The organism is Mycoplasmopsis agalactiae 14628, assembly GCF_000266865.1.
Lineage (GTDB): Bacteria > Bacillota_I > Bacilli_A > Mycoplasmatales > Metamycoplasmataceae > Mycoplasmopsis > Mycoplasmopsis agalactiae_A.
Genome location: NZ_AJPR01000006.1, coordinates 115,343 through 162,307, shown reverse-complemented (window position 1 = coordinate 162,307; position 46,965 = coordinate 115,343). Strand labels below are relative to the sequence as shown.

Sequence of the window (46,965 nt, the reverse complement as noted above, 5' to 3'; positions counted from 1 at the left end):
AATTAATTTATTATCTATTTCTGTATAGATTTAATCTATACAAAACATTCACTTCATTTCTGTTTCATCAATTTATGCAGGAGAAAATATTTTTCTATATCTATTTACTTAGATAAAATATTTATATGAAAAAGAAAGATTATGATGTATTGATAACTGTTGGCGCTATTTTTGGAATTATTGGAGGAGTATTTTTATCATTTATATTAGTTGGGATTGTTAGTATTGTTTTGTCAGCTATGTGCTTAGGAAGTAAAAGAAATGATAAAACTTTTATCCTGATCACAGCAATTATCAATTTCTTTTTTGCAGGATTAATAAGCGGTATCTTTCTTATAATTGCATATAGTTTTATGCCGGAACCAGAAGATAATAATCAAATGCAGCAATAAATTATTAAGAATTAGCCTTGTCGAACCCTTATTTTGTCCAAAAGATCTATAAAACAGGGATAAAAAAACAGCCTACTATTCGTACATAATAGCGCTGTTTTTGTTTACTAGTGGGTTAATTACATTGTATGTAAAGAAAATAACGAACATATTAAATCATATTTTGATTGGGCTAAAGACAATGTGTTGGAACATATAAGTTATTATTGAACCTGCTTGGCTTGATGCTCCTGTTGTTGAATAGTCAGCCAATGAAAGAAGAGGCACATTAATTAATTCAATGATTGCTGAGAAAATAACAATTGGTATAATTACTAAAAATCTTTTAGGATGCATTTTAAATCTAGCAACTATTAAGAAGATAAACATAGCTATATAACCAGAAGTCATTAAGGCATATAATCCTATTTTATTAGGAATTACGCTAAATTGTTTAATTGTAGAATCATCAATAACACGGAATACTACAAAGTAGATAAATAGCATTGCTAACACAATTAATAATAATGCAGCGAGCAAATTAATGTTAAGGAGTTTTTTCTCTTGATTAGTAACATTTGCACTTTTACGTTGCTCACCAAGCATAATAATTTTTGTCTTAATTTTAGAAATCTTTGGGCTTTGGGGGTCTTCTAATACTAGTTTATACAAACGCTCTTTTTGTTTAAAGATTGCATTGTCAAAACTAGCATCTCTAAATTGACCACCAAAGGCATAATTAAGGATTTTAAGGAAAATTATTCCTACTAATCCAGCAATTACACCATCAACAATGGCAGCCAAGGTGTAATAAAAATTATAGAAAGTTGGGAACATTGAAAAGGAAATTATGTCGCTTATTAGTCCAACTGTTCCACCAACTAAAGGCCCGAAAATTAGTCCGCTAATTTTAATAGGTAAACCTATAAAACTAATTTTATAAGTTGGAATAGAAATAAGAGGAACAAAAGAAGCAAAGACAACAAAAATAACAACAGAGATTGCTATAAGTATTCCGACAAAAGAAATTTTTCTTATTGTTAATTTAGGAAAAAATGAAAAATCATGTCATTTTTTCTTAATGGTGTTTAGTATCTTGTTCATATTTATCCCTTTGTTTTAAATAATATATTATTATCATAAAAATGCCGAAAATAATAAATTTTTTAGATGTAATTATATGAAAATTAAAATGATAAAATAAGAAAATAAGCAGAAGTTAGTGAAAGGATGCTTTATGAAATTATTTGAAACATTAACATCAAAAAGAGATAACAATATGTTGCTAAAAGCAACATTTGACGAAGAAACAAGCTGCAACTTTTTAATTAAAAAAGACAATAGCATTACTGAATATCATGAAAAAAATGAAGCTTTAGCGTACTTTAGTAAAAGAGATTCTTTATCATTTTCTGACCTAGAAGGCTTTTTTAAAGGCTTAGCGGTAAATGCTAATAGAAATTATCAAGTTGATTTAGCTTCATTTGCAACTGAAAAACTTCCTTTAGCTAAAGTTACTGATGCTTTTGTTAGAGCAGTATACTTTGCCAAAGGTGAAATATATTCAGCTAGAAAAAAAGATGAAAAAGAAGAAGTTGAATTAATTCCTTTTATTGAAAATATAACTAGTGAAGTTAGCGAGCAATTTGATAAGTCACTTGTTTTGGCTAAAGCTACAAATTTTGCACGTGATTTGCAAATTATGCCGCCTAACATTTGTAATTCTGAATTTTTAGCTGAAAAAGTTGCTAAAGATTTAGAACAATATGAAAACTTAAAAGTTACTGTTTTAAAGAAAAAAGAAATTGAAGAGCTTAAAATGGGACTTTTACTTTCTGTAAATAAAGGAAGTGTTTATGAGCCTAGAGTTGTTGTTATTGAATACAATGGCGACAAAGATTCAAAAGAAAAAACTGTAATGATTGGCAAAGGTATAACTTTTGATTCAGGAGGTTACTCACTAAAGCCTTCTAGATCAATGGTATCAATGAAATTTGACATGTCAGGTTCAGCGATTGTTGCTGCTACAATGAAAGCGATTGCACAATTAAAACCTAAGAAAAATGTGGCTGCAATTATGTGTATTACTGATAACAGAGTTAATGGTGATGCTTCACTTCCTGATTCAGTATGAGTTGCTATGAATGGCAAGAGTGTTGAAATTAACAACACTGACGCCGAAGGAAGATTGGTAATGGCTGATGGACTTGTTTATGGTGCAAAAGTTCTTAATGCAACTAGATTAATTGATGTAGCAACATTAACTGGAGCTATGGTTGTTGCTTTAGGTCAAACATATACAGGTACATGAGCAACAAGTGACAAAGCTTGAGAAGATATTAAAAAAGCTGCTGATAATGCTAATGAATTAATTTGAAGAATGCCACTTGATAAAGCATTTGCAAAAAACATTAAGCAATCAAAAGTTGCTGACTTAAAAAACACAGACTTTTCGGGAAATGCCGGTTCATGTTCTGCAGCAATGTTTTTAGCTGAATTTACTGAAGGTGTGGAACATATTCACCTTGATGTAGCTGGCACAGCTGAAATTAATGAAGTGCCTCAAGGCATTATGGTTAAAACATTAACTGAACTAAGCTTACTTTAGAATAATTAAAAAAGAATCATTGTTTTAAGGCCAAGATTCTTTTTTAATTTCATCATTTTTACAAAGAGGATTTAGCAATGTATTTAAAAAATGGGTTAGGTCAATTAGAAGTAATAACAGGTCCTATGTTTTCTGGCAAAACAGAAGAGCTTTTAAAAAGAATTAATATTCTTAAAATTGCAGGAATAAATTCATTAGTAATTAAACCTAAGTTTGACACAAGGTTTTCAGAAAATGAGATAGTTAGCCGAACAGGGGCAAAGCATAAAGCAATTAATGTAAGCAGTTCTAAAGAAATTTTAGATCACTGAAGTCCTAAATATATGTGTGTAGCTATTGATGAAGTTAATTTTATGGATGAAGATATTTTATCTGTAATTGAAGAGCTAATTTATAAAGGTGTAAGAGTAATATGTTCAGGGCTTGATATGGATTTTAAAAGAAGACCATTTGATGTCATGGCCAAAGTTTTAGCTTCGGCTGATAGTATTTTAAAACTAAAAGCAGTTTGTTTAGAGTGCAAATCTGATGCTGGATTTTCATTTAGAAAAGTTAAGAGTGATGAGCTTAATTTATTGGGAGATTCTGAATATGAAGCTAGATGCAGAATCTGCCACATAAAGGGCGAAAAAGAAAAGGCTAAAATGTAGTTTTAGATATTTATAATTTCAATTTATCAATCAACTAACTTCTTAGCTTGTTTTGTATTAAAAACATTAAAGTTTGCTATAATAAATGCATTCGTAATTAATATACGAGTTGGAGTAATCCAACTCTTTATTATTTTAGTATGGAGAAATATGAACTGAAAAAGCTTGCTAGTAGAAAAGTTTGGCAACAAAATTAATAATGTGAAAATAGTCAAAGAAGATGGGCTATTAATTTTAGAAGTTATAGCATCAAGCAGAGATCTTAAAGATATTGAAGAGCTGACAAAACTAGTTAATGATTATATAGATTCACTAAATGTAGAATTTGATTTTGATTCATTGTCTTTAAGCTCACCAGGTTTCAAAATGGACTATGAAACAGATGAATTGGGAAATCATATTGGCGAAATAGTTGATGTAAAACTAAATAAAAATGTCAATAAATTAGACTTTTACACTGGCGAAATATTAGAAGATAATCCTGAAACAATATTATTAAAATGAAATTGTAAGGGGCAGTTTAGAAAAGTTGAAATTGAAAAAGCAAATATAAAAAAAATAAGTATGAATATAGAATATGCAAGCAGGAGTAAATAAAAGAAGTATGTCTGTTAAGAAAAATAGTGAATTAATGAATGCACCTAAAATTTGATATGAAATTATTAAAGGTTACAATGAAAAAGAAAAACTAGAATTGTCAGTTTTAGCTGATATTTTTTCTGAAGAAGTAACTAGAATTGTGCAAAAAAATATCGACCCAGAAGCTAATATTGTTTTTGAAATTGATGAAGAAAACAAAGAAGTGCATGTTTATAATACCGAAGCAATAGTTGTTGATGATAGTGAATTTGCCAACTTAAGTGAGGCTGATAAAGTTTCACTGATGCTATATAATGTGCCTTTGTCAGCAGCTAAAAAGATAAAAAATGATGCAAGTGTTGATGATATTATCAAAATTGAAATAGATTTATTAGCCTTAAGTAAGTCAACAAATCCAGTAGTGCAAAAGACACCTAAAATTATCGAATCATCGATTTTACAGGCTATAAAAAAGCTTCAAAAGTCAATTGTATACACAAAGTATTTAGAAAAAATTGGCGAAACTGTCAAAGTTACTTTTATTTCTAAGAACTCAAAAGGGTCTTGAAATGTGCAAATTGTCGATGATGGAGTTATAGCTCACTTACCTGCTAATTATGTAAGTGCTAAAAGAGTTATTAACCCTGGATCATATGGCGATGTTGTAATTGAAAGAGTTGAAAAAGATACAAAGCTAAGCCAAATTACTGTTTCATTAGATTCACCAAAGCTTATTGAAAAAATTTTGTACAACAATATTCCTGAAATTAGCAGTGGATTAATTGAAATAGTCAATGTTCAAAGAATACCTGGCGAGAGAACTAAGGTAGTGTTTAAAGCTTCTGCAGGAAATGAACATTTAGATGTTTACGGAGCCATTATTGGACAAGATTCATCAAGAATTAATTTAATTATTAGTGAGATGAATCAAGGTGTAAATCAGGCAGATATGGAAAAATTTGATGTCATAGTTTATACAAATGATAAAAAAGAATTTATTCGCAGATGCATGCTTCCTGGCCAAGTAGTTGACATTGTACCTAAAAACGAAAGTCAAAATTCATTTTACGTTATTACCATAAAAGCAGGATTATCTGCTGCTATTGGTAAAAAAGGCGCTAACACAATGTTAGCTTCTAAGGTATCTCATTCTAATTTAGACATTATTACTGTTGAAGAAGCTAAGCAAAAAAACATTCCTTTTGATGAATCTAAAATTGCTGAAGTTGAAGAATCGCTTAACTCATTTAGAAGATATGGAGCAGTTAAAAAGGCACCAACAAAAGTATTTAACAACAACAGAAGAAAAGCTAACTCATACTTTGAAAATCTTGATTTAAGTCTTGAGGGATTTGATAAAGACATTTTGGCCTTCAGAGAACAAGAGCAAGCATTTTTTGATGAAAGCAATAGTCAAAACATGGAGTTTGATGAATTGATTCAACAATACAACAGTGAATCAGCTAAAGAAAATGTTGAGAGTGATGAGCGCTCAATTGATGAGAAATTAAATGAGATTCAAAAAGAAGAAAAATTGACCGCTAATGACTATAAAAAAGCCAAAGAAGTCGCAAAGAACTTTAAAGTTGACAAAGATTTAAGTAGTTTTGGTTTAGATAGTGGAATTGATTTAAGTGACATTGAAAATGAAGAGTGATAAGAAAAATGAAGGCTTTAGTCGTAAATGCATAGCAACAGGACTTATAGTACCTGAGAACCAAATGCTCAGATTTGATTATAATAAGAATGAAAATATAATTAAACTAGATGTCAACAGAGAGCTAAAAGGCAGAGGAGCCTATTTTATAGCGACAGAAGAAAATTGAAATACTGTTGTTAGGAAAAAATGTTTGAACAAAACATTTAGGACTGCTGTTTCAAAAGAAATATATGAAAGAATAGAAGCTGAATTAAAGGAGGGAAAATGGCTAAAAAGAATAGATTAAGTAACACAAGTGTGGTTAAAGAACAACTTTCAGACATTAAAACTGAAATTGTTGATGGAACATTTATTTTTACAAATAGAATGCCTTTAGGAGAGTTTGCTGAAAAAATTAAAATGAATGCAAACGACCTAATTAAAAGATTTTTACTTAGAGGTAAGTTCTATCAAATTAACCACATTTTGGAAGAAGAAGAAATTGCTGAAATATGCATGGAAAAAGGACTTGATTTTAAAAAGGAAGAAAACATTGATGCTGGGAACTTTTTAAATGAAGTCAAATTTAATGATGATAAAAGCTTATTAGTTAAGCGCCCTCCAATTATTACTGTTATGGGCCATGTTGACCACGGAAAAACTTCATTAATTGACTATATTAGAAAAACTAATGTAGTAAGCACTGAAAGTTCAGGGATAACCCAACACACTGGTGCTTATCAAATATCTCATAAAGGTGAAAAAATAACCTTTATTGACACTCCTGGCCATGAAGCATTTAGTAAAATGCGTTCTCGCGGTGCTAAAGTTACTGACATTATTATTTTAGTTGTAGCTGCTGATGATGGAGTTATGCCTCAAACCAAAGAAGCTATAATGCACGCTAAATCGGCAAATGTGCCTTTAATTGTTTTTGTAAACAAGATGGATAAGCCACAAAAGAATTTAGAGAAAATCAAAAGAGAACTTATGGAAAATGATGTTCTTATCGAAGAATTTGGTGGCGATACTCAAATTGTTTATGGTTCAGCACTTAAAGGGCAAGGAATTGAAGAATTATTTTCAGCAATTATTTTACTTGCAGACTTATTGGATTTAAAAGCTAACCCTTCTCGCTACCCTGTTGGAACTGTCATTGAAAGTAAAGTTGACAAAGGTGTTGGTGTTGTAACAACAATTATTGTTGAAAATGGAACCTTATACAAAGGTGATTTCATTGTTGCTGGATCATGTTATGGAAAAGTAAGAAGTATGAAGAGTCCTGGTGGGGCATTTATTGATGAAGTGCTTCCTGGAACGCCTGTTAAGATTGCTGGATTAAATAATTCACCATTAGCTGGCGACAGATTTATCGGTTTTGAAGATGAAAAGTATGCTAAAAAATTAGCTTTGGACAAAGCTCAAATTGACAAGAGTCAGAATTTATATGAAAAAACTCAGCTAAATAATGTTGAATTAGGTAAAAAAGTGTTCAATGTTATTATCCGTTCGGATGTACAAGGAACTGCTGAAGCTATTAAAAACAAGTTGTCTGTAATGGAAAATGAAGAAGCAACCATTAGGGTTATTGGAGCTCAAGTTGGTCAAGTTTCTAGCAGCGACTTATTATTAGCTCAGGCTTCAAATGCAATTATTATTGCTTTTAATGTGAAAGTATCGCCAAATATTAAGCAAACTGCTAAACAAAGCAATATAAAAATTATGTCTTACGATGTAATTTATAAAATAATTGAAGATATGCAAAACATTCTTGATGGCGAAAAGCCAATTGTTTATGAAGAAAGAAAAATTGGCTCTGCACACTGCATAAAGCTATTTTATTATTCTAAAGTTGGGACAATTGCTGGCTGTATGCAGGATGAAGGTGTTGTAAAAGTAGGATGCAAGGTTCAAATATTTAGAAATAAAAAAATGATTCATGAAGGCATTGTTGAATCTTTAAGACGTGAAGCAAATGACTTAAAAGTAGTTGAAAAAGGCAAAGATTTTGGTACACACATTAAGAAATTTAATGACATTAAAGAAGATGACGTTTTAGTGTTTTTTGAAGAGGTGCCAGTTACTGTTTAGGCCTATAAAACAACTTTAAAGGGAAAATATGGATTTAAAAAAATATATTAGAGACGTAAAAAACTTTCCAAAACCAGGAATTTTATTCAAAGATATTTCACCACTTTTAGCTGATGGTGAAGCGCTTAATTATACAATCACTAGCATGGCTGAAGTTGCCAAAGATGTTGATGTAATAGTTGGGCCAGATGCCAGAGGCTTTTTATTTGGAACCCCTACAGCAGCTGTACTTAAAAAACCTTTTATTATGGTTAGAAAGCCAGGAAAATTACCAGGTAAGGTAATTTCTAGGGAATATGACTTAGAGTATGGCAATAATATTTTGCAAATTCAAGATGGCTTTATTAAAAAAGGTCAAACAGTGGCAATTGTTGATGATGTTTTAGCTACTGGGGGCACAATTAAGGCCATAATTAAGCTTCTTAAAGAACAAGGGGCTATTATAAAAAAAGTTATCATTCTTTTAGAGTTAACTGATTTAAATGGCAGAGAAAGCATTAATGAAGAGGGAATTGAAATAGTTTCCCTAGTTAAATTTTAGTAATAATAAAAATAAAAGCCAGAGGGCTTTTTTATTTTGCAAATTATTAATATGCCTATAAAATAGCCATATTTTTCATTTAAAAATAAATTTAACAGCACAAAAAAATAAAAAAGTATTATCATTATTGCATGATTACAAAAGTGAATAATAATAGCTCTAGTGCTGTTAAAAATAGATGAAAATTTAGATATTCTAGCAGCAACACAACATATTTAATGGCTAATTTAAGTATTTATTTAGCTTGGTTTATTTTAAGCGCAACAGTGCCAAATATTGGGTATTTAAACTTAGGATATACACAAATTACTTACCTTGCGGCACTAACAGTTATTGCCACATTCCACTTAGGCTTTGTGGGCAATATATCTGTTGGATTATTTTTTGGTTTATCTTCTTGATTTGCAGCTTATATTTATGGAATTCCAAAATATCAATATTTTGATCTTTCAGTTATACCAAGAGTTGAGGTTGCTCTTGGAGTTTATGTTTTATTTTGGGTGTTTAATGTTTTTAAAAAGCCAGCTGTTTGAAAATTAGCACTTTTAGGTGTGCTTTCAACTATGCTAAATCATTACTTTGTGTTTTTTGCACAATACTTACATGAATTAATTAGACCTGGTGATCTTGGCAAAAATGGTGTGCCACCAATTGCTGTTTGATTATTTGTAAGGCTATTTAATATTATTTCTGAGCCAATTCTAGGTGGAATGTTATTATTTGCAATGTATCCAGCTTTAATTGCTCTAAGAGAACAATTTAAATCTGTAAAAAAACTATATTACTAATTTATTAATATTTAAATATACAAATATAATATTAAGATATGAAAATATTAAAAGAAAGAGTTTTGCCAGCTGTTGTTGGAGTTTTAATACTTGCAAGCACCATAATCCCATTTGCGATTTTTGGTGCAAAGCACTATGAAGCCAGGATTGCTGCTTATATAATGGCAACTGTAGCCGTCTTTATATTGTCATATGAAATTTTGAATGCTTTTGGAGTTAAATTAGTTTTTAGAATTTTTGTGTCAATGCTTGCTGCTTTAATGACTTATATGCCTATAGACACAGCAGAGATTTTATTAAAGCCTGGCTCACTTACTAGTACTCAATTGCTTATACTTATTAAAAATTCTGTTTTTAATTGACAAGCTTTATTGATTATTTCGGTTATTGCTTTAATATTTGTTTTGATTGAGTTGCAAAGCAGAACTAATATGACAGCCGGAGATAGATTCTTGCGCCTTGTGCATATCTGGTTTTCATTCTTTTATGTTATAAATTCAATTTTATTTTTACTTATTGCAACATTTAGAGACTGAAAGATTGTGCTATTTATCTTGCTAGCTCCTTCGCTAGCTGACATTGGTGGATTTTTTGGCGGTAGGTTTTTTGGTAAAAAATGAATTAAAGCTAGTTTTGCTCCAAATATTTCACCAAAGAAAACATGAGAAGGGTTTATAGTTGGGGTTATAGCTTGTTGAATTTTTGCAGCAGGAATGATATTTGGTTTAGGTTTAATGGAAAATAAAGTTATTCCGCAAACATTTGTATTTTCAATTACTCCATTTGCTTCGGTAGCAGGTGACTTATACTTTTCATATTTAAAGAGACTAAATGCCACAAAGGATTATTCAAAAATACTTTTAGGGCATGGTGGGCTTATGGACAGGCATGATAGTATTTCGTTTGTGGGTACACTTGTGGCAATGGTATACTTCTTTATTTCGGTAAATGAAAAATCAGCAGTCTAGCTGATTTTTATTACTATAAAACAGGCAAATTAGCTATTTTGTTTTTATATATGAACGGATAGATTGAAAGTATTTATAGCCTGAGAAGATGCTAAAGAATAGAGCAACTAACATCGGAATATTGATTGCATATAAAATTAATCAACTTTTCCAGCCTAAAATAAGTGAGAAATTAAAGGCAACTGCTACAACAAGCACAATTATAATAGCAATTGTTTGAGTTAAGGTTTTTAGTTTGCCTCATATTGATGCTTTGACATCAATATTATTTTGAGCCATAAGAACTCTTATAGCATCAACAATTAAGTCTCTAGCAACAAATAAAATTGTTATTCATAAAGGAATAAAGCCAAAAATTGAAAGTGAAATTAAGGTAGTTGTGACAATTAATTTATCAGCAATAGGATCAAATAGTTTCCCAAATGATGTTACTTGTTTGTTTTTTCTAGCTAATCAGCCATCAAGATAGTCAGTGATCATTGCAGCTAAGAATATAGCTAAAATTAAGCTTAATAATATTCTGCCAGCTATTTCATAATCAGCTATTCCACGTTGTATTAAAACACCATATAAGATAACCAGCACCAAAAGCGGAATAAATAAAATCATTCTTAAAAGAGTAAGTTTATTCGGCAAGTTCATTTGCAATTAACCCCTTTTCATAAAATTCACGAATCTTAAGGGTTTCTTGGGCAACTCTTTCTGAGACATATTCAGAATCTATTTCTGCAATTGTTCTTTCTAATTTGAACTTAATAAAGTCACATTGACTAGATCAGTTGTTGCATCTAGTATGAGTTAAAGTAATAAAGTCTTTCAAAAATTCAGAATTACTATCAGAAGAGATAATATATTCTTTGAACTCTAGATCATCTTCAATAGTTTTTAAGTATTTGTTGGCAACAGAAACAATGTCACGCATTTTGAATGCTCCAATTGAAGGCTCAAATTTTTGCAAGTATTCTTCGTTAATATCCATTAAGCACTTTAATCTGATTGCTATAAGATTGGCATACTCAGCAGATTTTTTTCTAAATTCTGCATCCTGTCTTTCTTTTCTTTTCTTGTTTACTTTGTTCTTTGCAGAACTAATAATAAACATAGCTAAAATTATTCCCACAAGAACACCTAAAATTATTCACATTGTTAATGATCCATCCATAAGAACTCCTTAAGTTTGTATATTATTAATATTTTAAATTATAATTTAAAAGATTTATGAAAAACGATGGTTGCTCGAGTGGCTGAAGAGGTCTGTCTCGAAAACAGATAATGATGCAAATCATTCAAGGGTTCAAATCCCTTACCATCGGCCATATAAATAGTTACCAAAAAACTGACTATGCTGTCAGTTTTTTTAGTTATGCTTTTGACAATTGTCATTACCTTTCTGGTGCTGATTAAAATGTTTATTAGATGGACTTAATTACTGTTTATCCTATCTTGTTTAGGCTTTTTCTTATGGGTTGTTTCATTGTTGCCTGTTTCATAGTAGTTTTGGTCATATGAATCATCATAGTTATTCTCTGTATATTTCCGAGATCTTAATTTACTACTGTTAGAAAAATTGCTTACTTGTGCTTCATAGGTGTTTGTATAGCCATATTCTTCATCATATTTAGTTGAGATTGTTTGTGTTTGGTCATTTACTGATGATAATTTGTGTTCTTTTGTTCAGCTAATATTAAAACTACTTGTGTGTTTGAGATTATTTTGACGCTTGTTGATTATGTTTAGATAAATTAAAAAAAATGGATTTAAAATAATGGCTGTCATTAATAAATGTTTAGCAATCTTTAAATCAGTATATTTTTTTGCATTTCAAATAGTCTGCTTCATTTGAGCTCAAAGTCCAAAGCTAAGTGCTAAAAATAAAAGAATTATGCTAGTTAGTGTAATAGCAAAAATAATTCCAGGCTTTTTGGTTGCCTCACTTGAAAATACTGTAATTAACGTAATAAATGTAATAAACAAAACAAAGCACCAAGCTGAAAGAAAAACCCAAAGAAGAATGTTTCACACAGATTTTTTAAGACTCATGTAGTGGAACCACTCTTCTCATCTAAAAAACTTGTCTTTTTGATTTGTAAATTTAGGAACATTTTTATTATTATCTAGATTCATAATCACCAAGCCCTGAAAATTTAATAAGTAATTATATAAATTATACTAATGATGCAGAGCCAAAAGATAAAATACTGATAATGCAATCATTAAAATACTTAAATTTAATATGGTTTATTTTTCCCATTCTATTAAAAAATCGACCATTTAGTACTATAAAACAGCCTAAATAGTCGATTATAAGATTCTATAATTCTTTTTCTTGTGCTTTAGCACGGTAAAAAGAGTTTTTAGCTTCCTTAATTTTTTGCTTTTCTAACTTGTCTTCATTTGCTTGACGAAGAATATCAAATTTAGTTCTAAATATGTAGTCTTGGATAGCTTCTCCTAAGCCATTTTGCATAACGTCGCTAGTGTAGTATTTGGCAACTTCCTTAACACTCTTAGGTGAGTTATCCATAGCATATGAAAAACCAATTGCCTTAAGCATTGTTAGGTCATTGTTACTATCACCAATGCTCATGCAGTAATTAGGATCAGCATCTAAATGATTACATAATCATAGTGCTCCAGTTCCTTTGTTAATGCCTGGCGCTGTTAGCTCCATATGCATTCCCATGACAGCAAGGTCGGCTTTGATGTTTAAATTATGTATATCTGTTACAATTTTGTCCTTGTTTTCTAGCTTAGGATAAATTTCGATTTTGAATATGTCATTAACGATTTTTTTATCCTCATTTAGCCAATCTGGGAATTCAAAAAAATCAGTTAAAAAATCCTTTACTTTTTGGTTGCTAGTCACCATATAGTAGCCATTTTTTCCAAAGAAACAGGCCGATTCGTCATATTTTTTAATTATGTTTAAAACAGCAGAAACAATATCAGAACTAAGTTCTGATTCATATAAGTATTCTTTGTTTTCAACATCAAGAATAGCTGAACCATTAGCAGCAATAATATATTTTGCCTTTAATTCATGTGCCATTTTAAGCATTTTTGGCAGTGGTGGATTTCCAGTATTTAGCACCAGAGTTATATTATCATTTTCAATTGCTTCTAAAATACTTTTTCTAGTTTCTGGATTCTCTTTTTTATCCGGGAAAGAGCAAATTGTTCCATCTACATCACTAAATATAATTCTTTTAATCTTCATAGTTATCTTTCAATTAATGACTCTTCGTCCATTTCAATCGGTTTAGCAACATTGATATAATCCAAAATAGTTGGGGCAATGTTAGCTAGTTTTCCGTCTTTCAATTTTATACTTTTATCGCTGCAAATAAGCATTACAGGGCTTTTTGTATGCTTTGTAGCAGGGTTACCCTTTTCATCTTCAGTTATTTCAGCATTACCATGGTCAGCAGTTATAAAAACAGTTATATTATTTTCATTTGCAAAGTCAATAACTCTTTTTATTTGCGAATCTAGAAAGGAAACTGCTTTGATAGTTGATTCTAAATTGCCGGTATGACCAACCATGTCAGGGTTTGCATAGTTCATAATTGTTACATCATAATTTAAGCAGTTCGCTAATAACTCATCTGTGATTTCCTTAGCAGACATTTGAGGAGCATCAGCATAGCTCTCAACTTTTAATGATGGCACCATTATACGTTTTGAATTTTTAAACACAACATCGACGCCACCGTCCATAAAATAGGTTACATGGGCATATTTTTGTGTTTCTGCGACTCTAAGTTGTGACAAGTTTGCTAATTCTAAAACTTTGCCAATTGGCATTTTAACTTCCATTTCATGAATTGCAACTAATGTGTTAATGCCTTCGTATTTCATTAATGAAGCGAACTTTGATACATGAACAGGGTGCTTAGGTTTTGCATCATATAAATCTGAGCCAATAAATAAGTGAGTAAGCTGTCTGGCTCTATCAGGTCTGAAGTTAAAAAATATTATTGAGTCATTATCTTTGACAAATTCAGCATCACTTTTACATGCTGGAATGAAAAATTCATCACTTATTCCTTCATCGTATTGTTTTTTAACATAATCAATTGCATTAGTGAATTCATTTTCTGATTGACCAATCATAGCGTCATAGTGAATTTCCACTCTGTTAAACATTTTATCACGATCCATGCCGTAAAATCTGCCGCCGATTGTGGCTATTTTATAGCCATATTTGTCACATAAAGCTTGCAATTTTTCCAATGATGGAATTATTGATTTAGGAGCGACGTCTCTTCCATCTCCAATAGGATGGACTGAAACTCTTTTAAGCCCATAATTATGTGCCATATCAAGTAATTTAAACAAATGATCTTCTAGTGAATGCACTCCACCAGGACTAAGTAAACCCATTAAGTGTAATGTAGTGTTTTTATCCTTAACATCTTTAAACACTTCATTAAAAACAGGATTTTTCTCAAATTCACCATCTTTAATTGCTTTGTTAATTAAGCTTAGGCCAGTGTAAACAACTGTGCCCGCTCCAATGTTAAGATGCCCTACTTCAGAATTGCCCATTTGGCCTGCTGGCAAGCCTACAAATTCGCCACTAGCTTGTATTGTGCTATTAGGATATTGGCTAAAAAGCATGTCAAATGTAGGTGTGTTTGCTAATTTAAATCCATTACCTTGCTTTTGTTCTCTAAGCCCTAGCCCATCAATAACTATTAAAATAGTTTTTTTCATATTTTGATCTCCATGCAAAGTCATATTTAATATGACAGCTAATTAAATTTTATTATAAATAAGGCAATAAAAAAGGGCTTAAAGCCCAGTAAAATTATATTTATGAGTATATTTGCACATGATTTACTCGTGCTCTATATACCTATGATATAAGTCATAAAACATATTTATGTTAGCAATTTTGTTATTTACTCTTAGCGTATCATAGTCTTGTACTAGTCAGTAGTAAATGTATTTTTCTATATTTTTGTCTTTAATTGAATCTACAGTATTGCTAAATGATAATTTTGAATATTGGAAAGTATATTTTGAATGAACTACATCAACTTGCTTGCAAATAACTTCTTTGTCAAAAAGCTGTGTTAGTTCAGTTCAATTTGAACTTAAGGAATTTAGTTTTTTTCACTTTAAAAATTTTACAAGCAACACTATAACATAGGCAAAAAAGGCAAGATCAATAACGCCAAAGAGCACAATGAATAAAATAGCAACTTTAAAAAGACCATCTGCATTATCATGAGTGTTTTTAGCCAAAAACACTGAAACAATAATCAATAGGAAGTTCACTATTAGTGGCACAATGCTAATAATAAGCGCTGTTCATAGTACAGAATTAGCCTCTTCAAAAAACATATTATTAACCCTAATTTTATGTTTTATTAGGTATTTTTTTGCGTGGGTAATTTTTGCATGAAAATGCTTTGCTTTTGATGAAAGCAATAAAATCAAAATCGTTGCATGCAAGGAAAAAAGAATAGCAAGGATAATAAATAATTCTTTGAACTCCATTATTGAGCCTTTCTTGTGGTGACAATCTGCTTATTTGACTTTTTTATAGCACTTTTAGTAAATTACAGTCATAAAATTTGCGCTAATTTATGTACAAAAAATAATTTTTAAAATTCTTATTGAATTATACTTATTTATTACTTACATGATAGCTATATGAAAATGATATTAAAAGGTGAATTCAATATACAAATCAATACAATTTAATATATTATAATATTTAAAATAAAGCATCTTTTCGGGGTAATGTATGTCTTATAAAGCATTGTATAGAAAATATAGACCTAAGTGTTTTGATGATGTAAAAGGGCAAGATTACATTATTCAAACACTAAAAAACATTATAAGAAACAGAAAAATAAGCCATGCATATTTATTTTGTGGTCCAAGAGGTGTTGGAAAAACCTCAGTTGCTAGAATTTTTGCAAATTTAATCAACTGTTACCATAATAATGATGACTATAGCAAGCTTTGCCAAATATGTGAAGAAAATGGCAGTAATACAATTGATATTATTGAAATGGATGCTGCATCAAATAATGGTGTAGATTCGATCAGAGAACTTAGAGATAAAATTCAACACTTGCCTTCTGCGGGTAACTATAAGATTTACATAATTGATGAAGTTCATATGCTTTCTAAAGGAGCTTTTAATGCATTGTTAAAAACATTGGAAGAGCCCCCTGCACATGTTATTTTCATTTTTGCAACAACTGATCCACAAAAAATCCCTTTAACAATTTTGTCCAGGGTGCAAAGATTCAATTTTAGAAGAATAAGCAATGACACGCTTGTTAAGCAAATTAAGAACATATTAGAGCAAGAAGGCATAAAGTATGACGCAGAAGCATTACCATATATTGCTAGATTAGCAGTTGGAAGTATGAGAGATGCCTTGTCAATTATTGACCAAGCTAATGCATATGGCAATGGTTATATAAAGTTCTCTGACGTTATGTATTCATTTGGCATAACTAGCAATGACAATTTAATAAAAATCATTAACAGTTTATACAATGGCAAGCCTGAAGAAGCACTTATGCTACTACAGGATTTAAAAAATGGCGGTATTGATCCTAAACAATTTGTTGAAAGCTTATTATCTATTTTCAAGGACTTTATAATCTATGAAAAAACTTATAAAGATTCGCTGTTTGAAATCTTGACAATAGATCAGTTTAATACACTGGAATTTGATTTACATTATGCAGTGAATTCTTCCGAATTACTCTATAAATTAGCCAAGGAAATGTATTATGCTAGTGGCAATTTATTTCAATTAATTGAATTGTATTTAGTCAAAATGGCTAGAGAGATAGAGCATAAGGAAGAAAAAAAGGAACAGGTAATAATGCAAGTTGAGAAACAAGTTGATAAAGAAGATAAAAAAGCTAGAATTGAAAGCATAAATGAAATATTAAGTCAGACACAAGAAATTGTGCTTGAATCTAATAATGATTCATCTATAAATGATATTCTTTCTAGTGACATACTAACAAATGAGCAAGGTGACTTGGAAAGTGATTTTTCGGAAGAAAGCCCTTTGATTAATACAAGCGAAATTGACCTTACTCAGTTTGATGATAAGGATGATGAACCAAAAATTAAGTTGTTTCCAAAATATGACAAAAGTTTTGATACAGGTAAGGAATTTAGCTCTAAGTTTAGTGTTGATCAGTTAAAAAGCGCTTTAATTTTGTCTGACCAACAACAACTAAAAAGCGCTTCAATGACTTTAAATTACTTAGTGAATTTGTCAGATAACAAGGAATACAAAGAACTTATAGAAGTGCTTAAAAATGTAAATATTAAAGCTGCTGGTGAAAATTATATTGTGCTTACATCTGACAATATTTCAGCTCTTAATTATTTGCAGTCAATTAGCTATAAACAAAATTTTCAAGAATTTATTAAAGAAAATTTTGGCTCATATAAACATATGATTTTTTATGAAAAATCTAAGTTTAAAGAAATAGCCTTAGAAGTTGTTTCGATACTTAGAAATAATAATACTGATGAAATTAAAAAAGCACAAGCTTTTGCTGACGTTGTGGTTGAAAAAGAGCATAGTAGCAATAAACAATTATTTGATTTATTAAGCTCTATAAAATAGGAAGGAAGGTAAAATTATGGATCAAAATATGCTAAGAAAAATGCAAAAATTACAAAAGGAATTAGAACAAAAGACTGAAGAATTTATGGAGCAAGAATTTAAGGCTTCTAAACATGGTGTAACAGTGGTTGCAAAGGGAAGTAAGAAAATTGTTTCGATTAAAATTGAAGATTCTAACTTGCTTGATCCAGAAGATCCTGAAATTATTGAAGATATAATTCTCTTACTTTTAAATGAATTATTTACAGAAATTGATGAAAAACAACAAGCCCTAATGCCAGCAATGCCTTCAGGCTTCGGTTTTTAATTATGGATATTAAAACTATTGATGAATTAACTAAGAAGTTGTTGTCAATACCGACAATAACTAAAAAGCAAGCTGAAAAGCTTTCTGATTATATTTTAAAGACGCCTAAAGATGAAATAAAGCAAACATTAGAGTATATTTTAGAGGCTAAGGATAAAATTGGATTTTGCGAAAAGTGCAATTTTATAGTCGAAGACGGAAAATGTGTCAACTGTGATCGATTTAATTTATGAAATACTTTGATTATTGTCGAAAGTGTTGCAAGCGTGAAAAAGATTTTTGACACTGATTTTTATAATGGATACTTTTATGTCTTGCCATATTTATTATCTATGTCGCCAAAAAATGTAAAAGTTGACTTTAATTATGAGCATTTAGTTAATTTCATTAAAACTAAGAAAATAACTGAAGTAATAATTGTGCTTAGCCCCACTATTGAAGGACAAATGACAACAGCACAATTAATGCAAATTTGTAGAGAAATTGATGTCAAAGCAACTAGGGCTGCAGTTGGACTTCCATTGAATTCTAATATTGAGTATGTTGACGAATTCACTATCAAACAAGCCATAGAGAACAGAACGAAATAATTTGTTAGGAGCAGTATGTTTATAACTTTTGAAGGTTTGGACGGAAGCGGAAAAACTACTATTGTACAAAAATTAGTTGAAAAACTATTAGAGAGAAAGCCTGCTCTAAGTTTTATAGTAACTAGAGAACCCGGCGGAAAAAATGTTAGAGAATCAGAAAAAATTAGGGAGCTAATTTTAGATAAAGAGTCACATTTATCGCCAATTTCAGAAGCTCTTTTGTACACTGCTAGCAGACGGATTCACATTGAAAAAGTTATACTTCCTGCTCTTAAAAAGAACAAATTAGTTTTATGTGATAGATATATAGACAGTTTTTATGCATATCAAGGCATAGTTAGGGGCTTGGGGCTATTGTTTGCAAAACAGTTGACTGAAATGGTTATTGAAAATACTATCCCTGATATAACTATTTTTATTGATATAACTGCTGAGCAAAGTGAGTATCGTAGAAATGTTGCAAGACTAATTAGTGATCGTCTTGATTCTGAAAGTTTAGAATTTCATAAAAAAGTTTTTGATGCCTACAAAGAAGTAATTGATTTAGACCCTAAGCGTTTTATTATTGTTAATGGCTTGCAAAGCATACCTGAAATCTTGGATGAAATAGTTGAAAAACTATTCCAAAATAAAAAGTTTAATGAGTGATGAGAGAATAATTAATGGTTAGTGATAATTTAATAAAGATTTTGGATAATTCAATTAAACAAAATAGGATTAGCCATTGTTATTTGCTTAGCTCTAGCTCAAATATTGATATTAATGAATCGCTTATTTATTTTATTAACAGAGTTAACAACAGCAAAATTACATCATTAAACGAAAATGAATTACCTGCTAATGTTATGTTTTTTAATGAAGATTTGTCAAAGTCTAAAATTGTTTCTGTAATGGAAAACAGCACACTTGCTTCATTTGTCCAAAATGCCTATAAAATAATCATTTTGAAAGAAATTGATAAGGCTTCAAATGCTAGTTTGAATGCACTTTTAAAGAATATTGAAGAGCCAAGTTCAGACACAATATTTTTACTTACAACCAGAAACATTAACTCAGTTTTGCCAACTATATTGTCACGCTCAATAGTTATTAATATCAAAGCCCCTAGTTATTTAGATATAGAAGCTGAATTAATAAATAAAAATTATGCAAAAGAACAAGCATGGTTTTTTAGCTATGTATTTAATGATTTATCACAGGCTGAGAAATATTTAAATAATGATTCGTATGAACTGGTGTTAAATTTGTTAGATGCTGTACACAAAAGTTTTAAAGAAAAATATCATTTGTATGTTTTTTTGACTAAATTTAGTAAAAAAGATAACAAAAATACTATGGCTTTTTTAGCTTTATGTCTTAAATTTATTTTTTCATGAATCTGAAATAAACTAAGCTTTAAAAATCAGTTGATGAAGAAAGTAGCAGGCAAACTAAAGGATGTAAAAATTGACTACTTTGCCTTGTTTACAGCCATAAATGAATATCTTGAGGCTATAGAATCTAATGAAAATTATTTTTTACAAACAGAGAGAATGCTAACAAAAATAGTAGGTGCTTATGAGTAAAATTTATATTGTCGGTACACCAATTGGGAATTTAAAAGATATAACTTATAGAGCCATAGAAACATTAAGGTCTGTTGACTGAATTGCTTGTGAAGACACAAGAGTAACTGCAAAGCTTTTGTCCGCTTATGACATAAAAAAACCATTAGTAATTCATAATAAAAATAATGAAAAAAGTTCTGCTAAATCGATAATTGATAGATTAATACATAATGAACAAAACATTGCTTTGGTTTCTGATGCTGGCATGCCATTAGTTAATGATCCAGGTTTTGAAATTGTTAAATTAGCTAATGAAAATAACATAGGCATTGAAATTATTCCTGGTGTCAGTGCATCAATTACAGCATTTGCGCTTAGCGGACTATCAAGTACATTTGTTTATATGGGGTTTCCTAAAGAAAAAGAAGGCCAAAGAATTAAGCAGATTGAATCGTTTAGTTATGAACATGCTTATGTGTTTTATGTAGGCAATAGTAAAATCGAGAAATTTTTAACTGAGATTTATAAAGTATGAAATAGTGATGCGCTTGTGTTTTTAGCTAGAGAAATGACTAAAATTCATGAGCAGTTTTACTATGGAGATGCAAGCGAAGTTTTAAATGAACTAAATAGTGGATCGGCAAAAGGTGAGTTTACAATCGTAATTAAACTAAAGGAACAAAAAAGAGAAAAAATCAATAAGTATGCTGATTTTTCTAAAGTCAAATAACACTATTTTAAAGTTAAATTAGCAAATTTTGATATGTGTTAATGTTTACACATTAGCACATTTTTTTATTCATTAATTTTGTCGATAATTTTTGTTTGGAATAAGATTGCAAGCGTTGAATATCGGGGTAAATATATGAAAAGAATTAGAAATAGACTATTAACATTTGGTAGTATTGCAGTTCTTGCAGTTTCGCCTGCCTTTGTAGCTGCTGCCACAACAAAAGGCAGAATGCCTGCAAGTGCTAAATTAAAAGGATTACTTTTACAAAGAGAACAATTACATGGTTCTATTAGCAAAGCTGATGAAGACATCAAAAACATTACTGTATTAGTTAATGATTTAGAAACTAACTTAGAGAAAATGGAAAAGGATGCTGAACCTAAAGTTTCAAAAATTGAAAAAGAAATTACCAATGTAAGTAATGAAGCCGAAAAACTTAGTTCTGAATTAAAAGAAGCTGAAAAGAAGTATGAGAGTGTTAATAAGCAACACAAAATATACAAGGATTTTATTGACTTCACAAATCACAAAGTAAATGAACTTAATCATGAACGCATAGAAGTAGATAGTGAAAACTCACTCGACATAAACAAAGCAAAGCAGAAATTCGATGAAGCAGAAAAATCTCGTAATGAACTAAGCCAAAAAATTGAAAAAACCAAAAAAAGCATAACCGAAAAACAAAATACTATTGAATCACTTAAAAAAGACAAGCAAACCATTTTTGACAAAATTGAAAGTACAAAAAGTGAGATAACCAAGAATAAAAAATCTTTAAAACAAAATGAAGAAAAAATGATGAAATCTAAGGTTGAATTAAGTGGAACAAATTTTGAAATAAGAATCGAAGAAGAAAGATTAAATTGATAAGCAAGTTGATGCCCAACTTGTTTTTTTATTTGCTTTAGCCTGTAAGACCATCATAAAATTCACATTTATATATTTGACCAAAAATCCTATAAAACAGTCTAATAATACATTAGTAATATTGCATAATTATCGCAAAATTTACTTTAAAAGCATAATTATCAAAATTTCTTTATGTGGTAAAATTGAAATTAAATATTATGTTTTTTATTTCAATTTAATAATTTATTTTTATTTACGGAGGTCTTAATGAACCATATTAATATATTTGCGCTTGGTGGACTTGATGAAAATGGCAAAAATTGCTATATTTTTGAAACTTTTGATGAAAAGGGTGAAAACAAAAAGATATATGTAATTAACTCAGGTGCTAAAGTTCCTATTAATTCAAGCAATAAAATAGACACTTTGATTCCAAATTTCAACTATTTAATTAAAAACAAGGATGCTATTCAAGGCGTTTTTGTTACTGATGTTAAAAATGATTCGTTTAGTGCACTTCCATGATTATTGATGAAAATGCCCACAGTGCCTGTTTATACATCTAAGTTTAATAAAGTATTAATTATGGAAAGATTGTCTAAGTATAAATTAGACTTAAAGAAAGTTAAGATCAATATTTTAGACAGGCCTACAAAAGTTGGTGATATTTTTGTAAACCCAATTGAACTAGCAGGCTCAATGCCAGGACACATTGGTCTTGATTTTATTACTCCTAGTGGTGATTATTTATTTATGTTCAACTTTGTTGAAGCGAACTTAGGTATATATGGCAACCTAGATTTTGATGAAATGCCTAAGAAATTCTTTGCAAAAAGAAAAATTAAGGCATTAATAGTTGATTCAGGAAATTCAAATCAAAATTGTAGAGCAGCTGACAAAATTGTTTTACCAAGGAATGTAAGAGAAGCATTTTTTAGTGCAAAGCCTGACCAAAGAATTATTGTAGGAGCTTATGATGAAGAAATGTATTCAATAAGTCAAATTTTAGACTTTGCATATGAAGCTAAAAGGCCAGTAATAGCTTATGGAAAAACATATGGACAAGTCTTAAGCTTGATTAAATCAGTAGTTCCTGATTTGAAATTACCTAAAGTTTTAGATTATAAGTATGCTAATAAAGTAAAAAATGCTGTGATTTTGGTCACTGGAACTGTTGAAAGATTACACTCAAGATTTGCAAGAATCACAGACAACAATGATGTTTATTTAAAGCTTCAAGAAAGCGACACTGTAATAATGATAGCTCCTGCAATTAATGGATTAGAATCTTTAGAAGCTGTAGTGCTTGATGATATTGCTAGAGTTAGTCCTAAAGTTATGGAACTTAATAATTTTGAATTTTTCCACCATCATCCTGCCAGAGAAGATCTTGCAAAATTAATTAATATTTTAAAACCTGAATATGTAATACCTGTTCAAGGGCTATATAGATACTTGCAAGATGCACAAAGATATATTGTTAAAAATGTCGGATTTAACTCTAAAAATGTTTTATTGTTACAAAACGGGCAAGTTGCACATTTTGACAATGGTAAACTTGGCTCATACAAGAGAAAAATCAAAGAAGTTGGTGATGTTATAGTTGATGGTTTTGGTGTTGGCGACATAAATACTGAAGTGCTTAATGAAAGGGAAGTTTTAGGGCGTGAAGGTGTAGTTTTAGTTGCAATTAAATACAATCCAATTAAGAAAAAAATAGTTGGCAAAGTTCAAATTAATACAGTCGGAGTAATAAGTAAAGAAGAAAAGTCTGATGCAAATGATTTAATTAAAGCAACACTTTTAAATGTAATAGAAGGCAAAAAATTTGAAAGTCTAAGAGAATTTCAAAATGTTTGCAGGCAAGCAATTAGAAAAAGAATATTCAAAGTATTTAGCAAAGAACCTATTGTTGTTGTTTCTGCTGTTAGCACACAATAAACGACCAAAAGACCTATAAAAAAGGCAAAAAAGCGAATTACTCGCTTTTTTTCTTTGCTCTTTTTTTGTTTTTAGAGGCTCTGAATTTCTTTGCAATTGAACAATCTTTAATACCTAAATCAATGTAATAGTTAATTATTTCATCATTAAAAAAGTAGCCTTGTCTTTCATAATGCTGCATAACTTCTTGTGTGCCGTCTCAAACTAATTGTTTAAGCTTATCTGGGTATTTATAACGCCGTGAATTTTCTTTAAACTCTTCGCTGTCTACAATTGAGACAGAGTTTGAAGGATAAGCTTTTATATCTAGATCAAAGTCAATAAACTTTATTGTATTATCTTCATAAATAGGATATGAAGCAACATTAATATAAGAATAATTTTGCTTTTTGCTTGGTTTTAAAAGAATGAGAGCATTATACATTGAACGTTTAGGTAAAAATCATAGTACATAGTCTCTATAGACTCAGTTATGATTATTTTGTTCACTAACTCTTGTTTTGTACATTAAAAGGACATAGTGTTTACTTGTATTCCTAAGAACTTTTACGCCATTTCATTGTCTATATAGTGTGCCATCATATTTATAGGCCTGTACATCTATAATCGATCCTTCAACAGGGAAAGAAATTCTCTTGCCATTATTCTGTTCGGCAATCATAGTTCCCCTTTGTGTAGTGAGAATTTATGTATTTATTAATATTTTTATAAATTATTTATTTTATTTGTGCTTATTTAGCTATTAATTAATATTTTAAATTAAGTAAGTATTATTGTATTTTTGGATACATTATTATTATATTGTAAAAGAGTTAAAAGTTAAGAAAGCAAAGAGCAAAAAACTTGTGCAAATTGCATTTTAAAACCATAATAAACATTGCCTTTGCTATAATTTAATAAGGTAGACAATGACTTGTCTACTTAAGGAGATTTATGTACAAGTATAAAGCTAAATTAATTGTCAACCAAGAAATTATTGCAACTGCAAATAGCTTGGAAGATATTGAAGCTGCTGTACTAGGCTATCGTCGTAAGCAAAAAGTAGGCGACCATACTAGCGGTAACGAAAAAGTAGAGATTATTCATGTTGAAAGAGATTCTCTAAAAGGTAAACATAAATCTAAGGAAGTTGTATTAAAAGTTATTTAATATTCATTTAAGCAGTGGAGATTCCACTGCTTTTTTGATAGAATTATTTATAAATGAGATTACGTTATGATAGAAATGCTGAAGGCAAGCTAGAAATGTCAAATTACCTTATAAAACAGGGCAATTCGAAAATTTTACTTGATGATAAAACAGTATTAGAAATTGGTATGGGCAAAGGTGAAATGATAGTTGAATTAGCTAATGCTTATCCAGAACTGAACTTTATTGGCTTGGAAAAATACCCAACTGTAGCTGCTAAGTGCATTAAAAAAGCAAATGAATATAAACTTTCAAATTTTAAAATATTGATTGATGATGCTTTTAAAGTTGATGAAATTTTTGAAGGACAGTGCAAAGTTATATGACTAACTTTTAGTGATCCATGACCCAAAGCAAGACATGAAAAAAGAAGACTCACACATCCATTGTTTTTAGAAAAATATAAAAAAATTCTTGATAAAGACGGCATTTTGAAGTTTAAAAGTGATAACGATGGCCTTTATGAATTTTCACTTTTATCCCTACAAAACAGCCATTGAAGAATTATCGACCATGGAACTGATTTGCATAATTCAAAACATAATGAAGATAATTATCAAACAGGATATGAGAGAAAATGATCGGAAAAAGGAAAGAAAATTAATTACATTTTTGCACAAAAAGGTGAATAAAGCATGCACACAGAAGAGTTAACACATAAAGTTAAACCATCATTTTGAAAAGTACTTTGATTTATTATATTCACTTCGTTTATAGGCTTTGGTGGCGGTAATGCTTTGTTGCCAATTTTTAAAAGATATTCAGTAGATAAATATCGCTGATTAAGTGAAAAAGAGTTTGAAGAAAATGTTATTTTAACCAACATGCTTCCTGGTGCTTCAGTTATCGAAGCTTTGAGTTATATTGCTTTTAAAACTTTAGGATTTTGAAAAGCATTAATTGTTATTGTTTTTGGAGTTTTGCCACACGTAATTTTTGGTTTCTTGATTTTTTACTTTACTCAATATATTCCGCTTAAATATCTTTTTGTGATTGAAGTTGCTGTTTTATCAACAATAATAGGATCATTAATTGTTTTTGTTTATAACTATGTTAAAAAAGGGTTAAAAGCCATTAAACAATGGTTATGATTTTTATTATTCTTAATAACTATTTTATATGCACTATTTGTACCAGCTCCATATAATATGCCAGTTATTATTATGGTGGCAATAATGGTTATTTTTACAATTGTTTACTTTTCTAGAAAGAAAATAATAAGAAACAAGAAAAATCATAAGTGTGATTTGATTATTCCTAGTGACGATCATTCGAAAGGCGGTAAATAATGACCTTTTTAATGATATTAACTACAATCATATTTATTATCTTTATTAGTTTGTCAGTATTTGGTGGTGGACAGATCTTTATGCCTATATTTAGCTGACTTTGGGAATTTTTGAATAAATATTTTGGAACTAATATTGATAGCCAAACTGTATCAAATTTATTTACAATAAGTAACGCAACACCAGGGGTTTTCTCAACTAAATTAGCCTTTGCTACAGGTTATTTAGTAGCAAATGGCCACTGATGAGGCTTTATATTTACGTTCTTTACCTATTTAACATTTGTGCTTGTGCCATTTTTAGCAATGTTTTTTTCAATGAAGCTAATGTCAAGCAAAAACAAGTCGCCATTTTTGCAAGGGTTAGTTAAAATTATGAATCCTATAATTGTTGGGATTATTGGTGCACTAATTATTCAGCTTATAATAGGAATAGCATTTCCACAAGTTATTTTTAATAAATCTATTAGTGACTATGCAAAGATTGATAATATGAAAATAAAGGCGCAATATTTTGAAAAAATAGGTATGCCGATTTTATTCATTTATGTCTTGTTTACAGTCATATTCTCATCAATTATGTACAAAAAGAAATTCCCAGTAGTTCTGCTTATTTTAATTAATGTTGCACTTGCTTTCCTTGTATTTTGTCCTTGATTAGTTAGTTAAATTATTTTTTTAATAATTTATAATTCCAAACATATGATTCAATTAGAAGTTAAATACAAAGAAAGAATAGACAAGTACATAAGTGATAATTCTGAAATTACTCGAAATGATGCCAAGGCGTTGATTGAGCAAGAAGCTGTTTATGTAGATGATAAAAAATTTGTTAGAAAGCCTAATTATATGGTGCGTGAAGGCATGGTAATTACTGTTTTAAGATTGCTTGAAAAAGAGAGCAATATTGAAGCTGTTGATATGCCACTTGACATTAGGTATGAAGATGAGTATTTGTTAATTTTAAACAAACCAAGTGGATTAGTTGTTCACCCAGCGCCCGGCCATCTTAATGACACTTTAGTTAATGCACTAATGTATCATTTTAAAAATAATTTATCAGATACTAATGGTTTATTACGCTTAGGAATAGTGCACAGAATTGATAAAGATACTAGCGGTCTTTTGATTATTGCTAAAGATAATGAAACTCACAATGAATTAGCTAAAATGCTTAAAAATCATCAAATTAAACGTACTTATTTAGCCATTTGTGAAGGAATATTGCCAAACAAAGTGACTAAAATTAATTTGCCTATTCAAAGAGATACTAAAAATAGAAAATTAATGAGCATTCACAAAGATGGTAAGAGTTCAGTTACATATGTGCATATGCTAAAAAGCTTTTATATTGATAACAAACCTTATTCTTTAGTAAAATGTGAACTTGAAACAGGAAGAACGCACCAAATTAGAGTGCATTTAGCATATATTAAACATCCTGTGTATGGTGACAGCATTTATGGCAAAAGTGTTGATGAGTTTAATCAAAGATTGCATGCATATAAATTAAGTTTTATGCACCCAGTTACAAATAAATTAATAGAAGTATATTCTGATATACCTAAAGAATTTGATATTGCTGATTTTGATTACGAATTATTAAAAAATGACAATTAATAATATATTATTTAGTTAATTATTAATATTTTCCTTAAGGAGAAATATGTTTAATAGCCACTTCAGATTTGAAGCATCTTTTGAAGGATTGTGAAAGCACGAAAAGAAAACTTTTCGTCCTATTTTCATTACAACTTTTGTTTCATTTATTATATTAATTCTTTATTTTATAGTTACTGCGTCACTTGATCTTGCATATATAAATGTCGCTAATGAATTTTTTAATAAGAGCACTGACACAAATTTCACTCCTGAATATTTAAAGAACATGCACTTGTTTTGAATAATATTCAAATATGTAGCTTCTGCTGGTATTTTAGTGTCTACCATTTTGATGTTTTTATCTGTTTTACAGGGCTATAAGAAAAAGAACTTTGCAAAAATTTACTCTTGGCCGCTAACAATATATTTCATAATTTTATTTGTTAATATATGAAATTCAGTATCAGCAATTATTCAAGGAAGAGGAGTAAATTCTTCTGGACATCTTGAATTTAGTAACTACATCTTAGCAAGAATGATATTGACTATACTATTTACCATAATTTTAGCTGTTGCCTACTTTGTATTTGTTAGAAGATATATGCTTATTAAGATTGCATATATAAATGTACAAAGATATGAAGAGGCTAAAAAGCAACTTGATGAAAACCCTGAGCTTAAAGAATTAGTACAAAACATTCAGGCTGCTTTTGGTGGTCAATTGGATGCAAAACCTAGTGATTATTCTGCTGAAGGAACTGAAGAAGCAGACGAATCAGAACCAGAAAAAATGGACAAGGATGAAGAATTGGATCCAGCTAAGTTAGCTAGAGAAAAGAATTATAAAAAGCTTATGGACTTGCCAAATGATAAGCTTTATGATGCTGCTCAAAAATTATATATTTCAGGCTACCAAAGCATGGAAAAAGCAACATTAGCAAACTTAATATTAGATATTTTAGAGCAACAAGAAGCTAAAAAACGTGCTGAAAAAGAAAATGTTCAAAGTGTTCAAAAAACCAATAAATCAGGCTCTGATGGTGAAATAGTAGAAGCGGAAGCTAGAGACATTTTGGAAGATGATAATAGTGAAAAGAAGGATGAACTTAAATAGTTCATTTTCTTTATTTTAAGGATGCAAAATGTTAGATTACGAACTCAAAAATTGCAATGATTATAAGCTTATTGCTGGAGTTGATGAAGCTGGCAGGGGGTGTTGTGCAGGGCCATTAGTTGTAGCATCTGTAATAATGCCTAAGAGTTATGTTAATGAAAGAATCAATGATTCAAAAAAGCTTAGTTCAAGACAAAGAGATATACTATTTGATGAAATTTTAAAAGTTTGCATTGATTATTATATTGTCACTTTGCCTTCTTCATATGTAGATAAATATAATCCGAAGAAAAGCTCAAAAAATGGCATGAAAATTTGTATAGATTCCTTAAATACTAAGCCTGACTTAGTTATTACTGACTATGAAAAAATTGACGATTTAGCCATTAAACAAGTTAATTTAGTTAAAGGCGATTCTATAAGTTTTAATGTTGCTTGTGCCTCTATTTTAGCTAAAGTAACTAGAGACAGATATATGATTAAAATTGCTAATCAATACAAAGAATATGGATTTGAAAAACATAAAGGATATTGCACAAAAAAACATACTGAATCAATAATTAAATATGGAGCTACTCCTGAGCACAGATTAACATATAAAAATGTTAAAGAAGCAATTAGTATTTATGAGCAATGTAAGTTAAATAGATAAAGCCATACATTAATTATTTTGGATAAACTAAAACCTTTATTACGCATCACATATATTGTTATATGTGATTTTTATATTAACTTACCATAATTCAATAAGCACTATAAAACAGCAATATTGGGAAAAATTTTGCATCGAGAATATTTTTTATTGCAAATAAACTAGCTTTTAAACAGCATCGTAAACATATGAAATTAAATAAAGAATAGCCAATATATTTACAAATCCTTTATTTTCATAGTCTTAATTCTCCACATATTTTTGCAGTATCTACAAAACATAATAAAGACACTTATAATAGATTAGTTTTAGCTTAAATGAAAGTGTGGAGAAAATATGCATTCAGGCAAAACAAATTTTGGCAAATTTGGCAGTGTTTTTATTAAAACAATAAATTCAAATAGCAAAAATACCTGGTGTATAAGTTTAGTGATTCAATTCTGCAATCAATCAATTGTCCATCCATTATCGCTCCTTTTTATCAAAAGAATTACAAAGGCATAGCTCAGAATTCTGATTCTCCTATTTGCATAGGTGAAACTGTTGGTGCCGGAGAATGACACAAAACCTATAATAAAACAGTTGAATCTATTAATAGGCATAATAATATTGATGATTATAAATTATATTTAGATATAAAAAGCCAAAACCTGCTTAAAACAGCAGGATTTGGCATAAATCTTGAAGAATTAATATTGTTTCTTATTAATGAATCTGAGATTAGAAATGCTCAACTTATTGCAAGAAAAACAGACAAAGAGATATTAACTTAGAATGGTTAAAGTAATTGAATATATTGAGCAATGCATAGGCACTTTTAACAAACATAAAAGAGGTTCATTAAAGATTGTCTTAAAAGGAAGTTATTTGCTTTATAGTGAAAAACTTATTACAAAAAAACCAAATGATATAGACTTTTGTTTTTTGCAAGATTCTCCATACTATCTAAGATTTGAATTCATTAATTATTTATTGTCATCATCAACTGCATCATTAGTAAAAAAGGATGACAATCTAGTTATTTTATCAATAGATAATGTAACTGTTGAATTTATTTTATTTGAATCAATGGCAGAAAAATTTACAAAGCAATATAAAAATTATAAAAATATATATGCAGCTGAAGAAAAGTATGCAATAGTTCAAAATAATATGCAGTATTTCGTATTCAAGCTCTAAGTATTTTTTAAAAGACAAAACTAAAAGAATTATGCAAATTGCAAATGATTTGAATTTTATAACAACAAATTCGCCTGCTATTTTGGATTTGAACAACGACAAGCACAACATAAAAAGCTTCTTGCTATCAACTAGCTGAAATACTTTTTTTATAAACAAATATTATAAATACAAGACTTTTCTTGACTACACTTTCAGCCCACGTGATTTTCTTTCAAAAAATAACATGATTTTTAACGAAAAATCACTATATTGAATTCGAGAAACTTGAAATATTTATCAAAAATCAAAAATTCTTAAAGAAAAAAATTATTTTTTAAATGAGTTAATGATCAATAGCGAAAGCCTTGAAAATTTATTGTTAAATGGTTGAACCCATCCATCGCTGCCAGGCTTGGAAGCTAAATTTATAAAATTAGTTTTTATAAAAAAATAAGATTACAAATATAAACAATAATGCTTTTTTGGTGACAAAATCTTGTATAAAAAAGAGAAATGTTCTATTTTTGGCTCATGCTGATGAAGTTGGTGGGTTAGTGATTAATAACGAAGCATTTTTTCAAGGCACTACTTATTGAGAAAATGGAGTGTTTAATTTATATAACTTAAGTAACAAATTTATTGCTGAAGTTAATGGTAATAGTATTGATAATCTTATTTATTCGCAAGAAAAGAATAGAAAAATCAATAGGCCACAGATAAATTTAGATATCGTAGATAAAGATCTAGATTCTGAATTAAGTCAAATACTGCCTGCTACAAAGACCTAAATATCTGAAATTGACATAGCAGCCCATAATCATGATAATAGATTATCTGTGTTATTGTTAAATCACCTACTTAATGACCTTAAAATTAATATAAATATATGCTTGAGCACTAAAGAGGAAATACTATTAAGAGGTATTCGTGATATTAAGGTTCAAAAGTATTTAAGGAAATTCAAAAACATAATAAATTTGAAGTATCTGAATCTGATTTTTGAGACAAGGAAAACATACTAATTAGAGTTGCTGACACTTTTACAAATGTAAATAAAAAATTACTTCGCAAGGTTACAAAAATTTGCAATGATTATGTAATTCCATACAAACTATATTTTGGTTCAGGATCAACAGATGCTACCGAAATAAGAAATACTGATGCAATAACAATTGCTATACCTGCGAACTCTATACATTCAATGAACTCTACTGTTATTGTAAAAAACATCTATTACACTTTAATGATAGGAGTTTTGTTATGATGAAATTTAAAGTAAACAATCTAAAATACACAAGCTCATTAACATTGTCCTTAATTGGATCAGAAGCATTCAAATTAGGTTCATCAATATTTATATTTAAGTTCACTGGCAACCTTTGACTTGTAACGTTTTTGTATCTATTAATTCAGCTTCCATCAATAATAGTTTACTTATTTAGCTCTAAAATAGTAAAAAAAGTCAAAAATGACAAGTTTATACTACTAGTTTGTGATTTATTAAGTTTTGCTATATTAATCCCGTCATTAATAACATTTATCATATTAAACAAAGACGATAGTAACAAAGATTTGAAGACGACATTATCAATAATTTTAATAACTTTTAGTACTATATTAGGTTTTATTCATTCATTTAGATTTATTTTTCTAAAGAATATAATTTATTTTATTGCTGATAATAATGATCAGATGCAGAAGTTTAATGCATCTAACTCCTTAGCAACTTCACTAGGTTTTTGCTTTGACAATCTTATCGTTCTTTTTATTTAAGAATCTAAGTTTTTATTGACTAATAACAATGAATATGGTTACTTACTTAGTTTCGGGAATTTTGTACTATTCATTAAAAGTGAATAAAGAAGCAACTGTATTTAGTGCGCCCGCATTGACAGATAGTGCCGAAAATAAGTTAAAAAAATCAAATATTGTAATGTCATGAATGTTCATTTTGTCTGGTTCACTTTTTATAGGAATATTCTTGTTTCCAAATACTTCAGGACTTTCTCAATATTTTAATAGTTTTGGGAACTCTGAATACAAAATTGATAACTGAGGTTTTTACTTTTCTATAATTTTTACAACTTTTTCACTATTAGGCGTTATTATTATTTATTTTTTTCAGTCAAAAATTAAAAAAAGCAAATCGCTGTTTATAACATTAATTACTGTATTAGGAACCTTAAACTTTGTTTGACTATTTTTCATGAACTCAGAAGCAAAAGTAAACTTAATTTCATATGTCTTTATAATTGCCTTACAGCAATTTGCTTATTCATTATTTATCCCTATTTATTATTCAACATCATATGAACTCTTTAGTAAAAATCATTTCCATAAGCAAAATGGAATAGCTATAGTATTCAGAACTTTATTATCATCAATGATTAGTGTGTTATTTACTTTGATATCAACCAAAGCAGGATATTTATATTTACTCATTAATCGTTTTTACCTGTGCTATAGGAATTTTGGTATCATACTTAACATACAAAAAGGGCAAAGAGCAAAATATAGAGCAAGCATAATCATTATTTGATTAGCATTTGTAATATTAAAAGACAGTGAGCAAACTGTCTTTTAATTTTGTTTAGTCATATAAGAATATTTTTAATACTAAAAAAGACATATATGGCTTATTTATAGGGCTTCTGGACAATAATTATTCTTTAATTTGCTTTTTTGATAAATATTCTCTATATAAACTTCTAATTTCATAAATTGAAACAGTTCTATCTTTACGCATAACATACCAGTAATTAAATCCATTAACTCTAGACGCTTTCTTGTTTAATAATAGTGCAGCTTTTGAATGAATATCGTGAATTTGCCCATTATCGTCAGTTAACTTTGCGTCAGAATTTAAATAAACATTTTTGTGATTAATGTTCTTTAAATAAAAGCGCTCATTAATGTGCAAAAAGTTATTAGCAATCATATCCTTTAAGTCTACTTTTAAGGGCTTTATGTCAAAAGTTGCTAATTCAATATTGCCTATCTTTTCCTTAGTTTTTTCTATTCTATTTGCACCATAATGACAATATTTTTCATCTTGCACTATCATTATGTACTTTCTGCCTGTTTGTTTAGCTACTTTGCCAGTTGTCATAGTGCCAGCAAAAGGATATAGAACTATATCATTAACTTTTGAACTTATAGTAATTATTTTATAAAGAAGCTCTTCGGGCTTTTCTGTACTATGAAGTTTTAAGCCTTCACTATCCTTTAGTCTCTCATTACCATTAACAACAGAAATTGACCACACACTGCCTAGTTGTTTACGGTTTCCTTTATTATAGTCTGCAACATTAATATTTAATTCTTTGGTTGTTTTATAGTTAAATGTGTATTTTGACTTTTGATTCTTAGTTGCTCAAATTAAAGTTTTATGGCTATTTTGGAGTCTAGCCCCTTTGAAATTTGGTGTAGGATTAGTTTTGTGTCATATAACGTCATTTATGATTCAAAATCCTAAATCTTGCTTCAGCCCGCCTATTGTGTAAATGCATTGCATTCCGCCAATAACTCAAAATGAGCCATTAGGCTTCAAGACTCTGTAACAATCACTTAATCATTTTCTAGTGAACTGTACGTAATCATTGTTAGATTCAAATTTGTCCCACTCATCCTCAACACCATTAAACTTTGTGCCCTCAACTCTAAATAAGGTTTTACTTGTTCTCATTCAATATGGAGGATCAGCAAAAATTAGATCTATGCTATTATTAGGAAGCTTTTTCAAAGTTTCAATGCAATCAGCATTAATAATTATATTAGTTGCTAGCTTATTCATTTTATTTACCAAGCTTTCTTTATTTAGAATTTTAGTTTTTTGATTTTAAAAGGCAAAATCATTACTCTAATTTTATATTTATTAATAAATTTAAATGTTAAAAGCTTTATAAATATAGGTTTTAGTTTATAATTGTTTTACAAATTAAAATGGCGGATGTGGTGAAGCGGTTAACACAGCGGGTTGTGGTCCCGTCATGCGAGGGTTCGAATCCCTTCATCCGCCCCATTTTTTTTATACTTTTTTTGCCTATGTTTAATATAGTAGAATTTTAGTATGTATATTGCTATGTGTGAGTATGAAATTAAAAAGTCTAAGTTTATAGGCTATGTGTTTGATGTTTGTTCAAAAGAAGATGTTAAAAAATATGAACTTATGCTTAGAAAAGAGCACAAAAAAAGCACACATATTTGTCATGCATACTCATTTTATAGTGCTCAAAGTCATAATTTAGGATTTAGCGATGATGGTGAGCCAAGTGGCACAGCCGGGAGGCCAATAGCTCGCGCTATTGAGCTAAAAAAGCTTGAGAATGTAGTTGTATTTGTCATAAGATATTATGGCGGGATTAAGTTAGGCGGTGGCGGACTAATAAGAGCCTATAATAAGTGTGCTAATCTAGCAATTGATGAATATATTAAAGTTAAAAGAGGCTAAAAAATGATTGCAATAATTGGAAAAATTGGAGTTGGCAAAACAACATTTAGTAAAAAGCTCATTGAGCATGGATTTTCAGTGTTTAATTGCGATGAATTTGTCCAAAAAAGCTATCAAAAAGGCAACGAAGGCTATGAAGCTATAAAGAATCAAATAGGTGATTTTTTATGTGATGAAAATGGGGTTTCAAAGAGCAAAATAAAATCATGAATTTCCCAAAATCCTTATAATATTGACCTTTTGGAAAAGGCAATTTTTCCAATAGTTTATAAAGCAATAAAAATGGGAAAATTTGATTTTGTAGAAATACCAAAATTAATTGGAAAAAATTATGATTTTAGCAAACTTTTTGATATTATATTATGCCTCGAAACACCGGAGAAAAATAGGAGCGAAAATATGACTATGCGGGGTGTGGATAACTTCACAAAAATGGCAATAAGTGAAAAAAATGCCCCAAAAATGATGAAAAACGCTATTTTTGGTCAAATCCAAATTGTTAATATCTTTGCAAATAACTTGTGTGATGATGCATTATTTGAATTAATTTTGACAATACTATTTGCAAATAGTTAAAATACTTTTAGAACAATATTTTTATTTATATTTGCAAGGAGTTTTAAGTATGTTAAAAACGCTACAATATCCATATTTTACTATTCAAAACTCATTGCAAATTAGCAGCACAGATCTTAAAAATCTGCGTAAGTTTTATGCACCTATTTTATGCAGTGAATCTATACTGCTTTATGAGTATTTAAGAGACCTAACACACATTGATTCTAATGAATATGGCATATTTGATTTCGAGAGCTTGACCTATTTGTTAAATATGGACATAAAAACCTTAAATAAGGCTAGAATTATGCTGGAATCAGTGGCTCTTTTGTCTACTTTGATAGATGAATTTAACCGTAAGACAGTTTTTGTTTTAGAAAAGCCTTTGGACAGCTCTGGTTTTAGAAAAAATTTACTTTTAGCTAACAAATTAATCAAGACAATGGGCAAGCAAAACTTTGAAAGACTGATGGGCAAAGAGAAAAATATTTTTCTTTCTAAAGCTAAATACTTATTAGATGCATCAGCAAAGTTTGATGAAGTTTTTGCACCTGATCAGTCAATGGACAACGAAAGAGGCCTAAACGATTCCGCACTGTCATATGAATTAGATTCATCAGATGTAAGCACAAAAGAAATTAATTTGTTTATTCAAGAAAAGCTTGATTTAAACACTTTTGAGTATCCTAATCCTTATGAGGCTATTTTAAAGACAGATTCAAGATTTTTCTTTTCTCAAGTTTCAGGTCAAATTCCAACTGAAAGCATTGTTAATTTAATTAAGTTTTCTAAAAATAATAATTTAAGCGATTCATGCATTAATTTAGTTTTTTATTATGCTTATGATGTTAATGGTAGAATTAACTACACTTATGTTAAGAAAATAATTACTGATTTAATAAACAAAAAAATGTTTTCTTTTGCACAAGTCGAAAAGCACTTAGATAACTTGCAAGGATTCAAAAATAAAGGCACTATATCTAAAAAAGAATTGTATAAAGCAACTTATTTAAAATCAATAACAATGCAAAAAGATGCATATGAAAGTGCTGAGTCCTTAATTGAAGATTAGGAGAATAAATGAGAGATCGTGATTGAATTAACAACCTGGAAGGTCTTGTTGATGGAAGTTCTGACGAGATTGAAACTAAGGTTATGAATTTAATTAAATCTAATCCTAAAATCGTCAAGTGTATTAAACAGTTGAATATTACTGACAGTGAGTTAAAAGATAATTTAATTGAGTTTTTAAACATTAAAGAATCGCTAGATAATAGTGACATATATCCTTGAGTTTATACTGTGACACGTAAAAATGATGCTCTTGTTATAAAAAGGTCAGCAGCAAAAAATGATTATGCAAAAAATATAACAAGAAAATTAAATATCATCTTGACTGAAGTTAATGAAACTAATCCTGATTATAAACTCACAAAGTTCCATATACCTGCAAGTAGACGCAAGGAACTTATAAACAAAATTAATTATGTAAGAAATATACTGGAAAAAAGAAAGCCTTTAGAAAGCAACCAAAACATCTATATTTATGGCTCAAACGGCACTGGTAAAACTTATATTGCCAATGCAATGGTTAACAGTTTTGCATCTAGAGGAATTTCATCTGCTTATATAAAACTTAATGATCTTTTTAATTATTTAAAGAAAAAAATGTCTAATAGTATTTCACTTAATGAAATAAAAAGCTCACTCAAAAATGTTTCTTTACTGGTGATTGATGACTTAGGTTTTGAAAAGCATAACGAATGATTTAAATATGATTTTGTTTACGAAATTTTGCAGCATAGAAATGCTAATAATAAATTTACAGTCTTATGTTCTTTGCTCAAGCCAGAAGATTTAGCTAGTTACTACAGACACATTGAAACAAACCCTAGTTTTTCTTTTAAAGTTGAGTCATTAATCCATGAAATTTTGCAAAATTTTACTCCCTACAATATTGATTCGAATCCTTTAATTTAAGCTATATGTTTATTAAAGGATTTTTATTTAATAAAATTGAATTATGAAGCTTCAAAATAATACTGTTGTAAAAAATGTAACTGCAATTGATCATTCTTATGAAGGACTAGGCACAGTAAAAATTGATGATTATCCTATTTTTGTCGAGAACTTATTGCCTGGCGAGAGGGCTGATATTTTAATTAAAAAAGCAAATTCAAAATTTGCTTTTGCTAAAGTAATCAAAAGATACAATGATTCAGCAAAAAGAATCAAAGTTATAAATGAGAAGCTGATGGAAAGTGGCTCAGCACCACTAGCAAATATTTCATACAGTGATCAGTTAGAGTTTAAAGAGAATTTTGTTAAGCAATTATTTAAACGGAATATTCATTATACCAACATATTGCCAATATTAAAAAGTGACTATGAATGAAGGTATAGAAACAAATTATTAGTATTTACAAAAAATGTCCAAAATGCCATTAAAATAGGCTTGTATGAAAAAAATAGTCATAATTTAATTGAGCAAGATTCATATGATTTAGTTTCTAAAGAGGTTGAAAATGTTTTACTTTGACTTAGCAAAAACATTAACAATTATGACTGCTTTAAAAATGTTAAAAACACACTTGTAAGCATCACTTTAAGAGAGAGCTATGTAAATAAAAAAATAATGCTTTATTTTACTGTATCAAAAGCGTTTGATTTATCTAAACAGTTTGTTAATGATATTGCTAAAGAATTTGGGAATATAGAAACAATTTTAGTAATTGTTAATGATAAAGTTGTCTGTTCATATTTAAGCGAAAAAACCTGTTTGACAGATAGAATAGGCAAATTTAGCTTTAAGTATAACTGAAACAGTTTCTTTCAAATTAATTCGAAGCAAACAGAAAAGCTGTATTCGCTTTTGTTAGATAATCTAAATTTAGATTCAAACAAAGTAATTTTGGATGCATATTGTGGGATTGGAACAATATCATTATTTTTAGCACAAAAGGCTAAAAAAGTTTATGGGTTAGAAATAATAAAAGAAGCAGTTATAAATGCCAAGGAAAATGCATTAGCTAATAACATTAGAAATACTGAATTTATTGCAGGCGATGTTATTAAAACAATTGATTCAATAAATGAAAAGATTGATACAGTAGTAGTTGATCCACCAAGAAGTGGACTAAGTAGTGAATTTTTGAATAAAATAATAGATATAAGGCCTGCTGAAATAGGCTATATAAGTTGTAATCCCCACACAATGTGTAGAGATCTTGATCAGTTAATTAAGGCAGGATATGAATTAATCTTTTTAAAACCTTGCGATATGTTTAGCCAAACTTATCATATTGAGATGGTGGCTGTGCTTAAATTAAAAGATCTTAAAGCACTATAAAACAGGCTAATTAGTAAATTTTGTGGATAAAAGAGGAGATATTTATGAGGATGAATTATGTGAATTTTAAGGGTCAAAAGATGCCTGTGTATGCAAAAAATAATAAGTATGACACAACTATTTTATTTTTGCATGGCTTAAATTCAAATAGTTCATTTATTGATAATTTACTGGAGCATGATAATAAATTTAACATTGTTGCAGTGAACTTTCCAGGCAGCAAATACGCTCCAGATATTGACCCTGAAGACATTATTTTGGATGACTGGATTGAGCTGGCTAAGGCTGTTTTAAAGGGCATTAAGTCAAAACACATTCACATTTTAGCTCATTCTATGGCTGGCGGTGTTGCTGTTGAATTAGCTAAGGATCCAAGAGTTGAAAAAATTTTTATGCTAGCAACAATTAATCCAACTATGACAGAAAATAAGTCATATAAATTGCTTCATAATGTAATTGGACCACAAACTGGTAAGCCATCAATGTTTGGTAAATTGTTTGTTTGAGGTGCTAAATTTTTCAAAAAGGGCAAAAGATTAATTGATTCATTTAGTAGAAAAGGCAAGTGATATAACTTGTTAGATAAATACATTTTGCAGCCATCATTTATGGAAAAATTGAACACACAATACAGAGAAGTTGCTAAAAAGTTAATATTCATTATTGGCGATAAAGATTCAATCATTGGCACTGATAATTTTATAAATTATGCAAATGAATTAAATTGCCCTGCTGTGAAAATTGGCGAAACACATTCGCCAATAAAAGTAGCTGGTAAACAAATGAGTAATTTTTTGAACTTGCTAGTTATATCCAAAAAAGTGCGTTGACCATTTACTAAATTTATTACATTTAGAAAAAATACAATAAATGTTGGTGCTTTAAATGATTCTGATGATGCAGATGCAGTTGAAGAAATTTTAGATGAATTAAATAAAAACAGTGAAATTGAATTGGAAAAACAATAATATGAACTATGAACAATTTGAACAAGATTTAAAATTCAATTTATTAAATCATAATGCTAAAAAGTTAATTTATAAATTAGCTGAAGCTCCATATCGGTTCATTTCATTTTTAAGTCCTTTGAACTTTAAGATAAAGTTAGAACAGGCATTTTACAGAAGTCAAGAGAACAAGTATTACAAATTTTTATCCAATTGTTCAGTCAATATTTTTTCCGAATCAGGCTATGAAATAGCTGAAAGCAGAGTTTCAGTAACTAAATCTAGCGCTGATAATTTAGATGAGAAAATAATTGAAAGTGCAAGATTTACTTTTGCTTTTAAAGATGAAGAAAATAAAAAATATTACTTCATAAAGCAGAGAAAAAGAGATGTTTTTTCAGCTAATGAAGCAATTAAGGTTTGAGACAAATTTAAAAATGATGTTGAACTAGCAAAGCAAAGTTTTGCTGATTATAAAATAATAGGGCTTTTATGATTTGTTGATTCAGAGTTTAGAAACAATCAACAATACTATAATTCAGGATCATTGGTTGAAAATGAATTAGATATAAACATTAGTGCTAAGTATGGATTTGAATTATTTAAAGACTTTGAATTGTATGAAAAATGAATTGAAATAGAGTTGCATTTAGACAAATTTAAGAGACAAAACTACACTGATTTTTTAGAGTTTCCTAATTTAGATAAAGATCCTGAAGCACTAGAAGCATTAATTGAATTAAGCGAAACTGCTTGAGAAAAGCTAAATTCTCCAACGCCTGTTTATATGGCAGTTAGAAGTGCAATTTTTAATGAAGCTGATGAAAATTCAAACTTATTTAAAGCCTTAAAACTCAGGGACATAAAAGCAAATATGGTTGATGAGGACGAGTTGAAATTAGTGCTTATGAAGCTACAATCGAAATAATTTCTTGCAAGAGCAAGATTTTTATTTGCTAAATAATATAAAGCTTAAATTTACTTAGATATTAATATAGTAAAATAATAAAGAATTATTTATATATTTATTTGCAACGGCGGTCGTCATGAATAAGAGAATTGGATTAAGAGTTGATAATAGCTTCAATTCTCCTTTTGATAGTGAAAAAATAAAGATTTATACTGAATATTTAGTTTCGTGAATCAAAAGAAGAGTGAAAAGAGCTAAAGCAAAAGGATGTGTAGTTGGCATATCTGGCGGAATTGATAGTGCTTTAGTTGCATCATTATGTGCAAAGGCTTTTCCTAATGATACTTTAGGTTTAGTGATGCCAATTGATTCTATGAATCATGATCTTGAAGACATAAGCAAGTTAGAAAAGGCAATTAATTTAAAATTCAAAACAGTTTTATTAGACAAATCATTTGAAGAAGTTAAAAAATCATTGAATAATGAAGTAGATAATTTGCTTTCGATTAGCAATATTAAGCCACGTCTTAGAATGATTGCTCTATATGCATATGCACAGCAAAATAATTATTTAGTTATGGGCACAGACAACCAAGATGAGTATTTTATAGGCTATTTCACCAAGCACGGAGATGGCGGAGTTGATTTATTGCCTATTTCAAAATTACTTAAGTCAGAAGTTAGAATGATGGCTAAATATTTAAATGTACCCGAAAGTATCATAAATAAAAAACCTTCAGCAGGTTTATGAGAAGGGCAAAATGATGAGGATGAATTAGGTTTTACTTATCATGAATTAGATAGCTATTTACTTAATGATAAGGGCGACATAAGGCCAAATTCTGTTGCAAAAATTGAAAGAATGCATAAATATAGTATGCATAAAAGAAATAAGGCAGGAATGCCACTTGCAATCGATGAAGTTTTAATTAGAAAAAGAAAGGAATAAATATGGCAGGACATTCACACTGAGCAGGAATAAAACATAAAAAGGGCGCAAATGACGCTGCTAGAGGAAAAATTTTCCAAAAAATGTTTAAGGAAATATATGTAGCAGCAACAGGACCAGGGGGCACTGATCCTAGTTCTAACCCTGCATTAAGATTAGCAATTTCGAAAGCTAAAGCAAAAAGCATGCCTAAGGCCAATATTGAAAGAGCTTTAGACAAAGCAAAAGGTAATGCTAAAGATGGTGCAGTTTTTACCGAAATTATTTACAATGCAACAATTAGTGGTGGTGCAACATTTTTAGTTGTTACTTTAAGTGATAATGTAAATAGAACAACAAGTAATATTCAGTCATACTTTAATAAACAAAATGCAAAATTAGGTAAGACAGGCACTATACCATTTCAATTTGATCACAAAGGCATAATGGAAATTAGCAAGGGACTAGTTGACGAAGAGTCCTTAACCATAGTATGTTTGGAAAACGGGGCTGAAGATATTGAAGCTACTGATGAATCATTTATTATTACAACTTCAGTGGAAGATTTTTCAACTTGCAAAGGCGCTATTGAAAGCAATTTGAATATCACTGAATTTATGCAATGTGAAATTACTTATTTACCTAATGCAACAGTCACATTTACTGGCGAAAAAGCTCAAAAAATTCAAGATTTTATTGCCAAATTAGAAGATGATGACGATGTTCAGGAAGTATTTCACAACATTGAATTTGAAGAATAACAATGACTAAATTTTGAAATTCACTATATTCATCTTTAGGCTACAACCAACCTTTAGCAATTTTTATTGCAATTTTAGTTGTCTTTATTTTAATTGCACTTATCCCTTTTCTAGTTAACTTGATTTTTGCTTTTACTAAGGAAAAACTAAATAGCAAAGGCACCGTGCTTTTATATGCTTTTATGTGTGGATTTTTCCTTACGATGGCTACTTTTGGCTTTTTAAAAGAGTCATTAGAAATAAGTTCAATTAACACAAGTGCTATTTTAAATAGTGACTTTAAAATCTATGGCTGAAACATTTTAGTTGTCGTAGGTGGGCTAATTATAGGTATAGGCTTTGCTGCTCTAGTTAGACAATTAGTAAGAAAGTCTATTAATAGCAAAATTGCGACTGATAAGGCTGCTAGACTATTTTTGCACTCACATGACATCGGACATGATCATGGTGATTTAGATCATCATGAGCATGAAATTGCTCCTTCACATGATATTCAAATTTCAAGTAATGCACAAAGCAAGCCTGCTTATAAATTAGTTGCTATTCTACTTTTACTACTTCACAGAATTCCCGAAGGGTTTTTGATTGGATTTATTATTAGTGGAATTGAAAGTAAAGGAATAACATCAACTTCGGTTGCCTTTTTAATTTCATTAATACTTCATTTAATTCCTGAACAAGTACTGTTTTACTACCGTCAAAGAGAAATGGGCTGAAGCAGAGCAAAAGCATTATTTATTAGCACTTTATGTTTATTTCTTTTCTTGCCCGCAATGCTTTTGGGTGGATATTTAGGAAAATATATTTACAATATATGACAATTAAGGGCGATGGTGCAATCATTTATTGCAGGTATATTTATTTTCATTAGCATCCTAGAGTTCTTGCCAGAGTTTTATCATGCTCATCATGACAAAAAGCTATTTTTCTGAACAATATTTGTGTTTATGATTGGAATAATATTCTGTGCTTTTGTGTTAGCATTTCATAAACATGGTCAAGGAATATAGCATTTAGATTTATAAAAAGAGGTCAGACTATATTAATTTCTACATATCTCAAGCGGATATGTTTTTTATTTATAGGGTTTGTTTATAGTTTTATTAGTATAATAAACGTAATGGTGGATTTGGTAAAAATCAAAAATGGCAGCCGTTTTCTTAGCAAAACAATATTTTTTGCTCCTTTTGCTTCAGTTTTTTCATTAAGCACAAGCCCAAGTGCTAGTAGTAACAATATGACTAATAATAGTGCTGTTATAAATGAAAAGCACAAAAGCACTTATTTTTCACTAAGAGATGACTATATTTTATTTAATCAGTATCAATATAACACTGGCTTATGTTGAGACTTTAGTGCAACAAAGTCACTAGAGACTTCATTGATGCTAAATACTAATGAAATGTATGACTTTTCAGAAGCTAGCATCACAATTAATGACACTAATAATGTTGGTGGTGGTGCTTGATTTGATGATTATGATAGGCTAATCTCTAATAATGGTATTTCATATGAATCAGATTTTAAATTTGGCGATTTATATTATGTTCCAAATAAGGGAGTATATCATCAAAAGTTAAGAGATTTATTTAACAAGCATACAGACAAAAATTTTAGAAAAGCAGTTGAAAGAGTCGACTTCAATCGCTATGATTATGAAAATATTAAAAAACATATAGTCAAAAATGGTTCTTTGTTTGTTGCTATAAGAGGCTATAAAACAGTCTCAAACGAAAAATACTATAAAGATGTAGAAACTAAGTCAAATTCAAAAATTAAAGTACATGAACTAGTTGGAACAGGCAGAGAAAACACTCATGCAGTGTCAATTATTGGATGGGATGATAATTATAAAGCAACTGATGGCAGCACAGGAGCTTGAATTATTTTAAACAGTGACAATTTATATAGCAACAGAGATGGGGTGAATTTTCTTCCTTATAATTCAAGTGCAGTTATTAATGAATATAGTGGATATAAATATGTTGGTCAAGATATATTGATTTCTGAAAGTAACGCAATCTATGAAAATGAATTTAGCAACTATTACAACAGTGCAAATTATGGTAACAGAAGTAAAAACACTTTTGCTAAAAATAGAAATATTTTTAAGTCTACGCAAGACATAAAAATAGAGTATAAGATAAACAAAAAAGTCGCAAAACTTAATAATATTTTTGCCAAAGTATATCAAGACGGAATAGATGTTTCTACCTATTTTAATATTGAATATGTCAAAAATAATGGTGTGAAATTACACAGTAAGTTGCCATTAAAATCAGGGGCTTATTCAGTTAAGCTGTTTTATGATTACAACTTAATTAACAACAATGAGCATCATAGTGGTTCACAGACACGACAAATATATGTTTTAGACGGGACTGAAGCTATTCAGTCTAATTCATATTGAACAATTAGTGACAAACCACACATTGTTTTTCATGCAAATAATAGTTATGTTTTAAACAATCACACACCAGTTGTTTTAGTAAGCAAAAATAATGAAGTTAATTTTAATAATAGATTACTTTACACAAATAGCAAAAATGACGAAAATACCTATTTTAAAGTAAAAAATGACAAATTAATAGATTCTAAAGTTAATAATTTTTTAGAAAAATATAAAGATGACAGCTTTGATGCTGATATTTCTGTATTTTCAGGTAATTACTTAGCATCAAAAAGAAAATATCATTTTTACAGACTGGATGAAAAAGCCAAATATACTTTTGTAAAACTTTACTTTGACTTAGATGGATCAAATGCTGATAGCTTAGTTACGGAAGTTCCATTTTTAGAAAGTGGATCATTTAGCAAGCACTATTTGCCTGATTTAAAGAAGGAAAATTCAAATTTTTTGAAATATACCTACATTAACAAAAATGGAATTGAATCAGATTTACCATTTGACAGTAACAAAAACAAATATTATGTTACATATGATCATATCAAGGGCTTAAGGACTAATGTTTTAGATTTTAATTATGTAGGCAATAGACAAAAAGACAACAATCAAACATATGCAAATCCAATAATAGTTAAAGCTATTTTTGAAACAAAAAATGAAGCTAAAGTTATTGATTCTAATCTGAAAGACTCTTATAAAGCATTAATGACAATTAATCTTAAAGAAGTTAATATCTCAGTTGAAAGCAATGGAAAAGTGGGGTTTGTTAAGCCAACAAAAGTTAGTTATCAAAGTGGCCAGCATATCAATTATGGTGATTCCAAGATTGAATTCGAGTATGAATTAAATGGCAAAAAGTATGTTTATGAACATTTAATAAATGTAGAGAAACTTATAATTGAAATTCCTAAAAATTTAAATAATAGATTTGTATATGATGGCTATGAGCATAATTTAGGGCTAGACAGATTATGCTTTAAAACAGATGTTTTGGTAAATGATTCAAAGCACATTGATAGCGGTAAATATCAAAGTTTAGTTAAAATAAATAACAAAAATTATTCATTTGCTGATGGCAAAAATGAACTTGTATATGAATGAGAAATTTTACCTAAGACTATTTCTGAAAATTCAATTATAGATAAAAGCAATTTAAAATTTGATGACGAAGTGTTATATTCATTTGATAAATTAAACTTTAAGGAATATAAATCATCTAGTCAATTGCTCTCAGCAAGTAGTCCAATAGTTTATTTTAAGTATAAAGATGACAAAAATCATAATTCTAAAGAGCTTTTAGCAATTGATCTTTCATCATATAATATCAAGCCAGTTGAAAATGCCAACAATGCCAAATTAACAGCCATAATTGCTTCGTCAGTTACTGCTGCAGCTATCATAATCATTATTGTGTCAGTTTTAGCAGCAATTTTTATTACTAAGAAAAAGAAGAAAGCCAATTAATCTGCATTTTGGCAATTTAAAAAAACAAAAAATTGAAATTAAAGGTTTAGGATTTGTCCTAATTTTTTTAAATTCACTTTTAATGCTAAAAAAGAAAAAAATACAAAAAGTATGCAAAAGTGACTGATAACGCTAATTTATACATACTTTTGTCGATTCTGATAGTAAAATTATTCTTGTATGGAAACATTAAATAATGAAGATATATTGATAAAAATCAATGATTTGAAATTCAAATATCATAAAAAACAGAAGGAGTACAACGTCGATATTGATAAGCTCGTAATTCAGGAAAATGAAATTGTTTCTTTACTAGGTCCTTCAGGAAGTGGAAAGACGACATTACTAAATTTGATTTTAGGCTAT

At 29.3% G+C, this 46,965-nt stretch carries 53 protein-coding genes and 2 tRNA genes (1 of these 55 running past the window's edge); 46 read left to right on the top strand and 9 right to left on the bottom strand.

Translation table 4 applies throughout. The features are described from left to right. The first annotated feature begins 125 nt into the window (after positions 1-125). A complete protein-coding gene (locus MAGB_RS01950; protein WP_004024134.1) occupies positions 126-392 on the top strand; it encodes a hypothetical protein in 267 nt (88 codons plus the stop codon). Between the two features lie 75 nt (positions 393-467). Here the strand turns inward: MAGB_RS01950 and MAGB_RS01945 are convergent, their stop codons facing one another. After that, a complete protein-coding gene (locus MAGB_RS01945; RefSeq protein WP_004024133.1) occupies positions 468-1,475 on the bottom strand; it encodes an ECF transporter S component in 1,008 nt (335 codons plus the stop codon). A gap of 133 nt (positions 1,476-1,608) precedes the next feature. On the opposite strand from MAGB_RS01945, the gene MAGB_RS01940 reads away from it, so the two are divergent. From MAGB_RS01940 to MAGB_RS01900, 9 genes are all read left to right on the top strand, one after another. Further along, the gene (locus MAGB_RS01940; RefSeq protein WP_004024132.1) at positions 1,609-2,979 is read left to right on the top strand and encodes a M17 family metallopeptidase; all 1,371 of its coding nucleotides are present in this window, start codon (positions 1,609-1,611) and stop codon (positions 2,977-2,979) included. 77 nt (positions 2,980-3,056) lie between these two features. Then, the gene (locus MAGB_RS01935) at positions 3,057-3,629 is read left to right on the top strand and encodes a thymidine kinase (RefSeq protein ID WP_004024131.1); all 573 of its coding nucleotides are present in this window, start codon (positions 3,057-3,059) and stop codon (positions 3,627-3,629) included. 150 nt (positions 3,630-3,779) lie between these two features. Further along, complete coding sequence (locus MAGB_RS01930; protein ID WP_004024130.1) at positions 3,780-4,226, top strand: ribosome assembly cofactor RimP; 447 nt, start codon at positions 3,780-3,782, stop codon at positions 4,224-4,226. A 7-nt stretch (positions 4,227-4,233) separates the two neighbouring features. Then, positions 4,234-5,868 carry a transcription termination/antitermination protein NusA gene (gene nusA / locus MAGB_RS01925; RefSeq protein WP_004024129.1) on the top strand — a complete coding sequence of 545 codons (1,635 nt, stop codon included), beginning with the start codon at positions 4,234-4,236 and terminating at the stop codon, positions 5,866-5,868. Then, entirely contained in the window at positions 5,843-6,154 is a 312-nt protein-coding gene (locus MAGB_RS01920) for a YlxR family protein (RefSeq protein ID WP_004024128.1), read from the top strand. Before nusA ends, MAGB_RS01920 begins: the two co-directional genes overlap by 26 nt. Beyond that, the gene (gene infB / locus MAGB_RS01915; protein ID WP_004024127.1) at positions 6,133-7,938 is read left to right on the top strand and encodes a translation initiation factor IF-2; all 1,806 of its coding nucleotides are present in this window, start codon (positions 6,133-6,135) and stop codon (positions 7,936-7,938) included. Before MAGB_RS01920 ends, infB begins: the two co-directional genes overlap by 22 nt. A gap of 28 nt (positions 7,939-7,966) precedes the next feature. Continuing rightward, positions 7,967-8,479, top strand: a complete 513-nt coding sequence (locus tag MAGB_RS01910; RefSeq protein ID WP_004024126.1) for an adenine phosphoribosyltransferase — start codon at positions 7,967-7,969, stop codon at positions 8,477-8,479. A gap of 131 nt (positions 8,480-8,610) precedes the next feature. Continuing rightward, entirely contained in the window at positions 8,611-9,267 is a 657-nt protein-coding gene (locus MAGB_RS01905; RefSeq protein ID WP_004024125.1) for a hypothetical protein, read from the top strand. A 38-nt stretch (positions 9,268-9,305) separates the two neighbouring features. Continuing rightward, the gene (locus MAGB_RS01900) at positions 9,306-10,235 is read left to right on the top strand and encodes a phosphatidate cytidylyltransferase (RefSeq protein ID WP_004024124.1); all 930 of its coding nucleotides are present in this window, start codon (positions 9,306-9,308) and stop codon (positions 10,233-10,235) included. A gap of 33 nt (positions 10,236-10,268) precedes the next feature. Here the strand turns inward: MAGB_RS01900 and pgsA are convergent, their stop codons facing one another. Further along, positions 10,269-10,877, bottom strand: a complete 609-nt coding sequence (gene pgsA, locus MAGB_RS01895; RefSeq protein ID WP_004024123.1) for a CDP-diacylglycerol--glycerol-3-phosphate 3-phosphatidyltransferase — start codon at positions 10,875-10,877, stop codon at positions 10,269-10,271. Then, positions 10,861-11,397, bottom strand: a complete 537-nt coding sequence (locus tag MAGB_RS01890; protein WP_004024122.1) for an MHJ_0274 family protein — start codon at positions 11,395-11,397, stop codon at positions 10,861-10,863. The genes pgsA and MAGB_RS01890 overlap by 17 nt, the downstream gene beginning before the upstream one ends. 64 nt (positions 11,398-11,461) lie before the next feature. Here MAGB_RS01890 and MAGB_RS01885 point away from each other — a divergent pair. After that, positions 11,462-11,551, top strand: a tRNA-Ser gene (locus tag MAGB_RS01885). A 106-nt stretch (positions 11,552-11,657) separates the two neighbouring features. Here MAGB_RS01885 and MAGB_RS01880 read toward each other — a convergent pair. The 4 genes from MAGB_RS01880 to MAGB_RS01865 all read right to left on the bottom strand — a co-directional run bounded on the left by MAGB_RS01880 (position 11,658) and on the right by MAGB_RS01865 (position 15,740). Then, entirely contained in the window at positions 11,658-12,359 is a 702-nt protein-coding gene (locus MAGB_RS01880) for a hypothetical protein (protein ID WP_004024121.1), read from the bottom strand. Positions 12,360-12,546: 187 nt separating this feature from the next. Next, positions 12,547-13,452, bottom strand: a complete 906-nt coding sequence (locus tag MAGB_RS01875) for a Cof-type HAD-IIB family hydrolase (RefSeq protein ID WP_004024120.1) — start codon at positions 13,450-13,452, stop codon at positions 12,547-12,549. 2 nt (positions 13,453-13,454) lie between these two features. Beyond that, on the bottom strand, positions 13,455-14,951 hold the full coding sequence (gene gpmI, locus MAGB_RS01870) for a 2,3-bisphosphoglycerate-independent phosphoglycerate mutase (RefSeq protein WP_004024119.1): 1,497 nt from the start codon (positions 14,949-14,951) through the stop codon (positions 13,455-13,457). A 123-nt stretch (positions 14,952-15,074) separates the two neighbouring features. After that, positions 15,075-15,740 (bottom strand): MAG0920 family protein, encoded by a 666-nt coding sequence (locus MAGB_RS01865; protein WP_004024118.1) that lies wholly within the window; start codon positions 15,738-15,740, stop codon positions 15,075-15,077. A gap of 250 nt (positions 15,741-15,990) precedes the next feature. Here MAGB_RS01865 and dnaX point away from each other — a divergent pair, with 250 nt between their 5' ends. The 8 genes from dnaX (at position 15,991) to MAGB_RS01825 (ending at position 23,820) form a co-directional block, all read left to right on the top strand. After that, positions 15,991-17,853: a DNA polymerase III subunit gamma/tau gene (gene dnaX, locus MAGB_RS01860; protein ID WP_004024117.1), complete on the top strand. Its 1,863-nt coding sequence runs from the start codon at positions 15,991-15,993 to the stop codon at positions 17,851-17,853. A gap of 16 nt (positions 17,854-17,869) precedes the next feature. Next, on the top strand, positions 17,870-18,160 hold the full coding sequence (locus MAGB_RS01855) for a YbaB/EbfC family nucleoid-associated protein (RefSeq protein ID WP_036433209.1): 291 nt from the start codon (positions 17,870-17,872) through the stop codon (positions 18,158-18,160). A 2-nt stretch (positions 18,161-18,162) separates the two neighbouring features. After that, complete coding sequence (locus tag MAGB_RS01850; RefSeq protein ID WP_004024115.1) at positions 18,163-18,750, top strand: toprim domain-containing protein; 588 nt, start codon at positions 18,163-18,165, stop codon at positions 18,748-18,750. A gap of 15 nt (positions 18,751-18,765) precedes the next feature. Beyond that, on the top strand, positions 18,766-19,413 hold the full coding sequence (tmk, locus tag MAGB_RS01845; RefSeq protein WP_004024114.1) for a dTMP kinase: 648 nt from the start codon (positions 18,766-18,768) through the stop codon (positions 19,411-19,413). After that, positions 19,413-20,315: an AAA family ATPase gene (locus MAGB_RS01840; RefSeq protein ID WP_004024113.1), complete on the top strand. Its 903-nt coding sequence runs from the start codon at positions 19,413-19,415 to the stop codon at positions 20,313-20,315. Before tmk ends, MAGB_RS01840 begins: the two co-directional genes overlap by 1 nt. Then, positions 20,308-21,027 carry a 16S rRNA (cytidine(1402)-2'-O)-methyltransferase gene (gene rsmI / locus MAGB_RS01835; protein ID WP_004024112.1) on the top strand — a complete coding sequence of 240 codons (720 nt, stop codon included), beginning with the start codon at positions 20,308-20,310 and terminating at the stop codon, positions 21,025-21,027. The genes MAGB_RS01840 and rsmI overlap by 8 nt, the downstream gene beginning before the upstream one ends. Positions 21,028-21,162: 135 nt before the next feature. Then, positions 21,163-21,900, top strand: coding sequence for a hypothetical protein (locus MAGB_RS01830; RefSeq protein ID WP_004024111.1), 738 nt, complete (start codon positions 21,163-21,165; stop codon positions 21,898-21,900). Between the two features lie 246 nt (positions 21,901-22,146). Further along, on the top strand, positions 22,147-23,820 hold the full coding sequence (locus tag MAGB_RS01825) for an MBL fold metallo-hydrolase RNA specificity domain-containing protein (RefSeq protein WP_004024110.1): 1,674 nt from the start codon (positions 22,147-22,149) through the stop codon (positions 23,818-23,820). A gap of 37 nt (positions 23,821-23,857) precedes the next feature. Here MAGB_RS01825 and MAGB_RS01820 read toward each other — a convergent pair whose 3' ends face one another. Beyond that, positions 23,858-24,481 carry a DUF402 domain-containing protein gene (locus MAGB_RS01820; protein ID WP_004024109.1) on the bottom strand — a complete coding sequence of 208 codons (624 nt, stop codon included), beginning with the start codon at positions 24,479-24,481 and terminating at the stop codon, positions 23,858-23,860. A 272-nt stretch (positions 24,482-24,753) separates the two neighbouring features. On the opposite strand from MAGB_RS01820, the gene MAGB_RS01815 reads away from it, so the two are divergent. From MAGB_RS01815 to MAGB_RS04460, 14 genes are all read left to right on the top strand, one after another. Further along, positions 24,754-24,969, top strand: coding sequence for an MAG6790 family protein (locus MAGB_RS01815; RefSeq protein WP_004024108.1), 216 nt, complete (start codon positions 24,754-24,756; stop codon positions 24,967-24,969). Between the two features lie 53 nt (positions 24,970-25,022). Then, complete coding sequence (trmB, locus tag MAGB_RS01810; protein ID WP_004024107.1) at positions 25,023-25,640, top strand: tRNA (guanosine(46)-N7)-methyltransferase TrmB; 618 nt, start codon at positions 25,023-25,025, stop codon at positions 25,638-25,640. 3 nt (positions 25,641-25,643) lie between these two features. Then, positions 25,644-26,297: a chromate transporter gene (locus tag MAGB_RS01805; protein WP_004024106.1), complete on the top strand. Its 654-nt coding sequence runs from the start codon at positions 25,644-25,646 to the stop codon at positions 26,295-26,297. Next, on the top strand, positions 26,297-26,965 hold the full coding sequence (locus MAGB_RS01800; protein WP_004024105.1) for a chromate transporter: 669 nt from the start codon (positions 26,297-26,299) through the stop codon (positions 26,963-26,965). The genes MAGB_RS01805 and MAGB_RS01800 overlap by 1 nt, the downstream gene beginning before the upstream one ends. 33 nt (positions 26,966-26,998) lie before the next feature. Then, positions 26,999-27,916, top strand: a complete 918-nt coding sequence (locus MAGB_RS01795) for an RluA family pseudouridine synthase (RefSeq protein ID WP_004024104.1) — start codon at positions 26,999-27,001, stop codon at positions 27,914-27,916. Positions 27,917-27,962: 46 nt separating this feature from the next. Continuing rightward, positions 27,963-29,012, top strand: a complete 1,050-nt coding sequence (locus MAGB_RS01790) for an APC family permease (RefSeq protein WP_004024103.1) — start codon at positions 27,963-27,965, stop codon at positions 29,010-29,012. Between the two features lie 28 nt (positions 29,013-29,040). Beyond that, positions 29,041-29,664: a ribonuclease HII gene (locus tag MAGB_RS01785; protein ID WP_004024102.1), complete on the top strand. Its 624-nt coding sequence runs from the start codon at positions 29,041-29,043 to the stop codon at positions 29,662-29,664. A 416-nt stretch (positions 29,665-30,080) separates the two neighbouring features. Further along, positions 30,081-30,437 (top strand): amino acid--tRNA ligase-related protein, encoded by a 357-nt coding sequence (locus MAGB_RS01780; RefSeq protein ID WP_004024101.1) that lies wholly within the window; start codon positions 30,081-30,083, stop codon positions 30,435-30,437. 1 nt (position 30,438) lies between these two features. Then, a complete protein-coding gene (locus tag MAGB_RS01775; RefSeq protein ID WP_036433204.1) occupies positions 30,439-30,843 on the top strand; it encodes a hypothetical protein in 405 nt (134 codons plus the stop codon). Between the two features lie 31 nt (positions 30,844-30,874). Then, on the top strand, positions 30,875-31,279 hold the full coding sequence (locus tag MAGB_RS01770) for a hypothetical protein (RefSeq protein ID WP_036433201.1): 405 nt from the start codon (positions 30,875-30,877) through the stop codon (positions 31,277-31,279). A gap of 70 nt (positions 31,280-31,349) precedes the next feature. Beyond that, entirely contained in the window at positions 31,350-31,613 is a 264-nt protein-coding gene (locus MAGB_RS01765) for a hypothetical protein (protein WP_036433198.1), read from the top strand. A 170-nt stretch (positions 31,614-31,783) separates the two neighbouring features. Beyond that, the gene (locus MAGB_RS04655; protein WP_081483587.1) at positions 31,784-32,104 is read left to right on the top strand and encodes a hypothetical protein; all 321 of its coding nucleotides are present in this window, start codon (positions 31,784-31,786) and stop codon (positions 32,102-32,104) included. Then, positions 32,086-32,598 (top strand): hypothetical protein, encoded by a 513-nt coding sequence (locus tag MAGB_RS04465; protein ID WP_235750729.1) that lies wholly within the window; start codon positions 32,086-32,088, stop codon positions 32,596-32,598. Before MAGB_RS04655 ends, MAGB_RS04465 begins: the two co-directional genes overlap by 19 nt. A 28-nt stretch (positions 32,599-32,626) precedes the next feature. Further along, complete coding sequence (locus MAGB_RS04460; RefSeq protein WP_235750728.1) at positions 32,627-33,409, top strand: hypothetical protein; 783 nt, start codon at positions 32,627-32,629, stop codon at positions 33,407-33,409. Positions 33,410-33,487: 78 nt separating this feature from the next. Here the strand turns inward: MAGB_RS04460 and MAGB_RS01755 are convergent, their stop codons facing one another. Next, entirely contained in the window at positions 33,488-34,618 is a 1,131-nt protein-coding gene (locus tag MAGB_RS01755; protein WP_004024100.1) for a site-specific DNA-methyltransferase, read from the bottom strand. Between the two features lie 152 nt (positions 34,619-34,770). On the opposite strand from MAGB_RS01755, the gene MAGB_RS01750 reads away from it, so the two are divergent. From MAGB_RS01750 to MAGB_RS01690, 13 genes are all read left to right on the top strand, one after another. Beyond that, positions 34,771-34,846: transfer RNA gene (locus tag MAGB_RS01750), tRNA-His, on the top strand. Positions 34,847-34,894: 48 nt separating this feature from the next. Continuing rightward, positions 34,895-35,275: a YigZ family protein gene (locus tag MAGB_RS01745; protein ID WP_036433191.1), complete on the top strand. Its 381-nt coding sequence runs from the start codon at positions 34,895-34,897 to the stop codon at positions 35,273-35,275. A 3-nt stretch (positions 35,276-35,278) separates the two neighbouring features. Then, positions 35,279-35,851: a dephospho-CoA kinase gene (locus MAGB_RS01740; protein ID WP_004024098.1), complete on the top strand. Its 573-nt coding sequence runs from the start codon at positions 35,279-35,281 to the stop codon at positions 35,849-35,851. 49 nt (positions 35,852-35,900) lie between these two features. After that, on the top strand, positions 35,901-36,905 hold the full coding sequence (locus tag MAGB_RS01735) for a DnaD domain protein (RefSeq protein WP_004024097.1): 1,005 nt from the start codon (positions 35,901-35,903) through the stop codon (positions 36,903-36,905). An 8-nt stretch (positions 36,906-36,913) separates the two neighbouring features. Further along, positions 36,914-37,813, top strand: coding sequence for an ATP-binding protein (locus tag MAGB_RS01730; protein ID WP_004024096.1), 900 nt, complete (start codon positions 36,914-36,916; stop codon positions 37,811-37,813). A gap of 43 nt (positions 37,814-37,856) precedes the next feature. Then, complete coding sequence (gene rlmD, locus MAGB_RS01725) at positions 37,857-39,182, top strand: 23S rRNA (uracil(1939)-C(5))-methyltransferase RlmD (RefSeq protein ID WP_004024095.1); 1,326 nt, start codon at positions 37,857-37,859, stop codon at positions 39,180-39,182. Positions 39,183-39,226: 44 nt separating this feature from the next. Further along, positions 39,227-40,150, top strand: a complete 924-nt coding sequence (locus tag MAGB_RS01720) for an alpha/beta fold hydrolase (RefSeq protein ID WP_004024094.1) — start codon at positions 39,227-39,229, stop codon at positions 40,148-40,150. A 1-nt stretch (position 40,151) separates the two neighbouring features. Beyond that, positions 40,152-41,057: an HpyAIV family type II restriction enzyme gene (locus MAGB_RS01715; RefSeq protein ID WP_004024093.1), complete on the top strand. Its 906-nt coding sequence runs from the start codon at positions 40,152-40,154 to the stop codon at positions 41,055-41,057. A 118-nt stretch (positions 41,058-41,175) separates the two neighbouring features. Then, positions 41,176-41,988: an NAD(+) synthase gene (gene nadE / locus MAGB_RS01710; RefSeq protein WP_004024092.1), complete on the top strand. Its 813-nt coding sequence runs from the start codon at positions 41,176-41,178 to the stop codon at positions 41,986-41,988. A gap of 2 nt (positions 41,989-41,990) precedes the next feature. Then, complete coding sequence (locus MAGB_RS01705) at positions 41,991-42,728, top strand: YebC/PmpR family DNA-binding transcriptional regulator (protein ID WP_004024091.1); 738 nt, start codon at positions 41,991-41,993, stop codon at positions 42,726-42,728. 2 nt (positions 42,729-42,730) lie between these two features. Next, entirely contained in the window at positions 42,731-43,738 is a 1,008-nt protein-coding gene (locus MAGB_RS01700; protein ID WP_004024090.1) for a ZIP family metal transporter, read from the top strand. A gap of 110 nt (positions 43,739-43,848) precedes the next feature. Next, entirely contained in the window at positions 43,849-46,599 is a 2,751-nt protein-coding gene (locus tag MAGB_RS01695; RefSeq protein WP_004024089.1) for a C1 family peptidase, read from the top strand. Between the two features lie 180 nt (positions 46,600-46,779). After that, positions 46,780-46,965, top strand: partial view of an ABC transporter ATP-binding protein gene (locus MAGB_RS01690; RefSeq protein WP_004024088.1) — the start only. It continues 1,038 nt past the right edge of the window; 186 of the gene's 1,224 nt are visible here — the first part of the coding sequence; its start codon is at positions 46,780-46,782; its stop codon lies off the right edge, out of view.